The sequence below is a fragment of the Megasphaera jansseni genome, assembly GCF_047974155.1.
Taxonomy (GTDB): Bacteria; Bacillota; Negativicutes; order Veillonellales; family Megasphaeraceae; genus Megasphaera.
Window position 1 is genome coordinate 1 of the sequence record NZ_JBHYRR010000027.1, and the last position, 45579, is coordinate 45579.

Below are 45579 nucleotides of genomic sequence, written 5' to 3' on the forward strand. Positions count from 1 at the left end.
CATCGAACCTGCGAAACCCATCGCCATTCATCCCCTACCTAAGAGGAAGGAGTCTTCTGGCGAAACTGGGATAAAGATACCATCGACACCCTCCATGGCGGCAATCGTTTCGATCTGCTCTAAAGCCTCTTTCGTTTCACACTGAGGGATGACCATCAGCCGTTCATTACTGTTGGCGTAATAGGCTTCCAACGTATCCGTCGCAGCCCAGGGCAGCTGGCCGAATCCGGTCCCCCGGCCTTTGATGAATCCCCGCTGGCCAATAGGGGCATATTTGGCGAGGGCAACCGTCTTCTGAAAGTCCGCCACATCGCGCAGACAGGGCACGATCAGCCCTTGGGCCCCACAGTCCGCAGCCCGCTGTATCTCTTTGTGGTCAACATTGGCAATGCGCACGACCGGCACCAGGCCGACGCTCTCTGCCGCCCGGATGAGATGCATCATCGTTTCCGTATCGAAAGGACCGTGTTCCGTATCGATAATGACAAAATCCAGCCCGGTATACCCCAGGCACTCGACGAGCGATTCATTCCCCATACTGACAAACGTCCCGACAGCCCCTTCCCCGGCCTGGAACAAGTCCCGCAAGCGATTCAATGACATAAATATCTCCCCTTTGATTGAAAAGTCGTTTTCTCCATTATACCATGATATAATGGAAGAAAACACAGAGGAGGCATCATCATGAATATACAACATATCGGATTCATCGGGACCGGAGTCATGGGCAGCGGCATGATCCGGAATTTACAGAAAGCTGGCTATCCCGTCAACATCAACACGCGGACGAAAGCCAAGGCCGAAGATCTCATCCAGGAAGGCTGTCACTGGTTCGATTCGCAGGCAGAATTAGCCGCCCAATCGGACGTCGTCATTACCATGGTCGGCTATCCCCAGGATGTAGAAAACGTCTATTTCGGCGACCAAGGCGTCTTACAGGGCAAGCGCGGCGGCTTCGTCATTGATATGACGACATCGAGTCCCTCCCTGGCCAAGCGCATCTACGCCCAGGCCAAAAAACAGGGCATCGAAGCCTTGGATGCACCCGTTTCCGGTGGCGACATCGGCGCCCGTCAAGGGACACTGGCCATCATGGCCGGTGGCGAAGCCTCTGCCTTTGAAGCCATGAAACCTATTTTTTCAGCTATGGGCCAGACCCTGACCTATTTCGGCCCGGCTGGCAGCGGTCAATATGCCAAGATGAGCAACCAAATCGCCATCGCCTCGAACATGATGGGCGTCTGCGAAGCCATGGCCTACGCCAAAAAGAGCGGCCTTGACCCGGAAAAAGTCATCACTACCTTATCGGCCGGAGCCGCCGGCTCCTGGTCCCTGTCCCATCTGGCACCGCGCATGCTGAAAGGCGATACAGCACCAGGATTCTATATCAAGCACTTCCTCAAAGATATGCGCATCGCCATCGAATCGGCAGAAGAAATGGGGCTGGACCTGCCGGGACTCTGCTTAGCCAAAAAGCTCTACGACCAACTGGCCGCCCAGGGTATGGAAAATTGCGGGACTCAGGCCTTGTTCCAGTGGTATGATAAACAACACTAAGACAATCAAAGGGGACTCACATATGACAACACTTAAGGATGTGGCAAAACTCGCTGGCGTTTCGCCTTCTACCGTATCCATTGTGGTAAACCAAAAATATGATACGTTAAAAATTTCTCCAGCTACACAGGAAAAAGTACGCAAGGCAATCAGAGAACTAAATTATCAGCCTAATGTAGCTGCAAAAGTGTTGCGGCGCAATCAGACAAACGAATACATGATTGCGGTATATTGGGCCAATGATGCTCGCTCTGCTGTTATCGGCAGTATTTTGAAGGGCTTTCAACACACGATTGAATCGAATCATTATCCGGTCAATATAGTCATCCGCCCCTATCGTAATGGTACCCTCTCTCAGGAAACAGATTTGCAAACACGAGGAGCCTTTCACGCCGCTATCATTGCGAATACCGCTACAGAAGATATGAAATTTTTAGAATCTTTTTCTCCCATTATACCTACGGTCCTGTTCAATCGTTATTTAAAAAATTATAATACCGTAACCGTCGACAGCCATCAATTTGGTGACCTTGCAATAAAACCTTTTCTTAAAACGTCACCTGGACGCCTTGGGTTAATATCTTTAAAAAATCCTTATTTAGCCATGCAGACCCGTCAGCAGGCAGTTATACAAGCTTTCAAAAAGTTAAATTATCAAGTAGAAGAAACGCCTGCAATCAGCCAGGAAGATACAGCCGAAGCCGGGTACGAGGCTATGAAAGCATTTCCGACCAATAATTTGCCGGATATCGTTTACTGCGATTCGGATACCATTGCTTTTGGTGCTATCCGTTACTTACAGGAGTGTGGAATCCCGGTTCCTGAAAAAACGTTTTTTTTAGCTGCTGGTACCCAGACTCATGAGACGGCACAATTTTTAATGCCATCCTTAAAAACGCTGGAAATTCCGACTCAAAAAATAGCCAGCACCTGCCTGGACATCTTGATGCAGATTTTACAGGGCCATGAAAAGCCACCGCTTCATAAGCAATGCCTGCCTTTTATGATGTAAAGAGGGCTTGTCGTCGTGCGACAAGCCCTTTCCCTTTATTTACGAATATAATTTGGGGCACCCCAACGTTTCAAAGCCCATGAAGTCAACATAGGACAAAGGATAGCCGTTACGATGACACCGGCCGCAACCTGGACCGATGCCAGGACAGCCGTATCCGCCAACTCCGGAACAACCCCGGCAATAATAGCGGGCGTCGCTACGGCAGAACCTGCAATAGAAGCCAAAGAAGCTCCTGCATAACCGGGACGATGTAAAATAAACTTATCGGCAGCTACAATGACCAAACCACCAGCAGCAAAAGCTACGACGCCTAAAAGGATCCCACCAGCTCCAGCTTGGAACATCATGCCTAAATGGATAGATGAACCGATAGATATACCGACAAGAGGAATCAACACTCGCGTCCCGCCTTTAAAATAATTACGTACGCCAGGATAAACATTGCCTAACAGGATGCCTAACAACATCGGGAAAATAGTTGCAAATAAAGCTTTTAAGGGAATATCAGAAGCTCCCGAGGCACCTAAAGCGACCATAGCTAAAAAGGGACCATCCTTCAAGGATAAGACACTATATGCTCCCAAATCAATATCATCGCCGTATTCTCCAGTGATGGCTAAATAAATAGACCCATTAGAGCTCAATAAGGCCGTATATACCGCTAAGGCAGAAACGCCTAAAATACCGGCAGTTCCAAAAGCCATCATGAACAAAGTCCCTATCGCATATCCAGTAATGAACTTGGCCAGCAACAGGACACAGCCTCGTTTCAAGGCTGCCGGAGCCTCATTTAATTTCAACTGTGTACCGGCGAAGAATAAAACGGCCCCGGTCAGAGGAACAACGGCTGATTTAGAAAAAATGGCTGTTGTCAGACTCCCTATCTTGACAAAGTCTGGAAAAGCCGAATTAAACAGAATCGAAAGAAACATCGGAATAATCATGGCCGCAGCCGGAATCTTGCGAAACATAGTACAAGGAACGGTTTGGACAATATATTTCAGACTCATAAGATCACCTCATTTTTTCTTTTAAAAAGTTCATCAGCCAATTTTCATCCTGTAAAAGTAGTTTCCGCTTTGTATCCGCGTCTTCTTTATGAGCAGCTTTCGTCAATACCTCGTCGGCTATCGTCCGTGGAATAGAAAGAATACCATCATTATCTGCCACCAGGATATCACCGGGAGCAATGGGCACCTGTCCCAGCATAATGGGAACATTCATCATCCCAATACTCTTTCCAATAGGTGCCGCTTTGGGAGTATACCCTAGCGAAAATACAGGGAATCGGCTCTGGCAAATCGAATGACTGTCACGGATATATCCATTCATGATGACCCCTTGAATGCCTTGGCTCTGCGCTGTCCCGGCCATGATATCTCCCATATAGGCTAACCGGTCCCGACATCCTGTAATGACTAAAATATCACCTGCTTTGGCAGAGGCGATGGCTTTCCATAGAAATCCGACATGATTCCATTGCAATTGCACGGTAAAAGCCTGTCCGACGATCCTTGATGCCATATTCAGCGGGCGCAATGCGGCAGGCAGCATCAAGGGAGTTTCCATGACATCCGCAACGGCGGTCGTTGAAACAGACTGCCATTTCTTGTAATCGAAAACCATAATCATCGCTTCTTTCTTATAAATATGACACGGGATTGGTAATTTTGCCAGTAATCGCCGAAGCAGCTGCTACGGCTGGTGAAGATAGATACGTTTGAGACTTAGGGCTGCCTAATCGCCCTAAAAAGTTACGGTTATTTGTTCCTAACAGGACTTCACCATCTGCCAGCAAACCTCCGCTTCTCCCTTCACAAAGCGAACAATAGGGATGCGTTACCATGCAGCCTGCTTGAACCAGCGTTTCAATATATCCTGCTTCAATGGCTTGCTGTAAAATCGCTTTAGAAGCCGGCGTGACCAACATTTCAACAGACGGGGCCAAATGATGCCCTTTCAAAATCTGCGCGGCTACTGCCAAATCGGCTAAGCGCCCATTGGTACAAGACCCCAAAAAAATCTTATCGACACGAGTCCCCTCTAATCGGGTAATTTCCTGGACATTATCTACAGAGGGATGGGCTGCGATATAGGGAACAAATTGACTGGCATCATAGTGAAGGACGCGTTCATATTCGGCATCTTCATCCATATGGAGCCAGGAAATAGACGGGTAGTCTATCCCACTATAAGCGGCAGTCTGACGGTTCGGCTCAAATAATCCGACTTTGCCGCCACATTCGACAACCATATTGGAAATCGTTAACCGGTCATCCACAGACAAGGCGTCGACCGTAGAACCACAAAATTCCAAAGATTTATAAGTCCCGCCATCGGCCTTTAAATCGCCCAGGACACGTAAGATAATATCTTTAGCATAGACGCCTTTCGGTAAAGTCCCGTTGATTTCAATCTTTATGGCACTAGGTACACGGATCCACATCTCACCCGTTCCAAGAACCGCTGCCATTTCCGTATAGCCGATGCCCGTTGCAAAAGCGCCTACCGCTCCATACGTCGTCGTATGGGAATCAGTGACAAAAACGACATCGCCTGGTTTAGCATATCCCATTTCGGGCATCAGTTGATGACAGATACCTTCCCCTGCATGAACCTGACGAGCCCCGAATTGTTCCGCAAAACGACGTCCATATTGTAAATGTTCTGCATCCAGGGGCAGACACGTCGGCAATAAATGGTCAAATATGATGACAACTTTATCGGGATCCCAAGACTGAGTGAATCCCATTTCTACGAACTTCCGATACACATTGGTCGTATAAATATCATGAAACATGACGCAATCGGGATGCGTAATAACAATATCTCCCGGATGACAGTCTGGAAGTCCTGTATTATGCAGCAATAATTTTTCAGCTAATGTATGTCCCATAATTCTGTCTCCTTTACTGCAGATGATTTTTCTTCTGCATGCTCTTTACTAAGCCGCCATCAGCGATAATCTGAAAAATATAGTCAGGAATTTGAGGAATTTTATATTCTTTTCCACGACAGCGGATACAATGGTTGATTACGACTTCGACCTGGTCACCTTCAGAGCAATGGTCCGGCAAATCCGGGCATTCAATGAGCAGTAATCCATTATTGATGGCATTGCGGAAGAAAATCCGGGCAAAGGATTTGGCAATAATACATTTTATCTGTAATGCATGCAACCCTTCCGGTGCCTGTTCTCTGGAAGAACCACAGCCAAAGTTTTTCCCGGCTACTAGTATGTCACCAGCTTGAATCGACGAAGCCAGTTCAGGCCGTAAAGGTTCAAAAATATGTGTCTTCATATCATCTATATTATTCAACGTCAGCCATTGGGTAGGGATAATGATATCCGTATCAATATCATCGCCTAATTTCCAAATTTTTCCCTGAAATACTTTTTCCATATCATTCACGAATCCTTTCTTGACCATACAGCCGTCCCGTAATCGCACAACCAGCAGCTATGGCCGGCGATACCAGGTAGACTTTGGCCGTCTTTGAACCAGCACATCCTGGATAGTGGTATGATCCCGTAGATACCAGCACTTCTCCATCATCTAAAATGCCCTGCGCTTTTCCCCAGCAGACGCTGCACCCCTGATTCATGATCAAGGCACCGGCGTTGAGGAAATCTGAAATCAGACCTTCCCGCAAGGCCTGGCAATAAACCGAACTCGTCGCAGGCGCTATGATTAACCGCACTTTGTCTTGTACTTTATGGTTCCGGAGTACAGAAGCGGCGTTCCGCAAATCCGCTATTTTCCCACCACGGCATCCCCCAATAAAAACTTCTTGGACTTCAACGGCCTCCATGATTTCTTTCAACAGACAGACGTCTGAATTTTCACCGGGTTTCATGACCATAGGGACTATCTCATGAAGCGATAATTCATAATCTACGGGTATATCCACCTGTTTCGATACTATCACACTAAAGGCCCCTGCTTCTTTTATCCAATGGCAGAGATCAAAAAGTTCATCCATCGTATAACTGGCTAATCCATCACCGGTCAGTAAAACCAATGTTTGTGAATGACACGATTTCTGTACATGCTGAAATAAATAAACAGCCGCATCCTGAATCGATGTATTTTCAGGGAGTGACCCGGTCAAGGAGAGGGACAGCGTAGTCAGATTCGGCAACTGGACTTCTCCCTTTTGCAAATAATCCAGGAAATCCTCTTCACGGCAAGTAATCCCCAAAGCCCCGGCTGCCCCAAATCCATTCATATGTATCCCCGTTCCAATCATGACCTGATGAGTCAGGTCATGATTTTCCAATACACGAAGGTATCCAATCCCCTGACATTTTTCCAGGCGTATGCCTTGTTCCACAGCCCAGTCAATGAGCATGCGCTGCTTGGCTCCTACTGCAACCGTGCTATTAGGTACATCATGGTCTATGGTCACAATAAGCTTTTCCGGATTTTTAATTTCCGTTTGTACTAATTGTTGGACAAAGGCATCTGAAACAGCATCCGAAATCAGTGCCGTATCATACGGAATCCAGCCTCGCTGCTCCCTATGTGATGGCATGAAAAATAAATCTCGATTCATGTATACTCCTCCCTTGATTTTATTACAACGTTACAATATATAAATAGCATAAATTATAACGTTGTAATTGTCAATGAAATTAGTTTGCTAATTGCTCATCTTCAAACGCAATATATCTATTTTTATCATTAAAACGTTTAGGTTAATCGTATTAGAAAAGTATCAATAATTATGCTATACTTTGCTTACAAAGATTTACACGCAGCTAGAATTACCATTCGGAAAGGAGATATCTGATGGACATCCATGCCATACGCTGTTTTCAGCAAGTCTTTGAAAAGCAGAGCCTGCATCAGGCAGCGAAGGATCTGTGTATGACGCCGCAGGGCGTGAGCCGTATCATCAGCGCCTTAGAAGGAGAACTGCAAACAGCGCTCTTTATCCGCAGCCCCAAGGGCATGAAAGCGACGCCGGAAGGCCAGTATTTTTACCAGCATACGCAGCCGCTTCAACGACAGCTCCTGGACCTGCAACTTGGGATGCAGGCGTTGAAACGAAAGAAAACAGGCCTGCATATCGGCTTCTCCTGCGGCGTGCTGAATATCATTTCCATCCATGCCTTAAAGGAGCTGATGGCCGGTCATCCGGACAAGTCCCTGGAGTGGGTAGAAGACTTCAACGAAAAAATCGTACAGCTGATTGCCGACGACAGTCTGTCCTGTGGTTTGTGCATCGGCCCGATTCCGTCCGACGATTTTTTCCAACAGGAAATCTACCGCACTGGCATCGAGGCCGTCGTCTATCAGGGTCATCCTTTTTACGACAGGCTGTCGATTCCCATCGAAGACCTGAAAGGGCAGCCACTCATCAGTCTGAATGAGCATTTCTCCCTGTTCCATAATATTGTCAGGCGCTGTGCCGATTTTGGCTTTACCCCGCAGTTCGTCGTCAAGACCATGGAAAGCCGGCTCATCTACCATTTCTGTCAGGAACACGTAGGTATCGGCATCGACGTGAACATCCATGCGGCCCCGCCACCGCTCCGTTACGTGCCCATCACCGACGGGACGCCCTGGCGCGTCTTCTTTGTCTGTAAAAAAGAAAAGCGCGATGATTCCCTGTTCCAGGAAATCATCGCGGCCCTGATATCGAGTCTTCAACCATAGCAACAAATCGTTGACACCTGCTGTCGTTCCTTTGATGGACGGCAGCTCTTTTTTTGTGGTACCGTAGTAAGCGTAGCAAGAAAAGACATTGACCCAACCACATCGCAAACAGGAGGTTCACTATGACTCGAAAATTCCCGCATGTATCTAGTCCCATCACGATTGGACGCACTACGTTCCGGAACCGCATATTTTCAGCTCCCATGGGAGGAACGGATATTACCAACGATGGCTGTATCGGCCCGAAATCGACTGCTTTTTACGAACTGCGCGCCAAAGGCGGTGCCGCTGCCGTTACCGTTTCCGAATTGATGGTCCATCCCCAGACAGATGGCTCTCACGCTTACCACCTGGATGAATCCATTCTCAATTCCCTGGCTGCAGCCACCTACACGGCCGACGCCATCCGCCGGCACGGCGCCATCCCCTCGCTGGAGTTATCTCACTCCGGGCAGTTCGCCGGGACCTACATGACCGATAAAAACCGCCAGCACGGGCTCTGTCAGTGGGGTCCCAGCGAAGGGATGCGGGCCGACGGCGTTCCCGTCCGGGCCCTGACCCAGGAACTGATTGACGATATCGTGAAAGCCTACGGTCATGCTGCCGGACTGGCCAAGCGTGCCGGTTTTGAAATGGTCATGATTCACGGCGGCCATGGCTGGCTCATCAACCAGTTTCTTTCGCCGTTGTTCAACCATCGCCGCGACAGCTACGGCGGTTCCCTGGAAAACCGCGTCCGCTTCGCCATCGAAGTCCTGCAATCGGTCCGGGCAGCCGTCGGCCCCTTTTTCCCCATCGAATTCCGCATGAGCGGCGCTGAATTCACGGAAGGCGGCTATGACCTGGAAGAAGGCGTGCAGATTGCCAAGGCCATCGAAGACTACGCCGATATCATCCACGTGTCGGCCGGGACATATCAGAAAACCTTTGGCATCACGCACCCTTCGATGTTTGAAGCCCACGGCCGGAACGTCTATTTGGCAGCGAAAATCAAAAAACACGTCGGCAAGCCTGTCGCCACCATCGGCGGGCTGACCGATCCGGCCATGATGGAAGACATCATCGCTTCCGGACAGGCCGATATCGTCTATATGGCCCGTCAGCTGCTGGCGGACCCCGAAACGCCGCAGAAAATCATGGAAGGCCGGGATGAAGACATCGTCCACTGCCTGCGCTGTTTTACCTGCATGGCCGAACGGGCTGCGACCGCGACGCGCCGCTGTACGGTCAATCCCCTTATCGGCCGGGAACTGGACGGTACGGAAATCCAGCCGGCGCCGGTTGCAAAGAAAGTCCTCGTCGCTGGCGCCGGCCCTGGCGGATTGTATGCCGCCTATACGGCAGCCCGCCGCGGCCATCGCGTCATTCTCTGTGAAAAAGAAAGCGAAGTCGGAGGCATCCTGAAGAGTGAACAGGCCATCCCGTTCAAACGGGAAATGTATGAACTGGGAAAAACCTATGAACGCCTGGCCCGCCAGGCCGGCGTCGAAATCCGCCTAAATACGGAAGTGACCCCGGAATACGCCGCCAAAGAAAAGCCGCAGGCCTTGATCATCGCCGCCGGTTCCCGTCCCCTCGTCCCGCCCATCAAAGGGCTCGATGGCGACAATGTCATCATCGTGAACCAATATTATAAAGAAAAAGAGAAAGTCGGGAATCACGTCGTCGTCTTCGGCGGCGGGCTGGCTGGCTGCGAATGTGCTATCCATCTCGGGCAGGAAGGCAAAAAAGTCGAACTCATTGAAATGCGCCCATCCCTGGCACCGGATGCCAATGTCCGCCATCGCCCTCTGCTCCTGGCTCAAATCGAAAAGTATGTCCACGTCCACACGCAGTACCAAGGCCTTGAAGTCACGCCGGAAGGCGTCCTCTGTCAGGACCCGCAGGGCCAGCGCGTCCTCGTTCCCGGCGACACGGTCATCTGTGCTTTAGGACAGCGTTCCCACACCGACGTCGTAAAAGCCTTGCGGGACAGTGCCCCCTTCGTCCGCGTCATCGGAGACGCCGCCAAAGTGTCCACCATCACCAACGCCGTCTACTGGGGTTACTGGGCTGCCCTGGATATCTGATGACAGTCTCAGTCCTCATACCAGCCGAACAGTGTTTTTCCCGTTTCCAACTGCTGAATCCGGGCCATGTCATCGGCTGTCAGGATAACATCGAAAATATCGAGGTTCTCAACCATCCGTTCCCGATGCGATGATTTCGGGATGACGCCGATTCCCTGCTGTACCAGGTACTGCAGGGCAATCTGTGCGGCTGTCTTACCGTATTTCTGGCCAATAGTCTGCAAGACAGGTTCTTGGAATATCGGCTTTTTCCCCTCTGTAAAAGGGCTCCATGCCTGCATTTGTGTTCCCCGTGCTACCAATGCCTGCTGGAGCTCTTTTCGTCTGTAATAGACGTGGCATTCGACTTGGTTAATCATGGGGATGACATCACAGCTTCCGATAAAATCAAGGTACTGCCGGGCATTGAAATTAGAAATGCCGATGGCCCGGACAATGCCTTTACGATATGCTTCAGTCAAGGCCCGATACATGTCCAAAGCCTCATCATAGGGCTCGTGGATAAGCATCAAATCGATATAATCGGTCTGCAGCCGCGCCAGTGATTCTTCAATACCTTTCCAGGCCAGCTCATAGCCTGCCCGGGTCTGACACAGTTTCGTCGTAATGAAGATTTCCTCCCGGCGCAGGCCGCTTTCGGCCACGGCCTGACCGACGATAGCCTCATTATCGTACATGTGTGCCGTATCGATGAGACGGTAGCCGACGGATAAGGCCTCCCGGATGGCCCGCTTCCCCGCATCCCCTTTCAGCATCCACGTACCAAAACCGACAGCCGGCATAGTCAGGCCATTATTCAGAATGATGTGCTTGTGCATAAGTATCCACTTCCTAGAGGTTTTCGAGCAGCCGGATTTCGTTCTTCATGAGGTACCATGTCTTATCCGGCAGGCGGCCGTTGACGAGGTACTCGAAGGCCAGCTGCACGGACAAGCGTCCCTGGCGCGTCGGATGCTGGAACAGGATGGCCTTGACGATGCCGCAGCGCATCATTTCAACAGTGGTCGGCACGCTGTCAAAGGCGATGACGAGCGGCCGCTTCTCTTCTGGCAGCTGCATAACGGCCCGGCAGGCCCCGTAGACACCGCCGGCCATGCAGAACATCGCGGAAATATCGGGATGTTCCTGCAGCAATTCCTTCGTGCGCTCGTAAGAGCAAATCTCGTCATCGCCGTTCTCGACGATACCTGCGATGGTGAAATCCGGCAGGCGTTCCATGCGGTGGCGGAATCCTTCGAGGCGCAGCCGATGGCCGAGGACCTGGCGGCTTCCCATGACGAGTCCCACAGAGGCTTTCTTGCCGAGGAGGATTTCCAGGAGGGCACAAGCCGTCTCACCACCGTTAAAGTAATCGCTGCCGACATAGGCGCGGCGCTGCGAGCTGTCGATATCACTGACGACGGTGATGACGAAGATGCCATCAGCCACGAGCGAATCAATGGCCGCCGCGATGCGGGGATCGTCAATAGGGCTGATGATCAGCGCATTGACCTGGTGGCGCATCGACTCCATCAAGGCGAGCTGCTTTTCGACGTCGTAGCCTTTCATCAGATAGTAGCGGACCTTAAGGCCGTAGATAGCATAAGAACTTGCTGCCAGGTCCATGCCGTGGATGACATCGTCAAAGAAGGCATTGCCTTCGGACGGCAGCAGCACACCGATGACAGGATTGTTCTTGCGCGCTGCCAGCGCCTTGCCGGCAGGGTTCGGCTCGTAGCCGAGCTGCTTGGCCACCTTGCGGATCATGGCAGCCGTCTCGGCGTTGACGCGGCCGCGTCCGTTGAGGGCCCGGTCGACGGTTCCCCGCGACACCCCACAAAGTTCTGCTATTTTCTTCATCGTGACCATGACATTCACATCCTTATCCGCATGTAGCCGCATCCTCGTCGTCAGACTCCGGATTCCCTGCAACATGCTCTCTCTATAATAAACTCTCCTTATTGTAGCAAGTATTGCCCCAAGATTCTAGTCTTTCGTTCTTCTGGGTATGCCAAAAGATAGGCAGAACAGACAAAAGCCCTGCCCTCGGCGCCTCCTGTAAAAAGAGGCATTCCGGATGGCAGGACTCTTGCTTTCAACGAAATCCGTTAAAGCTTGCAGTTATCACCGCGCAGACCGATGTAGGCGCCGTCTTTATCGAGGCCGCTCTCAGCGTGCGCAAGCATCCACTTGTTGACGGCGAACAGCAGGCGGTCCTCGCCCGTCGCAGCGAGGGGATGGGTCAGCGGTTCATTCGTGCCGCGCGGCAGGACCACGCCACAGCGGAATTCCTGCCCGTCGATGCCACAAGGGGCGAAATGGAGCGTTGTCGCATAGAGTTCCACCGCCGTACCGGCCGGTACGAAGAAGAACTCGACCTGAGCCGTGTCATAAGTCAGCGTTTCGGGATCGATATCCTGTTGACGGCCCAACATGAGCACCAGGTCCGTCGCGGCAATGTCGATTTCCGAAGAGCGATGGTACTCGAGGGCATTGAGCGTATCGTTGTGGCCGCTGCAATGGCCGAGCTCAACAGGCATTTCGCCGTACGTCTTTTCCGTAAGTTCCTGGAAGAGCGGAAGCTTTTCCAGAGCCGGGACGGAAGCCTCATAGACCGTACCGTTCTCCGGGATGCTCAGCGACTTGAGCACAGCGCAGCATTCTTTCGTGTCCAGTGGCAGCACGCGGCCATACGGGCGGAACGCGGCGTCCTGGACAGATTTTGTATTTTTCATGATATTCACCTCATAAATCAACAGACAATATATAATGGCGTCAGCAGCCGATATTGCGGAGCTTCTTGCCAGACATCAGATTCTTTTCAATCTGTTCGAGTGTGACGTTCTTCGTTTCCGGTACAAAGGCAACGGTCAGGATGATGAAGAAGGCGTTGAGTACGGCGTAGAGCCAGAATGTATGCGCTGAACCGAGTGTATCGACGAGCGTCAGAAACGTGGCGCCGACAATCGCGCAGGTAATCCAGTTCGTCATGGTCGAGCAGGCGATGCCGAATTCACGGCTCTTGAGCGGCTGGATTTCGGAACAGAGTACCCAGACAATCGGACCAGCGCTCATGCCGAACCCGGCGATGCTGACCATGGTCATGACAGCGGCGAAGTAAGAAATCCAGGCCGGTGCCGTGCCGGCTTCGAGCAGGGCCATACAGATGCCGACGGCAGCCATGGAAACGGCCATGACGCCGAAACCGATTTTAAGTGCCGGTTTGCGGCCGGATTTATCGACCATACCGATGGCGATGAAAGTCGAAAGCGTGAATACGATCCCGTTGAGGACAGTGCCGATCATCTGATCTTCCGTGCTGGAAAAACCAGCCAGGCCCAAGATTTTCGGTGAATAATACATGATGACATTGAAGCCTGTGAACTGCTGCATAGCCTGGAGCAGTACGCCGAGGAAGACGACGCGGCGCACATTTTTATTCGTCTTGAAGAGCTGCCAGCCTTCCTGCTTGACCTTGAGCGTTTCCTTGATGTCATGTAATTCGTCTTCGGCAACCTGAGCACTCGCATGCAGGGAATGGAGCACAGAGGAAGCTTCCTCGAAGCGCCCCTTCGCTGCCAGCCAGCGCGGGCTGTCCGGCAGACGCAATACAGTCAGGATCAAGATAACGGCCGGGATGGCGATGACCGTGAGCATCATACGCCAGTCACCACTGTAGCTGAAAGCCGTATCCGAGAGGAAGGCCGCAAGGATGCCGACAGTGACCATGAGCTGATAGCCCGAGATGACCTTGCCGCGCGCGTCCTTATCGGACATTTCAGCCAGGTATAACGGAGCCGTATAGGAAGCGATGCCGACGGCCAGTCCGAGAATCAGGCGGAAGCCGATGAGCATATCCGCACCGCCAGACATACCCGAGCCGATGCAGCCGATGATGAAGAGCGCCGCACCGATGATCAAGCTCTTTTTGCGGCCGATGCCGCGTGCGAGGAACGAAGCGATGATGGCGCCCGTAGCCGCACCGACCATCATGGAACTCACGACCCATTCCTGTTCATGGCTCGAGAGCCCCCACTCCTGACTGATGAAGGGCAGAGCGCCGGAGATGACGCCCTGGTCAAGACCAAACAGCAGTCCAGCCATACCCGCTGCGAAGTAAATACATTTCCGGACCCAGGCAGCGCGCTTGACGGCTGCCTCTTGTGTACTTTTATCCATGATACTCTCCTTTTCTGTAAATGCCATGCATTTTTACCTTCTGTCCTCAAAGTGCAGTCAAATCATCGAAGCAGTCCTTGAGCTGTACATAGAGTTTCTTATATAATTGATGGCCTTTTTCGTAATAAGCATGAGACGATGCGTCCGGCTGGCACCAGGTATCCTGTTCGATGAATTCCTTGCAGGCCGTCTGCACATCAGGGAACATACCTGCGCCTACACCAGCGAGGATGGCAACGCCGAGCGCCGGTCCTTCCTCGGCTTTGATGGTCTTGACCTCACAGCCGTACATATCGGCGAGCATCTGGCGCCAGATGCGGCTCTTGCCACCGCCGCCACAGGCCATCATTTCGTTGACGTCGACCTTCATTTCGCGCAGGATATCGAAGCAGTCGAGCAGCGAGTAACTGACGCCTTCCATGACGGCGCGCAGCATATCGGCCTTCGTGTGGATAGCGGAAAGGCCGAAGAAAACGCCGCGGCAGTTCGGATTCAGATGCGGCGTGCGTTCGCCCATGAGATACGGCAGATACAGCAGGCGTCGGCTGCCAATCGGCACCTTGGCGACATCCTGATTGATGAGGTCATACGAATCGACGCCAAGGCGTGCAGCCTTGTCCTTGTAGACTTCAGCGAGATTGTCCCGGAACCAGCGCAGTGAAAGGCCGGCGGCCTGAGTAACGCCCATGACGTGCCAGCAGCCCGGCACGGCGCAGCAGAAGGTATGCACGCGGCCCTGCGGATCGATGCGCGGCTCACTCGTGTGAGCGAAGACAACGCCGCTCGTACCGATAGTCGTGAAGGCCCGGCCGTCAGAGACGATGCCCGTGCCCACAGCGGCTGCAGCATTATCGCCTGCACCGCCTACGACGACCGTATGGACGGACAAGCCCGTCTTTTCGGAAAACTCCCTGCTGATCGTACCAGTGACTTCCGGGGACTCATAGACCTTGGGCAGCAGCGCCTTATCGATGTCGAGCTTTTCCAGTATCTCATCGGACCAGCAGCGGTGCGGGATATCCAAAAGCTGCATGCCGCTCGCATCGGAAACGTCAGTCGCATACTCCCCGGTCATGCGGAAGCGGATGTAGTCCTTCGGCAGCAGGATATGACGACAGCGGCGGTAATTCTGGGCTTCGTGGTTGCGGACCCACAAGATTTTCGACGCCGTGAAACCGGTAAGTGCCGGATTCGCCGTGATGTCAATAAGGCGTTTCTTGCCGACGCGTTCAGTGATTTCCTCACATTCGCGGCCTGTGCGCTGGTCGCACCAGATGATGGAAGGCCGGATGACCTCATTTTTCTCATCGAGCATGACCAGCCCATGCATCTGCCCCGAAAGACCGATACCCTTGATGTCTGCCGCTTTAACACCCGAATCATGGATGACCTTGCGGATTGTCACGAGAACGGCGTCATACCAGTCGAGCGGTTCCTGTTCAGCCCAGCCGTTCTGCGGCTGGTAAAGCGGATACTCCTGCGATGCCGAGGATACAACGTGACAGTTCGCATCAAATAAGACCGTCTTCGTCGCCGACGTGCCGATATCGATGCCAATTAAATACTCCATATGAAATTTCTCCCTTCAATAGTTCTTCCTTATCGCATAGTTGATGTTTGCGTGCACGTGAACGCTTTGTATGAAAACAATATATCATAAGATAAAACACGCGTCAATAAAAATATTTCATTTTCTTTACAGAATATTTAATTTTCTTCATACGCCGTTTTTAGCGCCAACGATTGAAGGATAAGGCTATTATAGGAAAAATCGCTAATATCGCCACTATTGCCAATAAAACAAAGGAAATCCATAAAAAATATTTTCAAACAATTGACAATCTTATGTAACGAATGATATAGTAGCATCATAAGAAGCGTGCTCATGCACGCAATAAGAAATCATTTACCTGTTTAACGAACAATCTATCAAAAGGAGCGCATCATCATGAACATGAACAACATCCCTAATCTCAAATGCGGTATCCTCTCGGTCAGCCGTGACTGCTTCATCATCTCTCTTTCCGAGAACCGGCGCCATGCCATCGCAGAAGCCTACGCCAAGAAATACGGCTCTCTCTATGAAGTGACGAAGACCGTTGAGAACGAACGCGACATGCTGGCTGCCGTAAAGGAAGCCAAAGATGCCGGCTGCAATGCCCTCGTCGTCTTCCTCGGCAACTTCGGCCCGGAAACGCCGGAAACGCTGATTGCCCGCGAATTCGACGGCCCGGTCATGTACGTCGCCGCTGCCGAAGAAACAGGCAAGAACCTCATCAATGGCCGCGGCGATGCCTACTGCGGCATGCTCAACTGTTCCTATAACCTCGGCCTGCGCCACCTCAAGGCCTTCATTCCCGAATACCCCGTCGGCACGGCAGAAGACATTGCGGATATGATTGCCGAATTCCAGCCTGTCGCACGCACGCTGCTCGGCCTCAAGGACCTCAAGATTATCACCTTCGGCCCGCGTCCGCAGGACTTCTTCGCCTGCAACGCTCCGATTCAGCCGCTCTACGACCTCGGCGTCGAAATCGAAGAAAACTCCGAACTCGATCTGCTCGTCGCCTACCGCGCACATAAAGACGATCCGCGCATTAAGGACGTCGTAGCTGATATGACGCAGGAACTCGGCACGGAAGGCGGCAACCCCTATCCGGATCTGCTGCCGCGCATGGCGCAGTACGAACTCACGCTCCTGGACTGGATAGAAGAACACAAGGGCGCGCGCAAGTACGTGGCCTTTGCCAACAAATGCTGGCCGGCCTTCCCGACAGAATTCCGCTTCGAACCATGCTATGTCAACAGCCGCCTCGTCTCGCGCGGCATCCCCGTCGCCTGCGAAGTCGACATCTACGGTGCACTGTCTGAATACATCGGCCTCTGCGTTTCGCAGGATGCCGTCACGCTGCTCGACATCAACAACTCCGTGCCGAAAGATCTCTTCGAAGAACACATTAAAGGTACGAAAAACTACACCCTCCAGGATACCTTCATGGGCTTCCACTGTGGCAATACACCGCTCTGCAAACTCCGCAAAGGCGGCGTAAAATACCAGCTCATCCAGAACCGCCTGCTGGAAAACGGCAATACGCCGGATATCACGCGCGGCACGCTGGAAGGCGACATCGCCGACGGCGACATCACTTTCTTCCGCCTTCAGAGTACGTCTGACGGCCAGTTGCGCGCCTACATCGCCGAAGGCGAAGTCTTGCCGGCAGCTACGAACTCGTTCGGCGGTATCGGCATCTTCGCCATCCCCGAAATGGGCCGCTTCTACCGTCACGTGCTCATCGAAAAACACTTCCCCCATCACGGCGCCGTCGCCTTCGGCCATTTCGGCAAAGCTATCTTCTCCATCCTCAAGCAGCTCGACGTCGCCGACGTTTCCTTCAACCAGCCGAAAGGCATGCTCTACCCGAGTGAAAACCCGTTCGCTTGATGCGTAAAAAAGGGCTTGTCGCACGACGACAAGCCCTTTAAAGTTGTTAGTGGCTAGCAGTTAGTTGTTAGCGGATGGCTTTAAATTTGAAGGTTTTCTCTGCAAACTACAAACTCTGTTGCTACAAACTATAAAGTAAATGGGGCCTAGCATGATGACAGAAACCTTCGTGCGTGTTCCCCTGCTTTACTTCATAATCAGAATCGGGACCTGACTGCGCAGGAGGACGTAGTTGCTGACACTGCCCAAAAGGATTTTCTTTAAACCCGACAGGCCCCGGTTGCCGATGATGATCAAATCGGTCGGGTGTTCTTCACTGTACTGGACGATGTTCTTGGCCGGATCCCCGATTTGGACGACGGCCTGGACAGGAACTTCTTTAGGGATGCGGGGCATCAGCTTGAGCAGGACCTGATAGCCTTTTTCCTTTAATTCTCCCGGAATATAGCCGCCCGTACTGACCTGCTCAAAGGAATTGATTTCTTTATTCATATCGACGACGGTCAGCAGCGTCACCTGGCTGCCGCATTTTTCGGCCAGGTAGATGGCCTTTTCCAAGGCCCGCACAGACGGTTCCGAACCGTCGACAGGGACCAGGATGTGTTGAAATTCTTCCATCATGCATGTTCCTCCTTCTGTCGTGCCAGTTCTTTCTGCCGGGTTCCGTAAAAGACGAGGCAGAAGACGATGATAAGGCAGGCGAAATAAATGAGAAAGCCGCCGAATTCCGGGGCAATGTCCCAGAAGCCGGCACCGCGCAGGGTAATGTCGCGGGTAAATTCATATTCCCAGGTTAGCGGGAAAAAATGAGCGAAATAGCGGACCCACCAGCTCTGTTCCATGAGCGGGCTCGTCGCCCCGCCGAGGATGAAGCCCATGGGGATGAATAAGATCATGCGGCTGGCAGCGACGCCCGGATTGGCCGCGTTCCAGCCAAAGAGCAGGCTCATGACGCCGACGGTAGGAATATAGAAGCACTGGGTCAGGAAAAAGAGCCAGACACTGCCGGCAAAAGCCATATCGTTCAAATAATGAAGGATGACCATGCCGACGGTCAGCGCCGCCATAAGACAGGCACAATACGGGACGAGGCGGGACAGAATGGCAAAGGGCGTCCCCTCTTCCATGGTCTGTGCCAGCTGCCCGGTCATGCGCAGACGGGGAATCATGCCAATGGTGGCAAAGGTAAAGAACATGGATGAAAAGAAGAAGAGGAACCCTTGGACTTCGCCGTTATTCGCAGCCGATCCCTGGGGATTGAAGAGAAGCCGGTTGCGAAGGGTGATGCCCCGCTCAGCCCTTGAGGTTTCAGGGGCACTGAGCTTATTGTTTTCTTCGGCTATAATCGTATTGAGGGCTTCCATGATATCCGCATTCTGGGCGATACTGGTATTATCATAAAAGACCCCAATCTGGCCTGCCGCATCACTGTAGCGGTTCTTTTCCAGGTCCTTGGGGAAATAGACGACGGCAGCGAACCGGTCGCGGTAAAATAAAGCCTTGGGATCGACGGCACTGTAAAGGACCGTATCGATGTCGATATAGGGCGACGCATCCATTTCCTGGATGAGTTCATGACTGTATTTGGAATTATCCAGGTCGATGACAGCGACTGGCGCTTCCTGGACGAAGTTATTTCCAAGGAGGACCGTGAATAATACTGCACAGACGACGGCGACCAGCATAGCGACTTTTTCATAGGGCATGCCCATGCCGGAAAAGAGGAAGGCAATTTCATGTTTCAGGGAGTTCATGATCTGTCACCTCGATGGTCTGGCCCGGCCGGACATCCTGGCCGGGATCGGTATAAATACGGATTTGGAAAGCCGTTAAATCGGCCTGGCCTTTTTCCCGGGTTTCCTTCAAATCGGCAAATCCCGGTGCCTGAGTGATGAAGCGGATCGTCCCGGCAACGGACTGGCCATCGGACACAGCGACACCTGCCAAAGCCTGTCCTTCGTGAAGATGGACGGCCTGTTTTTCACTGACATAAATATCGTAATATTGGCGTTTGCTTTCCAGGAGGATGACCGGCGTGTCGGCCTGGACGATTTCCCCCTGTTTAGCCAAGAGCTTGAGTACTTTCCCATCTTCTGGCGCCCGCAGGGTCAGCCGGTCTTTCTGGACTTCCAGCTGCTGGAGCTGGACTTGGAGCTGATTGCGCTGCTGGACCAGCGACTCCCTGTCGTTGCGTTTATTGGCAATCGTCTGCCGTTGTTCTTCAATCTGCGGTAAATTGAGAGAATCACTATCGCCCGTGTCGACAGCGCCGCCTAATAATTTCGATAAGGCCTGTTGCTGCTGATTCATATTGGCCTGGGCCACGGACAAAGCCGCCTGTGAATCATCAAAATCAGCCTTGGCAATAGCGCCCTGGCTGTACAGCGAGGATTTGCGGTCGTAATCGCGCTGGGCATTGACCAGCGTCGCCGTTGCCGAATCAATAGCAGCCCGCTGCTGGTCAATCTGACGCCGGCTTTCTTCCTGCGACGTATCCGTCTGAGCAAAGCCGATGGCAATCGTCCCTTCCATCGAGCGGATCTGAGCATCGAGCTGGGCTATCTGGGCCTGGGTCTTGGCAATATCCAAATCGACGTCCGTACTGTCGAGCTGCATGAGGACGTCGCCGGCCTTGACTTCCTGCGATTCTTGAACGGCTTCGTTCACCATTTTCCCGCTGACGGACTGAAAGGAAACCTTGACCTGTTCCGCTGTCAATATCCCGTCTTTCTTGGCAATGCCCTGGGCTACGGCATCATTCCCCTTATACATAAGCAGGGCGCCGCCTGCCAAGAGGATGCCGATGAAAAAGATGCCCAGACGCCACGCTTTTTTTGGCAAATGCACTGTTTGTCCCTTCATTTGAATCTATCCTTTCTCTATTATAATTAGTTAACTAACTATATAACCAAATAATTTTGCTCACGTCATAAGGATACGTGAGCCTCATCCGAGCACATTGATTAGCTTGTTAATTATAGGAATATGTTAGAATAATCAGAAATGCCATCACTTAATCAGAAGCACTAAAATACCCGCTTTTCACAAATTATATTTTTCTCTATATGCACATTATATCACATTATAATGCTATATTGTAATATTTATTTTTGATAAATTTTTAACGAGTTGTGAATAAAGTCCAGTCCTGGGACTAGGACTGGACTTCTTTGGACAAGGCCCCTGCCGCCTTGGTTTCATCATCCAAGGACAATCGGGCCAGGCGTTCGATGAAAAAGACGCGATGGTTGAAGAAATTGACGAAGCGCCCGACGAGCATGGCCGATACCAGGGTACCGACGCCAAGGCCGGTCAGAGTCCCCAGGCCGCCATAAAGGGTCGACAAGATGACGGCTATGGTGACCATGGTCGAATCGAAGACGACTTTCGTCGATCCCATCCGCCACTTCCCGGTCTGGGCAATGGCTTTGACAACACCGTCGCCGGGCACCATCAGGACCTGCGACGCCACTTCGATACAGATGCCGAAGGCCAGGGTCGCACAGCCGGCCACTAAGAGGACCGAGGCCAGCGGCCAGCTCAATCCCTGTAATCCTGTCATGACGTGCATGAAAAAGTCGATGGCCGCGCTAAAGACGAAGTTAATGGCAATCTGCAACAACTCCACGGGTCGGAACTGACGGCGCAGCAGGGCCATCTGTAAGACGATGAAGGCCATGTTGAGGGCAAAGGTCAGCTGGCCGAAGGTCCACGGCGTATAGAGGCTGATGACGAGGGGCACGCTGGAAATGGGTGACGTCCCCAGGCTGGCGACGGTAATCAAGTCGATACCGAAAGCCGTCATCAAAATGCTGCCAATAAATACACTGATACGGATTTTCAAGTGATGCATATGCCGCATAATCAGTCCCCCCACTTTTTTTCGTTATCCATAATGCGATGAAACGTCTGCATGAACTGCTGGCGCGCTTCCGGTTCGATGCCCTGCCACATTTCATCGTCGATGCCGTAAATGACCTCTCGGATCCGCTTGGCCTTTTCCCATCCTTTTTCCGTCAGGAAGATGGCCACGCCCCGCAGATCTTCGGGCCGCGTTTCCTTGCGGATGAGTTCCAGCTTTTCCATGCGCTTCAGCAGGCTGGTCACCGTCGACTTGTCGATGATGCATTCCCGGCTGATATCCTTCTGACTGGCGCCGTCATGGAACCACAAGTATTCCAATATCTTAGGCTGCCCCGGCATGAGCCCTTCCCGCTTGATGCGGCGGCCGATTTCCCGGTTCGACCGATGAAACCCTAATAATAACAAAATATGCAATGCTTCCTCGTCCATCGCTATCCCTCCTGTAAATGGTTTGAATTAAAACTATTTAGTTGTAATTCAAACTAATTCAATTATATACCCAGGAGGTAAAAAGTCAATAGGTGTGTTTTCCCCCTGGGATACCTCTATGATACACGCATTTCGCGCCACGTTGAACATGAAATAACGACAAAGAAAATGCAAAAAGCGACAAAAAGGCGCTGTCGCATTAGGACAGCGCCTTTTCTGTAGGGGCGCCCCGTGGGGCGCCCGCTCCAGGATATGTACGATTTACCAACCACTTTGCTAGAAAAATCATCCATATTCTGAGACGGGCTCGCCACGTGCGAGCCCCTACCAAACCACAAACTCCATACTGCAAACTAACATCGATCTGCAATCACTGCGCCGTTTCGGCAGCAGGCAGTTCGCTGGTGCAGTGAGGGCAGCGGGTGGCATCGTCGGCAATGGGCTGGCGGCAGAACGGGCAGAGCCGCGGTTCGGGAGCCGGTTCCGGTTTCGGCAGGAATCGGTTCAGCTGCTTGAGGACCATGAAAATAGCAAAGGCGATAATCAGGAACTCAATGACTGTGTTAAGAAAGGAACCGTACGCAATGACAGGGATACCGGCGGCTTTCGCTTCGGCTAGGGAATCGACGTGTTCTGTACTCAAAGGGATGAAGAAGTCCGAAAAATCGATTCCGCCGAGGAGCACCCCAAAAGGAGGCATGATAATGTTATTGACCAGTGACGTGACGATTTTCCCAAAAGCTCCGCCGACGACGACACCGACTGCCATGTCCAGCACGTTCCCCCGCATGGCAAATTCTTTAAATTCCTTGATGATGCCCATGTTTTCCACTCCTATCTGTGGTGTAAAAAATAAATGATAAAGAAATAGGGACTCGCATGATGGTAGAAACCTTCGTGCGAATCCCCTATTTATCATAATGGAAAAAGGACAAGCTGACAATGATTTTTTATCTTTGTTACATTTATTTAATAAAGCGACAGGAGCTGCGGTAAAAGGCCCGATTCCTGCATGGCTTCGATACATTCCAGGATACCGACGGCCAGGACGAACCAGAGGACGTCGCCGGCAGCATGGCGGAAGACTTTCGGTTTGACCGTATATTCCTTGGGTTCATGGTATAGCGACCATTTCGGGAAAAACCGGGGCACTTCCCGGATGTACGCACTGTACGGTTCCCCAAACAGGCGGTGCAGCCGGACTTCTTCGGTATGGATGACCGGGATGTACATAACGGCGAAGAGGAGAACCAACACTGCCGTCAGTGTCAGCGATTCCGTGCACAGGCCGACGCCGATGCCGCCGAGGAAGCTGAAGAAATACAGCGGATTCCGGCAGACTGAGTACGGCCCTTCGCGGACCAGGACGTCATTCTTATAGCCGGCAATATACTGGGCGCACCACATGCGGCCTGCCATGGCGGCGCCGACGCAGAGACAGCCCACGAGGAACAAGATGCCCGAAATATACGGGGCGATGACATCAAATTCCTTTTGCGAGAACATGAATAACAATACAAACAGAAGCCCAATGACTTGAGAAATACGGGTGCGGTAATGGTCCAGGAAATACATGGTGACTCCTCCTCTTGTCCTAATTGATAGTGTTAGTATAAAAGGCATTTCTAACGAAAGATTAGGCAAAAGTTAAAGGAATTATAAAGATTTGTGAACAGACCGCGTATCCTTTGTAACAACATTTGTGATACAATAAAAGAAATGCAATTCGTCCATTTCAAAGGAGGAACCTATGATGATCAAAAAATTACTGATATTTACCCTCAGCGCCATGCTCTGCTGCGGTGCGGCCGTGGCGGCTGACACGACGACGTCCATGACCGACAAGGCACGCCAGGCCGAAACACAGACCCTGCCGTCAACGATCAAGCATCTTGACCTGGTCCTAGTCCTCGATAAGAGCGGCTCCATGTACGGTCTGGAAAGCGATACCATCGGCGGTTACAACGCCATGATTGCCAAGGAAAAAGACCTCGACGTCGACACCAAAGTCACGACGGTCCTGTTCAACAATAAAGTCGACATCCTGACGGACCGCAGCAACATCAACAGCCTGTCGGATATGACGACGAAAGACTACCGCGTCGGCGGTTCGACAGCCCTCCTCGATGCCGTAGGCAATACGATTGCCAAGATTTCTGATACACCGGGGATTTCCGACAAGGACCATAAGGTCATCTTCGTCATCATCACAGACGGCCAGGAAAATGCCAGCACGGAATATTCCAAGGCGACGATCCAGAAAATGATTTCCGATAAAAAAGCCCAGGGCTGGGACTTCATTTTCCTCGGAGCCAATATCGACGCCGCCTCGGAAGCCCAGAACCTGGGTATTGATGCTGACCATGCCGTCAAATATCGCAACACTTCGACGGGCGTCCAGAAGAACTTCGCCGCCATTGCCGCTTACACGCGCAGTGCCGTCCAACAGCAAGACGACGACTCCTGGAAAGATAAGATTGAAAAAGATAAGTAAGGTTTATTTCAAACCTGCCAATTTAGCCGGGTCCATGGCTTTGTCGAACTGCTCTGCCGTGACCCATCCGGTCTTCAGGGCTGACTCTTTCAGGGTCAGCCCTTCTTTGGCTGCCTGTTTGGCGATGGTGCAGGCCTTGTCATAACCGACGAGCGGTACCAGGCCGGTGACCAGGATAAGCGAATTATAGAGGTTGGTCGTAATCCGTTCGCGGTTCGGTTCGATGCCGATGACGCAATGCTTGCGGAAGGAATCCATGCAGTCCGTAAGCAGGCGGATGGACTGGATCAAGTTATAGGCGATGACCGGCATGAAAACATTGAGCTCGAAATTCCCCTGGCTGGCAGCAATCCCCATGGTCGCATCGTTGCCCATGACCTGGACGGCCACCATGGTAACGGCTTCACACTGCGTCGGATTGACCTTGCTGGGCATGATAGAACTACCCGGTTCATTTTCAGGGATGCGGATTTCACCGATGCCGCAACGCGGCCCGGACGACAGCCAACGGACGTCGTTGGCAATCTTCATGAGGTCACAGGCCAAAGCCTTGAGCATGCCGTGAACGACGACGAGTTCGTCCTTACTGGTCAGGGACTGGAACTTGTTCGGCGCCGTATGGAAGGTCGTCCCCGTCAGCTGGCTGACGATTTCAGCAAAGCGTACATCGTAGCCTTTGGGGCAGTTGATGCCCGTACCGACGGCCGTGCCGCCCATGGCCAGGTCGCGGAGGAAGTCGACGCCCTGGACCAGCATATCCCGGTCGCGCTGGATCATGCGGGCCCAGCCGCTGAATTCCTGGCCCAGCGTCAACGGCGTCGCATCCTGCAAATGAGTCCGCCCGATTTTGACGATGTCCTTGAAGGCTTCCTGTTTGGCTCGTAATGCCTGATAAAGGGCTTCCATAGCGGGGAACAGTTTCTGTTCGATGAGCAGGACGCCGACCATATGCAGGCCTGTCGGGAAGGTATCGTTCGAGCTCTGGGAATGGTTGACATGGTCATTCGGATGAACAGGAATATCTTTCCCCTGAGCCTTCAGGATTTGCTTGGCCCGGTTGGCAACGACTTCATTGACGTTCATGTTGAACTGCGTCCCACTGCCGGTCATCCAGACAGCCAACGGGAAATTGCCATCGAGCTTGCCGGCCAGGATGTCATCACAAGCCTGGACGATAGCGTCGGCCCGGTCGCCGTCGACAACGCCTAACTCCTTATTGGTCAGGGCAGCGGCCTTTTTCAAATAGGCAAAGACCGTGACCATTTCAGGCGGAATCTTTTCCGTGCCGATTTTGAAGTTTTCGAAACTGCGCTGTGTCTGGGCGCCCCAGAGCTTATCAGCCGGGACTTTGATTTCCCCCATCGAATCTCTTTCTATACGGTATTCCATGAAAAAACCTCCCATTATAATCAGATTATATAAAACATAGCGGATTCAGGCGGGCGCCCCACGTGGGCGCCCCTACATGGGCACCCCAGCGGGGGTGCCTTTTGCGAACTGCGAACGGCGGCCTGCGTACTCCATATTATATAAAACATGGTGGACTCGGCGGGCGCCCCACGTGGGCGCCCCTACATGGGCACCTCAGCGGGGGTGCTTTTGCGAACTGCGAACTGCGAACTGCGGCCTGCGGCCTGCGTACTTCATATTATATAAAACATGGCGGACTCAGGCGGGTGCCCCACGTGGGCGCCCCATTGGGGTGCCCTTACGAGGAACGACGAACGACCTACGATGAACGGCTTGCTACAATCCCATGGGATTGGGCTGGAAGATGCGGCTGTCCATTTGGTGCAGGTCGTCGGCGATGACCGGTCGGAATTCCATCTGGCCCAGGATGTCCCGTTCCAGGTCCATGCCCGGTGCGATTTCTGTCAGCATGAGTCCCTGCGGTGTCAGACGGAAGACGGCCCGTTCCGTGACGACCAGGACATGCTGGCCATGGGCTGCGGCGTAGTCCCCGGAAAAGGTGACCTGTTCGATATCCGTCTTGAATTTCTGGTACTTCCCTTCGCGGTCGATGACCAGCCTCCCGTCTTCACAGTGCTCGCGCAGGCCGCCGGCCGTAAAGGTCCCCATGAGGATGAGCTTCTTCGTATGCTGGGCCAAATCGATGAAGCCTCCGGGCCCGGTGACGCGGCCGTGGAATTTCGAGACGTTGACATTGCCCATGGCGTCGATTTCTGCCAGGCCCAGGGCACAGAGGTCGAGGCCGCCGCCGTGGCAGATGTCGAACATATCGGCCATCTTCAGTTCCGCTTCGGCATTGACAGCGGCCCCCATATCGAGGCCCGACAAAGGAATACCGCCGATGATACCCGAATCGGCCGCCAGGGTCAGGCTCGGCCCGAACCCCTCTTCGGCCGCCACAGAGCCGATGATTTCCGGGATGCCGATGCCCAGGTTCATGACATCGCCCTTTTTCAGTTCCATCGCCGCCCGGCGGGCACAGATTTTGCGGTTATCCAGGGGATGCGGCGGCAGGGACTGGATGGACTTGCGCCCTTCCCCGCTCAGTTCCGGCCGGTAGCCATGAGTCGAAAAACTCTGAACGTGGTACTTCGGCCGCGGCACGACGACGTAATCGACGAGGAAATGGTGAATCTTCACCAACCGCGAATCAAGGCTCCCGCGAGGTACGACGTCTTCGACCTGGACGACGACGATACCGCCGGAATTATGCGTTGCTTCCGCTACTTCCAGCTGTTCGCCGATCATGGCTTCGCGCTGGAGCGAAATATTGCCGTCTTCATCAGCCAGGGACCCGCGGATGAAGCAGACCTGGATGGGAAAGGTTGGATAATATAAATAATCGTCATCATCTATATGGACCAGGCGGACGATATCCTTGCCTTCGCGGAGGGTCTTCTCATTGGCCTTGCTGCCATCCAGGCGCGGGTCGGCCAAGGTGTGCAGGCCGATGTCCGTCCAGACCCCTTTATGACCGGCAGCGATGGCCCGATAGAGAGCCAGTATCGTCCCGGCCGGGACCGTATAAGCCAGGCACTGATTGGCTGCGACTTTATCGGCCAGCTTCTTTTCCATCCCGAAATGACTGGTAATAATCGTCCCGATGAGGCCGTCTGCTGCCAGGCGGTCGCCGCCGCGCTGACCGCCATCACCGGTGCCGGCAATCTTGACCAAAGTCACATTGCGGGGATGACCTTCTTCGCCATAGCGGTCGTGAAGGGCCTTGAACAGCCCGTCCGGCGTTCCGAATCCGGCATGACCGCTGACCGCCAGGGTCATATCATCGCCGACGAGACGCGCCGCTTCCACAGGCGTAATAAACTGTGTCATAACGACCTTCCTTTCATGTGGTAATGAAAAAAGGACCTGTCGTACGACGACAAGTCCTTTTAAGTGGTTAGCAGTTAGTGGTTAGTGGTTAGCGGATGGCTTTCAATTTAAAGGTTTCTCTGCAAACTACAACCGTCGTCGGTCGTTCATCGCAGGTCGAAAAAGACTTCGATGAACGACGAACAATGAACGATGAACGTTATTTCAAGTGTTTCAATCCTTTGGCGCCGATGTCGCTGCGGACCTGCTGGCCGTCGAAATGGATGCGTTTGACGTTGGCATAGGCTTTTTCAATCGCATGCTGGAGATCCGGTGCTACAGCGGTAACGCCGAGAACGCGGCCGCCGTTAGTGACATAAGCCCCGTCTTTCTTGGCCGTGCCGGAATGGAAGACCATGACGTCTTCTTTATCGACAGCGTCGAGTCCGCTGATAACATCGCCCTTATGGGATGATGCCGGATAACCGGCCGAGGCCATGATGACGCAGCAGGCAGCAGCGTCTTTCCAGTGGACCATATCAGCTGTCAAGTTTCCTTTAGCGCAGGCATACATGATCTGTGCCAAATCGCCGTCGAGGAGCGGCAAAACAGCCTGCGTTTCCGGATCGCCGAAACGGCAGTTGAATTCGACGACTTTCGGGCCGTCAGCGGTAATCATGAGACCGGCATAAAGGCAGCCCTGATAGGTGATGCCTTCCTGTTTGAGGCCGGCGACGACGGGCTTCAAGATGGTTTCTTCGACTTCCTTGCGGATTTCCGGCGTGACGACCGGTGCCGGTGCATAAGCCCCCATGCCCCCGGTATTCGGGCCTTTATCGTTATCGAAGATACGTTTGTGGTCCTGGGCTGAAATCATGGGAACGATGGTCTTGCCATCGACGAAAGCTAGGAGGCTCGCTTCTTCACCGACCATACATTCTTCGATGACGATGCGGCCGCCGGAAGCACCGAAGATATGGTCTTCCATCATAGCGTTGACGGCATCGATGGCTTCTGCTTCGGTCTGGGCGACGACGACGCCTTTGCCGGCAGCCAGGCCATCGGCCTTGACGACAATGGGTGCGCCCTGTTCTTTAATATAGGCCTTGGCAGCATCGCCATCGGTAAAGGAGGCATAGGCTGCCGTCGGGACGTGGTATTTCTTCATGAGGTTCTTGGCGAAGACCTTGGACCCTTCCATCTGGGCTGCGGCCTTGTTCGGTCCAAAGACAGCCAGGCCTTTGGACTGGGCCAGGTCGGCGATACCTTCGGTCAAGGGGACTTCCGGTCCGACGACGAGCATGTCGATGCCTTCTTTGACGGCATAATCGGTGATACCGTCTAAATCGGAAAGGGGAATGTCAACACACTGGGCGACTTCACTCATAGCGGCACTGCCAGGGATGGCATAGAGTTTATCGACACTCGGACTCTGAGCCAATTTCCAGGCTAAAGTATGTTCGCGGCCGCCGCCGCCGATAACTGCTACCTTCATTATTTTGCAGCTCCCTTCTGAACCTGTTCAGCCAGGTATGCGGCAATAGCCGTATCATAAACAGCCGTATGGTGGAAGGCTTCCTGAGCCAGTTCCAGGCGGTACTGGTCGGAGAATTCGCCGTCCTTCTGAAGGATAGAAACGATTTCGCCGTATTTCGCCGGATTAGTGACGATAGCGACGTATTTATTGTTCTTCGCCGAAGCACGAACCATGCAGGGACCGCCGATGTCGATATTTTCAATGGCTTCAGCCAGGGTGACATCCGGTTTGGCAATGGTCTGCTGGAACGGGTAGAGATTGACGACAACCAGGTCAATCGGTTTGATGCCGTGTTCCTTCATCGCCTTGACATGTTCCGGATTATCGCGGACTGCCAGGATAGCCCCATGAATCATAGGGTTCAGGGTCTTGACGCGGCCATCCATCATTTCCGGGAAGCCCGTGACATCCTGAACGGCGATGACCGGTACACCGGCTTCTTTCAACGTCCGCATGGTGCCGCCGGTGGAAATGATTTCGATGCCGAGGTCGGCCAGGGCTTTGCCCAGTTCGACGACGCCCGTTTTATCCGATACACTAATGAGTGCGCGTTTTACTTTCATGGAAAATTCCTCCTATTCCTGAGTCCCTTTGACGACATTGCCGTCGATAGTCAATTTATCATCGCAAAAGAGTGCTGCCGCTCTGACGTAGGTCGGATGTTCCTTGGTAAGGATCCGGGCTGCCAGCGTATCTTCCGTATCGTCTTCGTAGACCGGTACGGCCGACTGCAAGATGATAGGGCCTGCATCCATATCGGGAACGACGAAATGGACGGTGCAGCCGGCAATCTTGACACCGGCTTCGACGGCCTGACGCTGTGCATGGAGGCCGCGGAACGACGGCAGCAGGGCCGGATGGATGTTGAGCATCTTGTGTTCATAATGGGAAATGAAGTCACCGCTCAAGAGGCGCATGAAGCCAGCCAGGCAGATGACGTCTGCCTGATAGGGTTCGATGGCATCGAGGATATATTTTTCAAAGGCTGCTTTGGAATCAAAAGACTTCCGGTCAGCCAGGATGACCGGTACGCCCCATTCCTTAGCCCGGTCCATGACCGGTGCGCCGGGGATATCGCAGACCAGGGCCTTGATTTCCGCATTGATGGTGCCGGCTTCGACGGCATCGTGGAGGGCGATGGCATTGGAGCCGCGGCCCGATGCGAAAATGACCATCTTCTTCTTAGTCATGGAACACGCCTCCCCGCAGGGTTACGGGTACGTCCGAATCGACGACTTTGCCGATGACATAAGCCTTTTCATCGCGGTCAGCCAGGTTCTTGAGGACGGCGTCAGCGTCTTTTTCATCGACGATCATGATCATGCCGATGCCCATGTTGAAGGTTCGGTACATTTCTTTGGCATCGACGTTGCCCCATTTCTGGAGAAGGCCAAAGATCGGCAGCTGCGGCCAAGATGTGACGTCGATATCGACACCGACGCCTTTCGGCAGGACGCGGGGGATATTTTCATAGAAACCGCCACCGGTGATGTGGACCATGCCCTTGACGGTGAAGTTCTTGATGATCGGCAGGCACGGACGCGGATAGAGACGGGTCGGTGTGAGCAGGCATTCACCAATGGTCATGCCCAGTTCATCGACGTACTGGTCGAGCTTCATGTTCTGCCGTTCGAGGACGATCTTGCGGACCAGAGAGAAGCCATTGGAGTGGACCCCCGTCGACGGCAGGCCGATGAGGACGTCGCCGACTTTGATGTTTTCTCCGGTAATGACCTTGTCGCGGTCGACGATGCCGACGCCAAAACCAGCCAGGTCATAGTCGTCTTTGGCATAGAAACCGGCCATTTCAGCCGTTTCGCCGCCCAGCAGGGCACAGCCCGATTCCTGGCAGGCATGAGCGACGCCCTTGACGATGGTCGCAACCTGGACCGGGTCGAGCTTGCCGACAGCGATATAGTCCAGGAAGAAGAGCGGTTCAGCACCCTGGACGAGGACGTCGTTGATGGACATGGCGACGCAGTCCTGACCAACCGTATCGTGCTTGCCCATCATGATGGCCAGGCGCAGTTTCGTACCGACGCCGTCGGTACCACTGACCAAAATCGGTTTCTTGATGTCGCTGTTCATCAGGGAAAAGAGGCCGCCGAAACCGCCTAGGTCGCCGAGGACTTCCGGACGGTACGTGGCTTTGACCGAATCTTTCATCAATTCTACGGCTTTGTTGCCAGCATCGATGTCGACACCGGCATCAGCATAAGTCAATCCTTTATTTGTGTTCGAGAGCATATTTTTCTCCTTCCTCAGTGGCCTGCGGAGTGTCCGTAGGATAGTCATTATTGAAGCAAGCTAAGCACATATCTTCCTTGGGGATATGTTCGACAGCCCGGTTGAGGCCGTCGATAGAAATGAAATGGAGTTTGTCGACGCCGATGTACTTCTGGATCTGTTCGACACTGAACGTCGAGGCGATGAGTTCTTTGCGGACCGACGTGTCGATGCCGTAGAAGCAGGGATACTTGATAGGCGGTGCCGATACGCACATGTAGACTTCCTTGGCGCCGGCTTCGCGCAGGAGCTTGCAGATGATGCCGCTCGTCGTGCCGCGGACGATGGAATCATCGACCATGACGATGCGCTTGCCTTTGACGACGGACTTGACGACATTCAACTTCATGCGGACAGCCAGTTCACGCTGTTTCTGGTTCGGTTTGATGAAGGTACGGCCCATGTAGCGGTTCTTGATAAGGCCGTGTTTGAAGGGGATACCCGAAGCCTGGGCATAACCGATAGCCGCTGTATTGCCGCTGTCGGGGACGGAAATGACGATATCCGCATCATACTGCGTTTCGTTCCACATTTCCCGGCCCATATTCAGGCGGGCCTGATAGACATCCTGGCCGTCGATGACGCTGTCCGGACGGGCAAAGTAAATGTATTCAAAGGAACAGACCTGTTTGCGCGGTGCCTTGGCAAAAATCGACGACTTGACGCCTTTTTCATTGATCTGGACAAATTCACCAGGCAGTACGTCGCGGACGAACTTGGCGCCGATGGCATCGAGGGCACACGTTTCCGAAGCCAGGACCCAGCCGCCTTCATCGGTACGGCCGATGCACAGCGGACGGAAACCATAGGGGTCACGCACGCCATAGAGCGTATCTTTCGTCATGAGTACCAGCGAGTACGCCCCCTGGATGCGGTTCATGCTTTCCATGATGCGTTCTTCGATGGTGTCTTTCTGGCTGCGGCTGATGAGATTGACGATGATTTCACTGTCCATCGTCGTCTGGAAGGTCGCACCGCCACGGTCCAGTTCTTCCCGCAGGGTACGGGTGTTGGTCAGGTTGCCGTTATGGGCCAGGGCCAGCTGTCCCATGGGCGTATATACAGCCAGCGGCTGGATGTTGCGGGGATTATTGGAGCCGGTCGTCGAATAACGGACGTGGCCGATGCCGACGGGACCGCCTTCTTCGTCAGGTACGCCGTTGGCGAAGACCGTGCTGATGAGGCCCATGCCGCGGAACGTATGGATATCCTGGCCGTCGGTCAGGGCGATGCCGCCGCTTTCCTGGCCACGATGCTGTAATGCGAACAACCCCCAGTAAATATAGCGGGGAATATCGAGGTGTTTATCGTAAATACCTAAGACACCACATTCTTCATGCTGCTTATCCCAAATCGGATCGTAAAACATGAATTAAACCTCCTGTTATAACGAAAAATAGTCTGTACATGCCCTTACAGGGACTTTACGGTTTCTTGCAACTTCTGGTTCTTTTCCATGACTTCCTTAGCCATATTTTCACGGTACGCTTTATACTTCTTCGCTAAATCGGCATCGCTGGCAGCACCGATCTGGACAGCCAGGAGAGCCCCGTTTTTAGCGCCATTGATAGCGACCGTAGCGACCGGGATACCCGAGGGCATCTGTACGATAGCCAGCAGCGCATCCATGCCCTGCAGGCTGCCGCTTTCCAAGGGGACACCGATGACCGGCAGCGTCGTATAGCTGGCGACGACACCGGGCAGATGCGCTGCCATACCGGCGCCAACGACAAAGGCACTGATGCCCCGTTCTTCGGCAGTCGAAACGAATTCCCGGACAGCTGCCGGCGTGCGATGGGCCGACGCTAACAAGACTTCATATTCAACACCAAATTCCTTAAAAATAGCAATCGCTTTTTTCATAACGGGAAAATCAGAATCGCTTCCCATGATCAAACCGACCTTCAACAGAGACCCCTCCTTAGAAAAACAAAACCCAAAAGTGACGCACGTCACCTTTGGGCTTTTCAGTTAGACACACGGAGACTGTTTACAAACGGCAAAGAACCTGTCCATAAACGTCTTGTCATAGTGCATCTCCTTATTGATTGAAAGATTATCAAACACACTTTGATTCTATCAAAAACCTAATGGACTGTCAATGAAAAATCCCCTTTCTACCGCAGTTTATACACGGATTGTCCTGACTATGTTACAATGGAGGAAAACGACCGACATGGAGGGATAGATTATGGAATTAAATGACCAGCAGCAGCAAGTCGTCAGCGACCTCTCGCAGCCAATCCTGCTCAACGCGCCAGCCGGCACGGGCAAGACCCGCGTCCTGGCCTGCCGGGTCGCACACATCCTGGAGACAGGAGCCGCCGATGGCTCGCAGATACTCTGTCTGACCTTTACCAACCGGGCCTGCAAAGAACTGAAGAACCGCATCATCGCCACGGCCCACGAACAGGGCCTGGCCGTCGTCGTCAAGACCATCCACAGCTTCTGCTACAGTCTCATCAAAGAAGAAACGAAGCGTCAGAGCGACCGCTACAACGACTTCCTGCTCTACGACGACGAAGACTGCCGGCAGATCATCGACAGCCTCCCCGCCGCGGCGTCGGCACCGGGCAACGATACGCAGGCCCTGCAGAACTTCATTGAATTCACCAAGAAACAGCGCGTCATCCCGGACCTCCACGATTTCACAGCGCCCAAAGAAGCCCTCCGGGCCTGGCTGCCCGACCATGGCGCTGCCCTGGTGCAGCAATACGATGCCGTCCTGGCTGACAACCACGCCGTCGACTTTACGGATCTCATCACCGGCGCCTACGAATTTCTCTGTGACGAAGACTGCTGCCAGCGCTGGCAGGACCGCTTCCGCTTCATCGCCGTCGATGAAATGCAGGACACGAGCGAAGTCGAATACGCCGTCATCAGCCGCCTCTTCCCAGGCCGCAACATCCTTCTCTGCGGTGACTATTTCCAGACCATTTATGAGTGGCGCGGTTCCTACCCCGAATATATTCTGGAACAGTTCCGTAAGGCTTACCATCCCAGGGAAATCACCTTTACGACCAATTACCGGGCCACCCAGCTTCTCCTGAAGGCCGCTGAAAGCTGCCTGAACCACCTCTTCGGCCAGCTGACGGTCCACCACATCTACCCCCAGCCTGGTCAGGCCGCAGCCGCTATCCCGGGCGATCCCATCGTCGTCCACCAGGCCGACACGTTCCTCGATGAAAGCCGCTGGATTTTCCAGGAACTGATGCGGCTGCCGCGGGAAGAACGGCTGAAAGCCTGTGTCCTCGTCCGCGGCAACCGCCAGGCCCAGCAGTTGTGGACGGGTATCACGGCTCATAATCTTCATTATCCGTCAAAGGAGCAGCTGCCCGTCACCTGCATCGACCAGTTCCACCTGTTCAAGCGCCAGGAATGTAAAGACGTCCTGGCCTATCTCCGGCTGCTGCTCAACAAGCATGACAACCTGAGTTTGAAGCGGATTCTCCTGCGTTTCGTCCCCCGCATCGGCCGCCGGACCATCGAGACGATTGAAAGCGATTCCTACCGGCGCCTGGGACTGATGCTTTGTGATTTCATCGACCCCATTTCCCAGGAAACGGGCGACCCTTACGGTCTCCTGCTGACAGCCCTATCAGAAGAACGGATTGTCGTCTTCGACGTCGAAAGCACGGGGACCGACACGACGACAGATGAAATCATCCAAATCGCCGCCGTCCGACTCGATGCGGCAGGCCAAGTCAAAGATAAATTTAACACCTACGTCCGAGCCAGCCGTCCCGTCGGCGAATCCTTTTATGTCCATCACATCAGCGACGACCAATTAGCTGCCGAAGGCCGGGACCCAAAAGACGCCCTGGCGGCTTTCCTGCACTTTGCCAACGGCGCCGTCATCGTCGGCCACAACGTCACCTACGACCTGTCCATCCTGCACAGCGAACTTCAGCGCCTGGGCATGGCCGAAAGCGGTGACTTCCCCTATTACGACACGCTGGACATATACCGCCGCTTCTATCCCAATCTCATCAATCATAAACTGGCCACGCTGAGCGAAACCTTCCCCATCGACCATCAGCCGTCACACGACGCCTTCGACGACATCCTGGCCACAGCCGGCCTCCTGCGCTACGCCGTCAAAGAAAAGATAAGACCGGCCACGACAGCCCGCCGCGCTTCCATGGCCATGTATCTGCCCCTCTTTGCTCCGTTCAGCCATGACATAGCGGCTCTGCGCCGCCTCTCCTACCAGGACCGGCCGATAGTAGTCATCGCCGCCGTCATGAACGAAGGCGGCGTCAAGGCCTGGTACGAAAGCCATCAGGACGCAGCCGATGCAGCCCATCACATCGACCGTTTGGAAAACGTCCGCAAGCTCTACCGCATCGCCAGCGAAACTGACGACCCGAACCAAAATCCCCGCGATGCTTTGGCGGAATTCCTTAAACTGACGGCCCTGTCCAACAGCGAACTGGATAGTATGCTGGCCAAGGACCCGAAAATCCCGATTATCACCATCCATCAGGCCAAAGGGCTGGAATTCGACTACGTCTTCCTGGCCAGCCTGGAAGACCGGGTCTTCCCGACCTTCTGGGCCGTCAAAAAAGGCGACTTGGAAGAAGAAAAACGCCTCTTTTATGTCGCCATTACGCGGGCCAAAAAGAGGCTGTATCTGAGCTGGCATCAGGGAATCGGCAATCAGCGCTATGCGCCGAGCCGCTTCCTCCAGAGCCTGGATACTCAATATCTTGAAGTTAGATGAGGCCGGCAATACCTAAGATAAGGCCTAAGACGCCGGAACCGATGAGGACTTTGATAACGCCGATTTTCCGCCGCGTCGCAGCGATTGCCAAAATCAGGATAGCTAACCCGCCGAGGCTGAACGCCGACCAGTCATCGGGCAGGGTTTCCGTATTCCACAAGGCTAAGAGGATGAAGCTCAGGCTGGCTACACAGATAAGAGCGACGACAGCCGGACGCAGTCCGTTGAGGATGCCCCGGATAGGACCGATATCACCATACTTGAGGAAGATGCGTGCTAAAATAATCCCCAAGAAAAACGACGGCGTGACGAAGCCCAGGGTGGCTGCGACAGCTCCGCCTAAACCGGCGATTTTGGTGCCGACGAACGTCGCGGCATTGATGCCGATCGGTCCCGGAGTCATCTGAGAAATGGTGAATATATCAACAAATTCGCTCATCGAGAGCCAATGGAAGGTATCGACGACACTGGCCTGGATCAGCGGCATGGACGCATAGCCGCCGCCGACACAGAAGGCCCCGACTTTACAGAATTCCCAAAAAAGCAACAGATATATCATGATAAGTCCCTCCCCTTAGTCGTACTTCTTGTCGCGCATGAACAAGAAGCCGATGATGCCATCAATGATGATTAAAGCCATGATATTGGCATCAAAGCACAAGTTGGCAATGAACGTCGCCACGATGATGGCCAGTGGCAGGAGCAGCTTCTTCTTCCCCTGCTTGATGAGGAGGTCGATGCCGACATTGACGATGAGAGCCGTCGCCCCGCACTGCATACCGCGGAGGATCATCTTGATATAGAGATTCTGGATGAAGAAATCATAGCAGTAAGAAATAATGGACAACGTAATCAGGCAGGGCAGCACGGTGGCTACCAAAGCTACCAATGTCCCCAGGACCCCGGCCATGCGGTATCCGAGGATAACAGCGCTGTTGACGGCAATGACGCCGGGCATGGACTGGGCGATGGCCACCATGTCAAGGGTATCCTTGTCACTGATCCAGTGGTATTCATCGACGTATTTCCCTTTCAAGAGGGGAATAATGACGAAGCCGCCGCCGACAGTGAAGGCGCTGATTAAAAAAGTCGATTTGAACAGGGTCCAAAAGAAATGGGCATCCCGTTTCGGGGTCACAATATCGTTCATCATCTATCATCCTTTCTTGACGATTCATCGTTTCTATGGTCTTAGTATAACACGGCTTTTACTATATTGAAAATATTTGTACAATTGATATAATATATGTAAAACATATGTCAAGGAGGCATCGATATGGATATCCGTCAACTCACGTATTTCATGGTCATCGCCGAAGAAGGCCAGATCACGGCGGCTGCCCGTCGCCTGCATATGGCACAGCCGCCGCTGAGCCAGCAGATGAAAGCCCTGGAAGAAGAACTGGGTGTGCAGCTTTTGCAGCGGGAACCGCGCAGCGTGACCTTGACCGATGCCGGCGAAATCCTCTACCGCCGGGCCCGCCAAATCATCACCCTGACCGACTCGACGCGCCGGGAAATCGCCGATTTCAAAAACGGCCTGCGCGGCACCCTGTCCATCGGAACCGTTTCATCCTCAGGCAGTGTCATCCTCCGGCCGGCACTCCGCCAATTCCATGCCAGCCATCGCGGCATCCGCTTTGAAATCTATGATGGCAACACCTTCCGCGTCCTGGACATGCTGCGCAAGGGCCTCATCGAAATCGGTATCGTCCGCACGCCCTTCAAGCAGGACGCCTTCAACTGCACGTTTCTGCCCGAAGAGCCGATGGTCCTGGCCTATGCCGATACCCTGGCCGATCCCAGCCCGGGCCAGCTTTCCCTGACCATAGAACAGCTGCACGGCCTGCCGCTCATCCTCTACCGCCGCTTCGACCAACTCTTCCACGACGTCTGCGAAGCCCATAATATAACGCCGATTCTCCTCTGCCGCAACGACGATGCCCGGACCACCCTGCTCTGGGCTGAAACCGGACTAGGCTACGCCGTCGTCCCCGCATCAGCCATCTCGCCGACCAGTCGGCCTCAGCTCCAGACCAAAGCTATCGACGAACCACGCCTGCGTACCCAGCTGGCCGTCATCACGCCAAAACACCGCTACCTGTCCAGCATTGCCCGCCAGTTCATCGACGCGTTGACTACCCCATATTGAAATAGTCAAATTTCCTTTAAAAATAAAAATTGCTTATTATATGTATCATATTTATCCCATGCAATAGATTGAAGGATTTCATTGATAGTTGAAAAAGTACGATCTGGGGAAATAATCGATAAGGTAACCGATAACCGTGACTTTATTCGTTCCCTACGTTTTTTCAAATAAGTTTCAGAATGAAAATTCTTTAAAAACACATCTACCTGGTCAATCATCTTTTTGTTTTCAATTCGCATAAACGGATCTTTAACGTTTTGCAACATGTCTACAATAAAGGTTTCTAATGCGCCTTTTTCCTGCACAGGAATCAATTTTGCACAAAAACGAAATAGGTAATACTCGGAAAATGCACAAGGCAATAATAATTGCTCCCACTCTGTATTATTTACGATATTTCCTTTTTGCACTGCATTGTCCTGCAAATAATGATGAATAGTTTTTAACATCTTTTCAGAAGATTCATCATCATGGTCAGCTAAAATAGCAAGGGCTGAAAAACACTCTTCCTTACTAAGCTTTTGATTCATGTAAATAATTTGCTCAACAGCATGCAAAAAGGTGTGCCCTTGAATGGCAATAATAGCCAATGCCCCTTTATCATCTATATACCATTCTGTTAATCCGATTCTATCTAAATCTGGAAATTTCCGATTCCGATTTTGTGCATACCGACAACACAATATATGTTTCAAGTAATAACTCAATAAGATAGCATCTGTTTTTCCTTCACATAGTATAAGTCGCTTTTCCATTATCTCAACTCCATATTATACAAGCGAAGATCTAAGGCTTCTTTCCCTGATAAGTTCCTGGTCCTTAACGATGTTTTAGCGAATTGTTTTAATGTAATGACCCGCAAATCATCCGTTTCACCAAGTTCCTGCCAAGTAGATAGAAAAGTATCCAAAAATTCTAAATTATGAGTTGTCATAAATAATTGGGCATCGTATTTTCTTGCATAGGTAATAAGGTTTCTACAGAATCCTGCTTGCGCAGCAGGGTGTAGAGTAGCATCAATCTCATCAATGCAAAAAATCCCTTTTTTATATAAAAGAAGCGCACCTAAGATATAATACCATCGCTGCAAACCATCTCCAAAGGTAAACAAGGGTAAAAAGCGGCCTCCTTTTACTTTTAAACTGATAGGAGCTTGTGTAGCATCGGGATAAGGCAAAGTATCAATCGCTTCAATTTCAGGAAAAATCGCTTGTAAGTCCTGTAAAAAAGCATCCATCTTTCCTTCTCTTTTCAAGGCACTATACATACGTATCGTTTCTATTTGATCGCGATGTCCTAAAATATCAATATATTTTCCCAAATAGGCAGGGGATTCACTGGGAATAAAAAAAGGAATCCCTATATTCTTTATTTTCTTTTCATTTTCGGACTGAATCTCCCATTGCGCAGCAATAACAGCATTTGGTTTTTGAAAAGAATTATGCGTATCTATCATCAATTCTGCCGGAGTAATGATATGAGAAAAAGAACATGTTCCTTCATCGGAACGTCCAGAAAAATTAAAATTCCATGGTCTGTCATCTGTATCATGAACTGCAGCTGCAATGAATTCTAAAAGGATATAAGGAGATACAACATTCAGCGTGTAATTTCTTGTAATAGCCGTCATTGCAAAAGGCTGGAGATTAAAACCACAAGACCAACCAAAAATACTTTCTAAAATAGATGTCTTTCCTACATTATTATCACCCACAAAAAAGTTAAATCGTTGGAACCCCTTTAAAGAAAATGTTTTAAACTTACGATACCCACTAACTGTCAATTCCCTCAACACTCAAATCACCTCATTTCAAATCCACTCTAGCATATTACGCTTTTACAGCAAGGCCCTCCAAATGCAGGAGGGCTATTTTTTTATCAATGCCGCCGGCATAACCGGTGGCCTTGCCATTAGCCCCCAAGACACGATGGCAGGGAATGATGATGGAAATGGGATTATGTCCTACAGCCCCACCGATAGCCTGGGCTGACATCTTCTTCCCCGTCCGTTCTTCAATCTGCTTGGCAATGTCGCCATACGTCGTCTGGCCGTAGGGAATCTGGCAAAGAATATACCAGACGAGCCGTCGGAATTCACTGCCCTGCGGCGCCAGGGGCAATGTCATGATGGCCGGCATCCTCCCGGCAAAATATTCATCCAGCCAGTGCGCCGCTTTTCGTAAAATCGGCGTTTCCTCTTCCCGCAGGACTTCTCCCTGAAGAGCGCCATAACAATACTTCTGCCCTTCAAACCAGGCCCCGACCAGCGCCGTATCACTGGCCGCCAGAATCATCGGCCCTAACGGCGAGTCATACATCATCTTATGATACATCAACAGTCACCTCAGTTATTTTCTGAAAGCAATATATCTTTAGTTTGTAATAATTCAGGATGGCGTACCATATAACCTGTTAAATTTTTCCAAGCTTCATTTTCTGAAACATAAGGAATCGGACCTTCACAAACTTCATCTTCTGCATGATTTTCCCCTAATGGCTGATAAAAATCATTTTCGAAAGTTCCATAAGCATCTGGGCGGAGCCAATGATATGGAGAAACTAAATGGTCAATAGGTTCTGTCAAGGAAGAAAATAATGAATAGTATGTAAAGCCTTTAGGAGCTATTAATTCGAAAATAGTTGGCATAATATTCATATGGCTACCAATGGTGTTACCCGCAAAAATACTTTGATCTAAATCGCGATGATTCAACATAAATACTGGAGAATGCCGTTCCCGGATAGAGCAGTCGCGATTCATCAGGGACGTCTTTTGTAAAGGAGTCATGGTAATAGCATGATCTGCCGTAACAATAAACAAGCTATCTGGATAGGCTTTCCGCATGGTATCAATAAATTTACCAATCGCTTGGTCAGATAACCAAAAAGTCCCCAAATTTTTCTGCAATTCCTTATTTGCTTTTATATCATCCGGGGCATCCGGCATGACCCTTTCTGTATCATAGCCATACTTTTTCAAATTAATTTTAAATGGGCCATGATATGATGTAGTGTAGACAAAATGAAATGCCGGCTGGTTCGAATCATCTTGCTGAATCAATTCAGCTGCTTTTTCCAAAAAAATATTATCATAGACACCAACCCATGTCTTAGGAGCATGGGAACCACAAAAGTCAGTAGCAGTCATCACGCAATCAAAACCGCATGCAGGAGCAAATTGATTAAAATTCCCATAAGTTACATTACCGCCATACCAGTATGTCGATGTATACCCTAACTTTTTTAATTGAAGCGGCAACGCAGTTGGTACTGTTCCCTGCCAAAATGTTTCTTTTTCATTCAATTCTAATCCAGCATCAAAAATACCTGACATCAAACTAACAATGGATGGTCTCGAAATAATACCTGCCGACAGAGAATTAGTTAATGCTGCCGTATGGGGATCATTCATAAGCCTTTTCCCACCGGACGTAATATTTAAGCAAGCATATGCTGGGTCAAATAGCTGCTGCAAATAACTTTCACCGACGAGCAGAAAAATATGTGATGGTTTAGCAATCTTAGGACCTTTCGCATGATGTTGAAATGCATATACAGGGTTAGGATACTTTTTAATATTGTCACGACCTGCTGGCAGAATAGCCTTTAAAGATGTTAAATCTTCTTCATCACTGTGCTTGTAGGCATCGTTTAATTTATGCTTTTTAACTTGTTCCAAGGCAACTAAATCGTCTACCGTAGCTTTAGCAAAAAAAATGTCCTTTTTAACAATACTGGGAATTGTATCCCATTCCGGTTTATCGTCATGGCTTAAAGTTCCTCCATAACGGAACCAATAAAAGCCTAAAATAATAGCAACACATACAATAACATTAAAGCCATACGCCAGGATAGAAGATGAAAAATGAGGATAACTAACACTTGGCAAAGAAAGAAGGGCTTGAATAGAAAATTTAACAATCCACCAATAAGGAATCCCTATAAGTATAAATAAGAGTCCATGATCCTGATGAAAAAAAATATCAAGCAAGTTATGTTTTTCGGCCTTTCCGCCAAGACGTAAAATCTGATTATAAGTGTCATGAAAATGATTGTAAAAAATCATTTTCCCCACAAAGGCAACATAAAGTACCATAGCATATATCATGCCAGCCCAAAGCCTTACATCATTTCCTAGCGCATAATAGGAAGCAAAAAATAGCCCGGGCAATGAAACAAAAATAAGCGGCAACAAAAATGCGTAGGCATTAAAATCCATGCCCCACCAAAAGCCGTATCGAAAGCAATGCCATACGATATTCCATCGTCCTTTCAACGTTTCATAAGGCGAATAGACTTTGATGAACACAGCGCGGAATATAGCACATAAAATAGGAAAAATCAAAAATAGTTTTATATCCTGCTGCATCGATAAAAAAAATTGTTCAAACACGATAACACCTCATCATAAAAATAAATATTGGATTTATACTTTGTAATAAGATTTATACCATTGGGCAAATTTCCCCAATCCTTCTTCAATCGTCGTTTCCGGCTTAAAATCGAAGTCACGCTGTAATTCGCTGACGTCGGCATAGGTCTGGTATACATCGCCAGGCTGCATAGGCAGATATTCCTTTTCTGCCGTTTTACCCAGAGCTTTTTCCAGGACTTCGATGAAATGCATGAGCTGTTCCGGTTTATGGTTGCCAATGTTATAGATTTTATACGGATCGCCTAGTTCATTTTTCTTCGGCGGATTGCACAGCATGTGTTCAATGCCGGTAACGATATCGTCGACATAAGTGAAGTCCCGATACATGTCACCGTGATTATAAATCTGGATAGCTTCCCCTTTGCGAATCTTATTGGCAAATTTGAAATAAGCCATGTCGGGGCGGCCGAAAGGTCCATAGACGGTAAAAAAGCGCAACCCCGTTGCCGGGATACCGTAGAGATGACTATAGGTATACGCCATCAGCTCATCTGATTTCTTAGTTGCTGCATAGAGACTGATCGGATGATCCACATTATCAGTCGTTGAAAAAGGCGTTTTCTGCTGATTGCCATAAACGGACGAGCTGGAAGCAAAAAGTAAATGATCCACTTTATGATGACGGCAGGCTTCGAGGATATTGAAGAAACCAATGATGTTGGAATCAATATAGGAACGAGGATGGTCAATGCTGTAACGCACTCCAGCCTGGGCTGCCAGGTTCATGACGATATCCGGCTGAAACGACGTGAAAACATCATTAACGACTTTTTCATCAGCCAAGTCCCCTTTGACGAAAGTGAATGCCGGGAACTGGCGTAGAATAGCCAAGCGGCTTTCTTTCAAGGAAACATCATAATAATCATTAAGGTTATCCAGGCCAAAGATGGTGGCTCCCATGGCCAGCAGGCGCTTGGCCAAATGGAATCCAATGAAACCGGCGGCACCGGTAATCAAGACTTTATTTGCACTATCAAAAGATTTAAAATCTGCCATTATCATCGTCTCCCTCTTAGTCGCGGTCAAAGATATCCCGCGTATAGACTTTATCCTGGACATCGCTAAGTTCTTCTGCCCAACGGTTAGAAATAATAATATCGCTCATCTTCTTGAACTCGTTCAAGTCGCGGATGACACGGGAATGGAAAAAGTCACCCGCTTTCAAGGTCGGTTCATAGACGACGACTTCGATGCCTTTGGCCTTGATGCGCTTCATGACGCCCTGAATGGCCGAGGCACGGAAATTATCTGAATGGCTCTTCATCGTCAGCCGATAAACGCCGACGATGCGGGGATTCTTGGCAATAATCATATCGGCAATATGGTCCTTTCGCGTCCGGTTAGCCGCAACAATAGCTGAAATAAGGTTCTGCGGTACATCCTGATAATTAGCCAAAAGCTGTTTTGTGTCCTTCGGCAGGCAGTATCCCCCGTAGCCAAAAGAAGGATTGTTATAAAAATCGCCAATGCGGGGGTCGAGGCAGACGCCTTCGATGATTTCCTTCGTACTCAGGCCACGCATTTCAGCATACGAATCGAGTTCATTGAAATAGGCCACGCGCAAGGCCAGATATGTATTGGCAAAGAGTTTGATGGCCTCTGCTTCCGTAGAGCCGGTAAACAGCATGGGGATATCTTTCTTCACCGCGCCTTCGGCCAGCAGATTGGCAAAAACTTTAGCCCGTTCCGACCGTTCACCGACGACGATACGTGACGGATGAAGATTATCATACAGGGCCTTGCCTTCCCGCAAAAATTCCGGCGAGAACATAATATTGTCGGTATGGTAGCGTTCCTTGATATGCTGAGTGTAGCCGACAGGAACTGTCGATTTAATGACCATGACCGCGTCTGAATTGATTCCCAGTACTTCTTCGATGACCGCTTCTACCGATGACGTATCAAAAAAATTCTTCTGCGGATCATAATTGGTCGGCGTCGAAATAATAACAAAATCAGCATCCGTAAAAGCTTCCACAGGATCTAAGGTCGCTTTGAAATGCAAATCATCACGCTGCAAAAAAGCCGAAATATCACTATCTATAATCGGCGACTTCCCTTCATTCAACATAGCTACTTTTTCTGGAATAATATCTAAAGCAATGACATTATTATGCTGTGCCAGCAACATACTATTCGAAAGACCGACATACCCGGTCCCGGCAATCGCTATATTCATATAAATTCCCACTTTCCTTTTAGCACATTATATTCATTATACCATAAAATTCCATCCAGACCATCATCCAGACCATTAGGATGCTTTTTAAAAATAAAGAGTTCATTATAAATATAGCCTCTATAGTAAGCGGAAAATAAATCGGTGGATTTAATCTCCTGGCTGTTTGTGAGACAATAGGCTCATCAAACAGGATAAATGAGACAAATTAGAGTTTCTCCCATTTTGTCTAAAAACTCTAATTTATCCTATTCAGTAAGGAGGATGTTTTTGGATACTCAAAAAATTACACACGAA

Annotated in this window: 42 protein-coding genes; 8 read left to right on the plus strand and 34 right to left on the minus strand. The window is 51.3% G+C overall.

Annotation, left to right across the window (positions count from 1 at the left end; all coding sequences use genetic code 11):
• Positions 1-27: 27 nt before the first annotated feature.
• Positions 28-603: an HpcH/HpaI aldolase family protein gene (locus ACE418_RS10245; RefSeq protein WP_416450517.1), complete on the minus strand. Its 576-nt coding sequence runs from the start codon at positions 601-603 to the stop codon at positions 28-30.
• Between the two features lie 81 nt (positions 604-684).
• Between ACE418_RS10245 and ACE418_RS10250 the strand changes: the two genes are divergently transcribed.
• Both ACE418_RS10250 and ACE418_RS10255 read left to right on the plus strand, forming a co-directional pair.
• Positions 685-1557 carry an NAD(P)-dependent oxidoreductase gene (locus ACE418_RS10250; protein ID WP_416450518.1) on the plus strand — a complete coding sequence of 291 codons (873 nt, stop codon included), beginning with the start codon at positions 685-687 and terminating at the stop codon, positions 1555-1557.
• A gap of 22 nt (positions 1558-1579) precedes the next feature.
• A complete protein-coding gene (locus ACE418_RS10255; protein ID WP_416450519.1) occupies positions 1580-2569 on the plus strand; it encodes a LacI family DNA-binding transcriptional regulator in 990 nt (329 codons plus the stop codon).
• Positions 2570-2604: 35 nt separating this feature from the next.
• On the opposite strand, the gene ACE418_RS10260 is transcribed toward ACE418_RS10255, so the two are convergent.
• The 5 genes from ACE418_RS10260 to ACE418_RS10280 are packed head-to-tail and all read right to left on the minus strand — an operon-like array spanning position 2605 to position 7129.
• Entirely contained in the window at positions 2605-3582 is a 978-nt protein-coding gene (locus ACE418_RS10260) for a 2-keto-3-deoxygluconate permease (RefSeq protein ID WP_416450520.1), read from the minus strand.
• A gap of 4 nt (positions 3583-3586) precedes the next feature.
• Positions 3587-4198, minus strand: coding sequence for an RraA family protein (locus ACE418_RS10265; RefSeq protein WP_416450521.1), 612 nt, complete (start codon positions 4196-4198; stop codon positions 3587-3589).
• A 16-nt stretch (positions 4199-4214) separates the two neighbouring features.
• A complete protein-coding gene (locus tag ACE418_RS10270; protein WP_416450522.1) occupies positions 4215-5468 on the minus strand; it encodes an aconitase/3-isopropylmalate dehydratase large subunit family protein in 1254 nt (417 codons plus the stop codon).
• 13 nt (positions 5469-5481) lie between these two features.
• Positions 5482-5976: a LeuD/DmdB family oxidoreductase small subunit gene (locus tag ACE418_RS10275; protein WP_416450523.1), complete on the minus strand. Its 495-nt coding sequence runs from the start codon at positions 5974-5976 to the stop codon at positions 5482-5484.
• Position 5977: 1 nt separating this feature from the next.
• Positions 5978-7129, minus strand: coding sequence for an aconitase family protein (locus tag ACE418_RS10280; protein ID WP_416450524.1), 1152 nt, complete (start codon positions 7127-7129; stop codon positions 5978-5980).
• Positions 7130-7365: 236 nt separating this feature from the next.
• Between ACE418_RS10280 and ACE418_RS10285 the strand changes: the two genes are divergently transcribed.
• A complete protein-coding gene (locus ACE418_RS10285) occupies positions 7366-8235 on the plus strand; it encodes a LysR family transcriptional regulator (protein WP_416450525.1) in 870 nt (289 codons plus the stop codon).
• A gap of 122 nt (positions 8236-8357) precedes the next feature.
• On the plus strand, positions 8358-10304 hold the full coding sequence (locus tag ACE418_RS10290) for an oxidoreductase (protein WP_416450526.1): 1947 nt from the start codon (positions 8358-8360) through the stop codon (positions 10302-10304).
• An 8-nt stretch (positions 10305-10312) separates the two neighbouring features.
• On the opposite strand, the gene ACE418_RS10295 is transcribed toward ACE418_RS10290, so the two are convergent.
• The 5 genes from ACE418_RS10295 to xylB all read right to left on the minus strand — a co-directional run bounded on the left by ACE418_RS10295 (position 10313) and on the right by xylB (position 16032).
• Entirely contained in the window at positions 10313-11122 is an 810-nt protein-coding gene (locus ACE418_RS10295; RefSeq protein WP_416450527.1) for an aldo/keto reductase, read from the minus strand.
• A gap of 13 nt (positions 11123-11135) precedes the next feature.
• Entirely contained in the window at positions 11136-12218 is a 1083-nt protein-coding gene (locus ACE418_RS10300; RefSeq protein WP_416450528.1) for a LacI family DNA-binding transcriptional regulator, read from the minus strand.
• 173 nt (positions 12219-12391) lie between these two features.
• Positions 12392-13018 (minus strand): DUF4867 family protein, encoded by a 627-nt coding sequence (locus tag ACE418_RS10305; RefSeq protein WP_416450529.1) that lies wholly within the window; start codon positions 13016-13018, stop codon positions 12392-12394.
• Positions 13019-13058: 40 nt separating this feature from the next.
• Positions 13059-14462, minus strand: a complete 1404-nt coding sequence (locus ACE418_RS10310) for a sugar porter family MFS transporter (RefSeq protein WP_416450530.1) — start codon at positions 14460-14462, stop codon at positions 13059-13061.
• Between the two features lie 46 nt (positions 14463-14508).
• Complete coding sequence (xylB, locus tag ACE418_RS10315; protein ID WP_416450531.1) at positions 14509-16032, minus strand: xylulokinase; 1524 nt, start codon at positions 16030-16032, stop codon at positions 14509-14511.
• Positions 16033-16410: 378 nt separating this feature from the next.
• Between xylB and ACE418_RS10320 the strand changes: the two genes are divergently transcribed.
• Entirely contained in the window at positions 16411-17904 is a 1494-nt protein-coding gene (locus tag ACE418_RS10320; RefSeq protein WP_416450532.1) for an L-fucose/L-arabinose isomerase family protein, read from the plus strand.
• A gap of 186 nt (positions 17905-18090) precedes the next feature.
• Here the strand turns inward: ACE418_RS10320 and ACE418_RS10325 are convergent, their stop codons facing one another.
• The 7 genes from ACE418_RS10325 to ACE418_RS10355 all read right to left on the minus strand — a co-directional run bounded on the left by ACE418_RS10325 (position 18091) and on the right by ACE418_RS10355 (position 23772).
• A complete protein-coding gene (locus tag ACE418_RS10325; RefSeq protein WP_416450533.1) occupies positions 18091-18525 on the minus strand; it encodes a universal stress protein in 435 nt (144 codons plus the stop codon).
• Entirely contained in the window at positions 18522-19658 is a 1137-nt protein-coding gene (locus tag ACE418_RS10330) for an ABC transporter permease (protein ID WP_416450534.1), read from the minus strand. The genes ACE418_RS10325 and ACE418_RS10330 overlap by 4 nt, the downstream gene beginning before the upstream one ends.
• Positions 19639-20745, minus strand: a complete 1107-nt coding sequence (locus ACE418_RS10335) for an HlyD family secretion protein (RefSeq protein ID WP_416450535.1) — start codon at positions 20743-20745, stop codon at positions 19639-19641. The genes ACE418_RS10330 and ACE418_RS10335 overlap by 20 nt, the downstream gene beginning before the upstream one ends.
• 313 nt (positions 20746-21058) lie before the next feature.
• Positions 21059-21766, minus strand: a complete 708-nt coding sequence (locus tag ACE418_RS10340) for a YczE/YyaS/YitT family protein (protein WP_416450536.1) — start codon at positions 21764-21766, stop codon at positions 21059-21061.
• A gap of 2 nt (positions 21767-21768) precedes the next feature.
• Complete coding sequence (locus ACE418_RS10345; protein WP_416450537.1) at positions 21769-22197, minus strand: MarR family winged helix-turn-helix transcriptional regulator; 429 nt, start codon at positions 22195-22197, stop codon at positions 21769-21771.
• A 370-nt stretch (positions 22198-22567) separates the two neighbouring features.
• Entirely contained in the window at positions 22568-23020 is a 453-nt protein-coding gene (mscL, locus tag ACE418_RS10350; protein WP_416450538.1) for a large conductance mechanosensitive channel protein MscL, read from the minus strand.
• A 146-nt stretch (positions 23021-23166) separates the two neighbouring features.
• Positions 23167-23772: a methyltransferase family protein gene (locus ACE418_RS10355; protein ID WP_416450539.1), complete on the minus strand. Its 606-nt coding sequence runs from the start codon at positions 23770-23772 to the stop codon at positions 23167-23169.
• Between the two features lie 175 nt (positions 23773-23947).
• Here ACE418_RS10355 and ACE418_RS10360 point away from each other — a divergent pair, with 175 nt between their 5' ends.
• A complete protein-coding gene (locus ACE418_RS10360) occupies positions 23948-24691 on the plus strand; it encodes a vWA domain-containing protein (RefSeq protein ID WP_416450540.1) in 744 nt (247 codons plus the stop codon).
• Positions 24692-24694: 3 nt separating this feature from the next.
• Here the strand turns inward: ACE418_RS10360 and fumC are convergent, their stop codons facing one another.
• The 8 genes from fumC to purE all read right to left on the minus strand — a co-directional run bounded on the left by fumC (position 24695) and on the right by purE (position 33701).
• Entirely contained in the window at positions 24695-26080 is a 1386-nt protein-coding gene (gene fumC / locus ACE418_RS10365) for a class II fumarate hydratase (RefSeq protein WP_416450541.1), read from the minus strand.
• Positions 26081-26437: 357 nt separating this feature from the next.
• Complete coding sequence (locus ACE418_RS10370) at positions 26438-27991, minus strand: acyl CoA:acetate/3-ketoacid CoA transferase (protein ID WP_416450542.1); 1554 nt, start codon at positions 27989-27991, stop codon at positions 26438-26440.
• A 199-nt stretch (positions 27992-28190) separates the two neighbouring features.
• Positions 28191-29465, minus strand: a complete 1275-nt coding sequence (purD, locus tag ACE418_RS10375) for a phosphoribosylamine--glycine ligase (RefSeq protein WP_416450543.1) — start codon at positions 29463-29465, stop codon at positions 28191-28193.
• On the minus strand, positions 29465-30070 hold the full coding sequence (locus ACE418_RS10380; RefSeq protein WP_416450544.1) for an IMP cyclohydrolase: 606 nt from the start codon (positions 30068-30070) through the stop codon (positions 29465-29467). The genes purD and ACE418_RS10380 overlap by 1 nt, the downstream gene beginning before the upstream one ends.
• Before the next feature lie 12 nt (positions 30071-30082).
• A complete protein-coding gene (purN, locus tag ACE418_RS10385; protein WP_298586951.1) occupies positions 30083-30697 on the minus strand; it encodes a phosphoribosylglycinamide formyltransferase in 615 nt (204 codons plus the stop codon).
• A complete protein-coding gene (gene purM, locus ACE418_RS10390) occupies positions 30690-31754 on the minus strand; it encodes a phosphoribosylformylglycinamidine cyclo-ligase (protein WP_416450545.1) in 1065 nt (354 codons plus the stop codon). Before purM ends, purN begins: the two co-directional genes overlap by 8 nt.
• Positions 31735-33162: an amidophosphoribosyltransferase gene (gene purF, locus ACE418_RS10395; RefSeq protein ID WP_416450546.1), complete on the minus strand. Its 1428-nt coding sequence runs from the start codon at positions 33160-33162 to the stop codon at positions 31735-31737. The genes purM and purF overlap by 20 nt, the downstream gene beginning before the upstream one ends.
• Before the next feature lie 44 nt (positions 33163-33206).
• Complete coding sequence (purE, locus tag ACE418_RS10400; RefSeq protein WP_416450547.1) at positions 33207-33701, minus strand: 5-(carboxyamino)imidazole ribonucleotide mutase; 495 nt, start codon at positions 33699-33701, stop codon at positions 33207-33209.
• Between the two features lie 283 nt (positions 33702-33984).
• Here purE and ACE418_RS10405 point away from each other — a divergent pair, with 283 nt between their 5' ends.
• On the plus strand, positions 33985-36516 hold the full coding sequence (locus ACE418_RS10405) for a 3'-5' exonuclease (protein WP_416450548.1): 2532 nt from the start codon (positions 33985-33987) through the stop codon (positions 36514-36516).
• Here the strand turns inward: ACE418_RS10405 and ACE418_RS10410 are convergent.
• Both ACE418_RS10410 and ACE418_RS10415 read right to left on the minus strand, forming a co-directional pair.
• Positions 36509-37075 (minus strand): chromate transporter, encoded by a 567-nt coding sequence (locus ACE418_RS10410; RefSeq protein ID WP_416450549.1) that lies wholly within the window; start codon positions 37073-37075, stop codon positions 36509-36511. The two genes, ACE418_RS10405 and ACE418_RS10410, sit on opposite strands and share 8 nt — an antisense overlap.
• A gap of 15 nt (positions 37076-37090) precedes the next feature.
• The gene (locus tag ACE418_RS10415; RefSeq protein ID WP_416450557.1) at positions 37091-37666 is read right to left on the minus strand and encodes a chromate transporter; all 576 of its coding nucleotides are present in this window, start codon (positions 37664-37666) and stop codon (positions 37091-37093) included.
• Positions 37667-37792: 126 nt separating this feature from the next.
• Here ACE418_RS10415 and ACE418_RS10420 point away from each other — a divergent pair, with 126 nt between their 5' ends.
• On the plus strand, positions 37793-38668 hold the full coding sequence (locus ACE418_RS10420) for a LysR family transcriptional regulator (protein WP_416450550.1): 876 nt from the start codon (positions 37793-37795) through the stop codon (positions 38666-38668).
• Between the two features lie 5 nt (positions 38669-38673).
• Here the strand turns inward: ACE418_RS10420 and ACE418_RS10425 are convergent, their stop codons facing one another.
• From ACE418_RS10425 to ACE418_RS10450, 6 genes are all read right to left on the minus strand, one after another.
• On the minus strand, positions 38674-39423 hold the full coding sequence (locus ACE418_RS10425; protein WP_416450551.1) for a DUF3226 domain-containing protein: 750 nt from the start codon (positions 39421-39423) through the stop codon (positions 38674-38676).
• On the minus strand, positions 39423-40382 hold the full coding sequence (locus tag ACE418_RS10430) for an AAA family ATPase (RefSeq protein ID WP_416450552.1): 960 nt from the start codon (positions 40380-40382) through the stop codon (positions 39423-39425). Before ACE418_RS10430 ends, ACE418_RS10425 begins: the two co-directional genes overlap by 1 nt.
• A 115-nt stretch (positions 40383-40497) precedes the next feature.
• Positions 40498-41001, minus strand: a complete 504-nt coding sequence (locus ACE418_RS10435; RefSeq protein ID WP_416450553.1) for a methylated-DNA--[protein]-cysteine S-methyltransferase — start codon at positions 40999-41001, stop codon at positions 40498-40500.
• 11 nt (positions 41002-41012) lie between these two features.
• Positions 41013-43061, minus strand: coding sequence for an LTA synthase family protein (locus tag ACE418_RS10440; RefSeq protein WP_416450554.1), 2049 nt, complete (start codon positions 43059-43061; stop codon positions 41013-41015).
• Between the two features lie 33 nt (positions 43062-43094).
• The gene (locus ACE418_RS10445; protein WP_416450555.1) at positions 43095-44099 is read right to left on the minus strand and encodes an NAD-dependent epimerase; all 1005 of its coding nucleotides are present in this window, start codon (positions 44097-44099) and stop codon (positions 43095-43097) included.
• A 16-nt stretch (positions 44100-44115) separates the two neighbouring features.
• Positions 44116-45282, minus strand: coding sequence for a nucleotide sugar dehydrogenase (locus ACE418_RS10450; protein WP_416450556.1), 1167 nt, complete (start codon positions 45280-45282; stop codon positions 44116-44118).
• Positions 45283-45579: the final 297 nt, after the last annotated feature.

Coding starts and splice junctions, on each gene's coding strand:
- ACE418_RS10245 (WP_416450517.1), bottom strand. CDS start 603: ATGTCATTGAATCGCTTGCGGGACTTGTTCCAGGCCGGGGAAGGGGCT.
- ACE418_RS10250 (WP_416450518.1), top strand. CDS start 685: ATGAATATACAACATATCGGATTCATCGGGACCGGAGTCATGGGCAGC.
- ACE418_RS10255 (WP_416450519.1), top strand. CDS start 1,580: ATGACAACACTTAAGGATGTGGCAAAACTCGCTGGCGTTTCGCCTTCT.
- ACE418_RS10260 (WP_416450520.1), bottom strand. CDS start 3,582: ATGAGTCTGAAATATATTGTCCAAACCGTTCCTTGTACTATGTTTCGC.
- ACE418_RS10265 (WP_416450521.1), bottom strand. CDS start 4,198: ATGGTTTTCGATTACAAGAAATGGCAGTCTGTTTCAACGACCGCCGTT.
- ACE418_RS10270 (WP_416450522.1), bottom strand. CDS start 5,468: ATGGGACATACATTAGCTGAAAAATTATTGCTGCATAATACAGGACTT.
- ACE418_RS10275 (WP_416450523.1), bottom strand. CDS start 5,976: ATGGAAAAAGTATTTCAGGGAAAAATTTGGAAATTAGGCGATGATATT.
- ACE418_RS10280 (WP_416450524.1), bottom strand. CDS start 7,129: ATGAATCGAGATTTATTTTTCATGCCATCACATAGGGAGCAGCGAGGC.
- ACE418_RS10285 (WP_416450525.1), top strand. CDS start 7,366: ATGGACATCCATGCCATACGCTGTTTTCAGCAAGTCTTTGAAAAGCAG.
- ACE418_RS10290 (WP_416450526.1), top strand. CDS start 8,358: ATGACTCGAAAATTCCCGCATGTATCTAGTCCCATCACGATTGGACGC.
- ACE418_RS10295 (WP_416450527.1), bottom strand. CDS start 11,122: ATGCACAAGCACATCATTCTGAATAATGGCCTGACTATGCCGGCTGTC.
- ACE418_RS10300 (WP_416450528.1), bottom strand. CDS start 12,218: ATGTTGCAGGGAATCCGGAGTCTGACGACGAGGATGCGGCTACATGCG.
- ACE418_RS10305 (WP_416450529.1), bottom strand. CDS start 13,018: ATGAAAAATACAAAATCTGTCCAGGACGCCGCGTTCCGCCCGTATGGC.
- ACE418_RS10310 (WP_416450530.1), bottom strand. CDS start 14,462: ATGGATAAAAGTACACAAGAGGCAGCCGTCAAGCGCGCTGCCTGGGTC.
- xylB (WP_416450531.1), bottom strand. CDS start 16,032: ATGGAGTATTTAATTGGCATCGATATCGGCACGTCGGCGACGAAGACG.
- ACE418_RS10320 (WP_416450532.1), top strand. CDS start 16,411: ATGAACATGAACAACATCCCTAATCTCAAATGCGGTATCCTCTCGGTC.
- ACE418_RS10325 (WP_416450533.1), bottom strand. CDS start 18,525: ATGATGGAAGAATTTCAACACATCCTGGTCCCTGTCGACGGTTCGGAA.
- ACE418_RS10330 (WP_416450534.1), bottom strand. CDS start 19,658: ATGAACTCCCTGAAACATGAAATTGCCTTCCTCTTTTCCGGCATGGGC.
- ACE418_RS10340 (WP_416450536.1), bottom strand. CDS start 21,766: ATGCGGCATATGCATCACTTGAAAATCCGTATCAGTGTATTTATTGGC.
- ACE418_RS10345 (WP_416450537.1), bottom strand. CDS start 22,197: ATGGACGAGGAAGCATTGCATATTTTGTTATTATTAGGGTTTCATCGG.
- mscL (WP_416450538.1), bottom strand. CDS start 23,020: ATGGGCATCATCAAGGAATTTAAAGAATTTGCCATGCGGGGGAACGTG.
- ACE418_RS10355 (WP_416450539.1), bottom strand. CDS start 23,772: ATGTATTTCCTGGACCATTACCGCACCCGTATTTCTCAAGTCATTGGG.
- ACE418_RS10360 (WP_416450540.1), top strand. CDS start 23,948: ATGATGATCAAAAAATTACTGATATTTACCCTCAGCGCCATGCTCTGC.
- fumC (WP_416450541.1), bottom strand. CDS start 26,080: ATGGAATACCGTATAGAAAGAGATTCGATGGGGGAAATCAAAGTCCCG.
- ACE418_RS10370 (WP_416450542.1), bottom strand. CDS start 27,991: ATGACACAGTTTATTACGCCTGTGGAAGCGGCGCGTCTCGTCGGCGAT.
- purD (WP_416450543.1), bottom strand. CDS start 29,465: ATGAAGGTAGCAGTTATCGGCGGCGGCGGCCGCGAACATACTTTAGCC.
- ACE418_RS10380 (WP_416450544.1), bottom strand. CDS start 30,070: ATGAAAGTAAAACGCGCACTCATTAGTGTATCGGATAAAACGGGCGTC.
- purN (WP_298586951.1), bottom strand. CDS start 30,697: ATGACTAAGAAGAAGATGGTCATTTTCGCATCGGGCCGCGGCTCCAAT.
- purM (WP_416450545.1), bottom strand. CDS start 31,754: ATGCTCTCGAACACAAATAAAGGATTGACTTATGCTGATGCCGGTGTC.
- purF (WP_416450546.1), bottom strand. CDS start 33,162: ATGTTTTACGATCCGATTTGGGATAAGCAGCATGAAGAATGTGGTGTC.
- ACE418_RS10405 (WP_416450548.1), top strand. CDS start 33,985: ATGGAATTAAATGACCAGCAGCAGCAAGTCGTCAGCGACCTCTCGCAG.
- ACE418_RS10410 (WP_416450549.1), bottom strand. CDS start 37,075: ATGATATATCTGTTGCTTTTTTGGGAATTCTGTAAAGTCGGGGCCTTC.
- ACE418_RS10415 (WP_416450557.1), bottom strand. CDS start 37,666: ATGAACGATATTGTGACCCCGAAACGGGATGCCCATTTCTTTTGGACC.
- ACE418_RS10420 (WP_416450550.1), top strand. CDS start 37,793: ATGGATATCCGTCAACTCACGTATTTCATGGTCATCGCCGAAGAAGGC.
- ACE418_RS10425 (WP_416450551.1), bottom strand. CDS start 39,423: ATGGAAAAGCGACTTATACTATGTGAAGGAAAAACAGATGCTATCTTA.
- ACE418_RS10435 (WP_416450553.1), bottom strand. CDS start 41,001: ATGTATCATAAGATGATGTATGACTCGCCGTTAGGGCCGATGATTCTG.
- ACE418_RS10445 (WP_416450555.1), bottom strand. CDS start 44,099: ATGGCAGATTTTAAATCTTTTGATAGTGCAAATAAAGTCTTGATTACC.
- ACE418_RS10450 (WP_416450556.1), bottom strand. CDS start 45,282: ATGAATATAGCGATTGCCGGGACCGGGTATGTCGGTCTTTCGAATAGT.